At 71.3% G+C, this 56,999-nt stretch carries 55 protein-coding genes (1 of these 55 running past the window's edge); 42 read left to right on the forward strand and 13 right to left on the reverse strand.

The window, feature by feature from the left end; translation table 11 throughout:
* From OHT61_RS23350 to mutM, 4 genes are all read left to right on the forward strand, one after another.
* Positions 1-223: the end of a YceD family protein gene (locus OHT61_RS23350; RefSeq protein WP_103760344.1), read on the forward strand. Its footprint begins 443 nt before the window's first position; 223 of the gene's 666 nt are visible here — the last part of the coding sequence; the start codon falls outside the window, past its left edge; its stop codon occupies positions 221-223.
* Between the two features lie 2 nt (positions 224-225).
* Positions 226-399: a 50S ribosomal protein L32 gene (gene rpmF, locus OHT61_RS23355; protein WP_003965982.1), complete on the forward strand. Its 174-nt coding sequence runs from the start codon at positions 226-228 to the stop codon at positions 397-399.
* 19 nt (positions 400-418) lie between these two features.
* Positions 419-1,243, forward strand: coding sequence for a ribonuclease III (gene rnc / locus OHT61_RS23360; protein ID WP_329040893.1), 825 nt, complete (start codon positions 419-421; stop codon positions 1,241-1,243).
* A gap of 76 nt (positions 1,244-1,319) precedes the next feature.
* Positions 1,320-2,174, forward strand: a complete 855-nt coding sequence (mutM, locus tag OHT61_RS23365; protein ID WP_329040894.1) for a bifunctional DNA-formamidopyrimidine glycosylase/DNA-(apurinic or apyrimidinic site) lyase — start codon at positions 1,320-1,322, stop codon at positions 2,172-2,174.
* Positions 2,175-2,189: 15 nt separating this feature from the next.
* Here the strand turns inward: mutM and OHT61_RS23370 are convergent, their stop codons facing one another.
* The 3 genes from OHT61_RS23370 to OHT61_RS23380 form a co-directional block, all read right to left on the reverse strand.
* Entirely contained in the window at positions 2,190-2,591 is a 402-nt protein-coding gene (locus OHT61_RS23370) for a winged helix-turn-helix transcriptional regulator (protein WP_329040896.1), read from the reverse strand.
* A gap of 71 nt (positions 2,592-2,662) precedes the next feature.
* Complete coding sequence (locus OHT61_RS23375) at positions 2,663-3,121, reverse strand: VOC family protein (protein WP_329040898.1); 459 nt, start codon at positions 3,119-3,121, stop codon at positions 2,663-2,665.
* 466 nt (positions 3,122-3,587) lie between these two features.
* A complete protein-coding gene (locus OHT61_RS23380; protein WP_329040899.1) occupies positions 3,588-4,520 on the reverse strand; it encodes a CAP domain-containing protein in 933 nt (310 codons plus the stop codon).
* Between the two features lie 154 nt (positions 4,521-4,674).
* Here OHT61_RS23380 and OHT61_RS23385 point away from each other — a divergent pair, with 154 nt between their 5' ends.
* The 4 genes from OHT61_RS23385 to OHT61_RS23400 all read left to right on the forward strand — a co-directional run bounded on the left by OHT61_RS23385 (position 4,675) and on the right by OHT61_RS23400 (position 11,268).
* Positions 4,675-4,956: an acylphosphatase gene (locus OHT61_RS23385; protein WP_329040901.1), complete on the forward strand. Its 282-nt coding sequence runs from the start codon at positions 4,675-4,677 to the stop codon at positions 4,954-4,956.
* 435 nt (positions 4,957-5,391) lie between these two features.
* Positions 5,392-5,604 carry a hypothetical protein gene (locus OHT61_RS23390; protein ID WP_203182693.1) on the forward strand — a complete coding sequence of 71 codons (213 nt, stop codon included), beginning with the start codon at positions 5,392-5,394 and terminating at the stop codon, positions 5,602-5,604.
* 310 nt (positions 5,605-5,914) lie between these two features.
* Positions 5,915-9,628, forward strand: a complete 3,714-nt coding sequence (locus OHT61_RS23395) for an AAA family ATPase (RefSeq protein WP_329040902.1) — start codon at positions 5,915-5,917, stop codon at positions 9,626-9,628.
* A gap of 221 nt (positions 9,629-9,849) precedes the next feature.
* Positions 9,850-11,268, forward strand: coding sequence for a sugar porter family MFS transporter (locus OHT61_RS23400; protein ID WP_329040903.1), 1,419 nt, complete (start codon positions 9,850-9,852; stop codon positions 11,266-11,268).
* Positions 11,269-11,366: 98 nt separating this feature from the next.
* On the opposite strand, the gene OHT61_RS23405 is transcribed toward OHT61_RS23400, so the two are convergent.
* Entirely contained in the window at positions 11,367-12,758 is a 1,392-nt protein-coding gene (locus OHT61_RS23405) for a purine-cytosine permease family protein (RefSeq protein ID WP_329040904.1), read from the reverse strand.
* A 110-nt stretch (positions 12,759-12,868) separates the two neighbouring features.
* Between OHT61_RS23405 and ftsY the strand changes: the two genes are divergently transcribed.
* Positions 12,869-14,074, forward strand: coding sequence for a signal recognition particle-docking protein FtsY (gene ftsY, locus OHT61_RS23410; RefSeq protein WP_329040905.1), 1,206 nt, complete (start codon positions 12,869-12,871; stop codon positions 14,072-14,074).
* Between the two features lie 60 nt (positions 14,075-14,134).
* Here the strand turns inward: ftsY and OHT61_RS23415 are convergent, their stop codons facing one another.
* Positions 14,135-14,785 carry a bifunctional DNA primase/polymerase gene (locus tag OHT61_RS23415; RefSeq protein ID WP_329040906.1) on the reverse strand — a complete coding sequence of 217 codons (651 nt, stop codon included), beginning with the start codon at positions 14,783-14,785 and terminating at the stop codon, positions 14,135-14,137.
* 423 nt (positions 14,786-15,208) lie between these two features.
* Here OHT61_RS23415 and nsdA point away from each other — a divergent pair, with 423 nt between their 5' ends.
* The 5 genes from nsdA (at position 15,209) to ffh (ending at position 22,865) form a co-directional block, all read left to right on the forward strand.
* Positions 15,209-16,684, forward strand: a complete 1,476-nt coding sequence (nsdA, locus tag OHT61_RS23420; protein ID WP_329040907.1) for a transcriptional repressor NsdA — start codon at positions 15,209-15,211, stop codon at positions 16,682-16,684.
* A 338-nt stretch (positions 16,685-17,022) separates the two neighbouring features.
* Positions 17,023-18,375, forward strand: a complete 1,353-nt coding sequence (locus tag OHT61_RS23425; protein ID WP_329040908.1) for an ammonium transporter — start codon at positions 17,023-17,025, stop codon at positions 18,373-18,375.
* Positions 18,372-18,710, forward strand: coding sequence for a P-II family nitrogen regulator (locus OHT61_RS23430; RefSeq protein ID WP_014048583.1), 339 nt, complete (start codon positions 18,372-18,374; stop codon positions 18,708-18,710). The genes OHT61_RS23425 and OHT61_RS23430 overlap by 4 nt, the downstream gene beginning before the upstream one ends.
* Positions 18,711-18,742: 32 nt before the next feature.
* A complete protein-coding gene (locus OHT61_RS23435; protein WP_329040910.1) occupies positions 18,743-21,196 on the forward strand; it encodes a [protein-PII] uridylyltransferase in 2,454 nt (817 codons plus the stop codon).
* A 121-nt stretch (positions 21,197-21,317) separates the two neighbouring features.
* Positions 21,318-22,865, forward strand: coding sequence for a signal recognition particle protein (gene ffh / locus OHT61_RS23440; RefSeq protein ID WP_329040911.1), 1,548 nt, complete (start codon positions 21,318-21,320; stop codon positions 22,863-22,865).
* Between the two features lie 61 nt (positions 22,866-22,926).
* On the opposite strand, the gene OHT61_RS23445 is transcribed toward ffh, so the two are convergent.
* Positions 22,927-23,787: a class I SAM-dependent methyltransferase gene (locus OHT61_RS23445; protein WP_329040912.1), complete on the reverse strand. Its 861-nt coding sequence runs from the start codon at positions 23,785-23,787 to the stop codon at positions 22,927-22,929.
* Positions 23,788-24,306: 519 nt separating this feature from the next.
* Between OHT61_RS23445 and OHT61_RS23450 the strand changes: the two genes are divergently transcribed.
* The 17 genes from OHT61_RS23450 to OHT61_RS23530 all read left to right on the forward strand — a co-directional run bounded on the left by OHT61_RS23450 (position 24,307) and on the right by OHT61_RS23530 (position 37,767).
* Positions 24,307-24,900 (forward strand): hypothetical protein, encoded by a 594-nt coding sequence (locus OHT61_RS23450; RefSeq protein WP_329040913.1) that lies wholly within the window; start codon positions 24,307-24,309, stop codon positions 24,898-24,900.
* A 155-nt stretch (positions 24,901-25,055) separates the two neighbouring features.
* A complete protein-coding gene (rpsP, locus tag OHT61_RS23455) occupies positions 25,056-25,496 on the forward strand; it encodes a 30S ribosomal protein S16 (protein WP_277331709.1) in 441 nt (146 codons plus the stop codon).
* Positions 25,497-25,498: 2 nt separating this feature from the next.
* Positions 25,499-25,738: an RNA-binding protein gene (locus tag OHT61_RS23460; protein ID WP_014153811.1), complete on the forward strand. Its 240-nt coding sequence runs from the start codon at positions 25,499-25,501 to the stop codon at positions 25,736-25,738.
* Between the two features lie 105 nt (positions 25,739-25,843).
* Complete coding sequence (rimM, locus tag OHT61_RS23465; RefSeq protein WP_329040916.1) at positions 25,844-26,452, forward strand: ribosome maturation factor RimM; 609 nt, start codon at positions 25,844-25,846, stop codon at positions 26,450-26,452.
* The gene (gene trmD / locus OHT61_RS23470) at positions 26,452-27,273 is read left to right on the forward strand and encodes a tRNA (guanosine(37)-N1)-methyltransferase TrmD (RefSeq protein ID WP_329040918.1); all 822 of its coding nucleotides are present in this window, start codon (positions 26,452-26,454) and stop codon (positions 27,271-27,273) included. Before rimM ends, trmD begins: the two co-directional genes overlap by 1 nt.
* A gap of 124 nt (positions 27,274-27,397) precedes the next feature.
* Positions 27,398-27,748 (forward strand): 50S ribosomal protein L19, encoded by a 351-nt coding sequence (gene rplS, locus OHT61_RS23475; RefSeq protein ID WP_031100562.1) that lies wholly within the window; start codon positions 27,398-27,400, stop codon positions 27,746-27,748.
* A gap of 45 nt (positions 27,749-27,793) precedes the next feature.
* A complete protein-coding gene (gene lepB / locus OHT61_RS23480; RefSeq protein WP_329040920.1) occupies positions 27,794-28,567 on the forward strand; it encodes a signal peptidase I in 774 nt (257 codons plus the stop codon).
* Complete coding sequence (gene lepB, locus OHT61_RS23485) at positions 28,560-29,585, forward strand: signal peptidase I (RefSeq protein WP_329040921.1); 1,026 nt, start codon at positions 28,560-28,562, stop codon at positions 29,583-29,585. The genes lepB (OHT61_RS23480) and lepB (OHT61_RS23485) overlap by 8 nt, the downstream gene beginning before the upstream one ends.
* A complete protein-coding gene (gene lepB / locus OHT61_RS23490) occupies positions 29,536-30,417 on the forward strand; it encodes a signal peptidase I (protein WP_329043375.1) in 882 nt (293 codons plus the stop codon). The genes lepB (OHT61_RS23485) and lepB (OHT61_RS23490) overlap by 50 nt, the downstream gene beginning before the upstream one ends.
* A 50-nt stretch (positions 30,418-30,467) precedes the next feature.
* Entirely contained in the window at positions 30,468-31,244 is a 777-nt protein-coding gene (gene lepB, locus OHT61_RS23495) for a signal peptidase I (RefSeq protein ID WP_329040922.1), read from the forward strand.
* Positions 31,234-31,722 (forward strand): NUDIX hydrolase, encoded by a 489-nt coding sequence (locus OHT61_RS23500; protein WP_329040923.1) that lies wholly within the window; start codon positions 31,234-31,236, stop codon positions 31,720-31,722. Before lepB (OHT61_RS23495) ends, OHT61_RS23500 begins: the two co-directional genes overlap by 11 nt.
* 63 nt (positions 31,723-31,785) lie before the next feature.
* Positions 31,786-32,094 (forward strand): DUF2469 domain-containing protein, encoded by a 309-nt coding sequence (locus OHT61_RS23505; protein WP_003965949.1) that lies wholly within the window; start codon positions 31,786-31,788, stop codon positions 32,092-32,094.
* A gap of 131 nt (positions 32,095-32,225) precedes the next feature.
* Entirely contained in the window at positions 32,226-32,585 is a 360-nt protein-coding gene (locus OHT61_RS23510; protein ID WP_329040925.1) for a YraN family protein, read from the forward strand.
* On the forward strand, positions 32,585-34,207 hold the full coding sequence (locus tag OHT61_RS23515) for a YifB family Mg chelatase-like AAA ATPase (protein WP_329040927.1): 1,623 nt from the start codon (positions 32,585-32,587) through the stop codon (positions 34,205-34,207). Before OHT61_RS23510 ends, OHT61_RS23515 begins: the two co-directional genes overlap by 1 nt.
* Complete coding sequence (gene dprA / locus OHT61_RS23520; protein WP_329040929.1) at positions 34,204-35,391, forward strand: DNA-processing protein DprA; 1,188 nt, start codon at positions 34,204-34,206, stop codon at positions 35,389-35,391. The genes OHT61_RS23515 and dprA overlap by 4 nt, the downstream gene beginning before the upstream one ends.
* 885 nt (positions 35,392-36,276) lie before the next feature.
* On the forward strand, positions 36,277-37,113 hold the full coding sequence (whiG, locus tag OHT61_RS23525; RefSeq protein ID WP_329040930.1) for an RNA polymerase sigma factor WhiG: 837 nt from the start codon (positions 36,277-36,279) through the stop codon (positions 37,111-37,113).
* Positions 37,114-37,209: 96 nt separating this feature from the next.
* Positions 37,210-37,767 (forward strand): TetR/AcrR family transcriptional regulator, encoded by a 558-nt coding sequence (locus OHT61_RS23530; protein WP_329043376.1) that lies wholly within the window; start codon positions 37,210-37,212, stop codon positions 37,765-37,767.
* A gap of 88 nt (positions 37,768-37,855) precedes the next feature.
* On the opposite strand, the gene OHT61_RS23535 is transcribed toward OHT61_RS23530, so the two are convergent.
* Entirely contained in the window at positions 37,856-38,566 is a 711-nt protein-coding gene (locus OHT61_RS23535; protein WP_329040931.1) for a murein hydrolase activator EnvC family protein, read from the reverse strand.
* 277 nt (positions 38,567-38,843) lie between these two features.
* Here OHT61_RS23535 and rpsB point away from each other — a divergent pair, with 277 nt between their 5' ends.
* The 5 genes from rpsB (at position 38,844) to OHT61_RS23560 (ending at position 43,385) form a co-directional block, all read left to right on the forward strand.
* Positions 38,844-39,764: a 30S ribosomal protein S2 gene (gene rpsB / locus OHT61_RS23540; RefSeq protein ID WP_014153797.1), complete on the forward strand. Its 921-nt coding sequence runs from the start codon at positions 38,844-38,846 to the stop codon at positions 39,762-39,764.
* A 101-nt stretch (positions 39,765-39,865) separates the two neighbouring features.
* On the forward strand, positions 39,866-40,702 hold the full coding sequence (gene tsf / locus OHT61_RS23545) for a translation elongation factor Ts (RefSeq protein ID WP_327114025.1): 837 nt from the start codon (positions 39,866-39,868) through the stop codon (positions 40,700-40,702).
* A gap of 157 nt (positions 40,703-40,859) precedes the next feature.
* On the forward strand, positions 40,860-41,636 hold the full coding sequence (pyrH, locus tag OHT61_RS23550) for a UMP kinase (protein ID WP_327114023.1): 777 nt from the start codon (positions 40,860-40,862) through the stop codon (positions 41,634-41,636).
* Positions 41,637-41,751: 115 nt separating this feature from the next.
* Positions 41,752-42,309, forward strand: a complete 558-nt coding sequence (gene frr, locus OHT61_RS23555) for a ribosome recycling factor (RefSeq protein WP_031100531.1) — start codon at positions 41,752-41,754, stop codon at positions 42,307-42,309.
* Positions 42,309-43,385, forward strand: a complete 1,077-nt coding sequence (locus tag OHT61_RS23560; RefSeq protein ID WP_329040933.1) for a phosphatidate cytidylyltransferase — start codon at positions 42,309-42,311, stop codon at positions 43,383-43,385. Before frr ends, OHT61_RS23560 begins: the two co-directional genes overlap by 1 nt.
* A 226-nt stretch (positions 43,386-43,611) precedes the next feature.
* On the opposite strand, the gene OHT61_RS23565 is transcribed toward OHT61_RS23560, so the two are convergent.
* Positions 43,612-43,953 carry a DUF6233 domain-containing protein gene (locus OHT61_RS23565; protein ID WP_329040934.1) on the reverse strand — a complete coding sequence of 114 codons (342 nt, stop codon included), beginning with the start codon at positions 43,951-43,953 and terminating at the stop codon, positions 43,612-43,614.
* A gap of 150 nt (positions 43,954-44,103) precedes the next feature.
* Between OHT61_RS23565 and OHT61_RS23570 the strand changes: the two genes are divergently transcribed.
* The 5 genes from OHT61_RS23570 (at position 44,104) to OHT61_RS23590 (ending at position 49,973) form a co-directional block, all read left to right on the forward strand.
* The gene (locus OHT61_RS23570; protein WP_329040936.1) at positions 44,104-44,298 is read left to right on the forward strand and encodes a hypothetical protein; all 195 of its coding nucleotides are present in this window, start codon (positions 44,104-44,106) and stop codon (positions 44,296-44,298) included.
* Positions 44,299-44,771: 473 nt separating this feature from the next.
* Entirely contained in the window at positions 44,772-45,878 is a 1,107-nt protein-coding gene (rlmN, locus tag OHT61_RS23575) for a 23S rRNA (adenine(2503)-C(2))-methyltransferase RlmN (RefSeq protein ID WP_329040937.1), read from the forward strand.
* 311 nt (positions 45,879-46,189) lie between these two features.
* Positions 46,190-47,284 (forward strand): thiamine ABC transporter substrate-binding protein, encoded by a 1,095-nt coding sequence (locus tag OHT61_RS23580; protein ID WP_329040938.1) that lies wholly within the window; start codon positions 46,190-46,192, stop codon positions 47,282-47,284.
* Between the two features lie 44 nt (positions 47,285-47,328).
* Complete coding sequence (locus OHT61_RS23585) at positions 47,329-48,945, forward strand: ABC transporter permease (protein ID WP_329040940.1); 1,617 nt, start codon at positions 47,329-47,331, stop codon at positions 48,943-48,945.
* Positions 48,946-48,947: 2 nt separating this feature from the next.
* Positions 48,948-49,973 carry an ABC transporter ATP-binding protein gene (locus OHT61_RS23590; RefSeq protein WP_329043377.1) on the forward strand — a complete coding sequence of 342 codons (1,026 nt, stop codon included), beginning with the start codon at positions 48,948-48,950 and terminating at the stop codon, positions 49,971-49,973.
* Between the two features lie 123 nt (positions 49,974-50,096).
* Here OHT61_RS23590 and OHT61_RS23595 read toward each other — a convergent pair whose 3' ends face one another.
* From OHT61_RS23595 to OHT61_RS23615, 5 genes are all read right to left on the reverse strand, one after another.
* Positions 50,097-51,230 (reverse strand): LOG family protein, encoded by a 1,134-nt coding sequence (locus tag OHT61_RS23595; protein ID WP_329040941.1) that lies wholly within the window; start codon positions 51,228-51,230, stop codon positions 50,097-50,099.
* A gap of 34 nt (positions 51,231-51,264) precedes the next feature.
* On the reverse strand, positions 51,265-52,428 hold the full coding sequence (locus tag OHT61_RS23600; protein WP_329040943.1) for a hypothetical protein: 1,164 nt from the start codon (positions 52,426-52,428) through the stop codon (positions 51,265-51,267).
* Positions 52,410-53,147 carry an ABC transporter ATP-binding protein gene (locus tag OHT61_RS23605; RefSeq protein ID WP_329040944.1) on the reverse strand — a complete coding sequence of 246 codons (738 nt, stop codon included), beginning with the start codon at positions 53,145-53,147 and terminating at the stop codon, positions 52,410-52,412. Before OHT61_RS23605 ends, OHT61_RS23600 begins: the two co-directional genes overlap by 19 nt.
* Positions 53,148-53,372: 225 nt before the next feature.
* Positions 53,373-54,752: an aspartate aminotransferase family protein gene (locus OHT61_RS23610; protein WP_329040945.1), complete on the reverse strand. Its 1,380-nt coding sequence runs from the start codon at positions 54,750-54,752 to the stop codon at positions 53,373-53,375.
* On the reverse strand, positions 54,737-55,243 hold the full coding sequence (locus OHT61_RS23615; RefSeq protein WP_329040946.1) for an Lrp/AsnC family transcriptional regulator: 507 nt from the start codon (positions 55,241-55,243) through the stop codon (positions 54,737-54,739). The genes OHT61_RS23610 and OHT61_RS23615 overlap by 16 nt, the downstream gene beginning before the upstream one ends.
* A gap of 162 nt (positions 55,244-55,405) precedes the next feature.
* Here OHT61_RS23615 and OHT61_RS23620 point away from each other — a divergent pair, with 162 nt between their 5' ends.
* On the forward strand, positions 55,406-56,845 hold the full coding sequence (locus OHT61_RS23620; RefSeq protein ID WP_329040947.1) for a gamma-aminobutyraldehyde dehydrogenase: 1,440 nt from the start codon (positions 55,406-55,408) through the stop codon (positions 56,843-56,845).
* Positions 56,846-56,999: the final 154 nt, after the last annotated feature.

A 56,999-nucleotide genomic window follows, 5' to 3' on the forward strand; every position in this document is an offset into this window, starting at 1 on the left:
CGCGGTGGTGCTCGCACTGCCGCTGCAGCCGGTGTGCAAGGAGACCTGTGCCGGTCTGTGTTCCGAATGCGGAATCAGGCTGGACGAGAATCCGGACCATCACCACGACGTCGCCGACATCCGTTGGGCGGCACTGCAAGGACTCGCCGAGACCGTTCAGGACGGCGAGAAGGACAACATGGGCGGCGCCGAACCTGGCGTCGACGAGAAGCAGGAGAAGTAGCCGTGGCTGTTCCGAAGCGGAAGATGTCGCGCAGCAACACGCGCCACCGCCGGTCGCAGTGGAAGGCTGCGGTCCCCACCCTGGTTTCGTGCGAGCGTTGCCAGGAGCCGAAGCTCCAGCACATTGCGTGCCCGAGCTGCGGCACCTACAACAAGCGCCAGGTCCTCGAGGTCTGAGCGGCTGGTGAGAGGCCCGATGTCTGAGTTGTCCAGCGCCAAGAAGCAGGCAGACAACATCAACACAGCCTCGTCCCACACGCTTCTGGAAGGGCGGCTCGGGTATCACCTCGAGTCCGCCCTTCTGGTGCGTGCGCTGACCCACCGTTCGTACGCATACGAGAACGGCGGTCTGCCCACCAACGAGCGGCTGGAATTCCTCGGGGATTCCGTGCTCGGCCTGGTGGTCACGGACACGCTGTACCGCACCCACCCCGACCTGCCCGAAGGCCAGCTGGCCAAGTTGCGGGCCGCGGTGGTCAACTCGCGTGCACTTGCGGAAGTGGGCCGCGGCCTCGAACTCGGCTCCTTCATCCGGCTCGGCCGCGGTGAAGAGGGCACGGGGGGCCGGGACAAGGCGTCCATCCTCGCCGACACCCTTGAAGCGGTGATCGGCGCGGTCTATCTCGACCAGGGCCTCGGCGCGGCCTCGGAGCTGGTGCACCGGCTCTTCGACCCGCTGATCGACAGGTCCTCGAGCCTCGGAGCCGGCCTGGACTGGAAGACCAGTCTCCAGGAGCTCACCGCGAGCGAGAGCCTCGGAGTCCCCGAGTACCTCGTCACGGAGACCGGCCCCGATCACGAGAAGACCTTCACTGCTGCTGCTCGCGTCGGTGGTGTCTCGTACGGCACCGGCACCGGCCGTAGCAAGAAGGAAGCGGAGCAGCAGGCGGCGGAGTCCGCCTGGCGCGAGATCAGCGCCGCCGCGGAGGCGCGGGAGGCGGCGGCGAAGGCCGCTGCCGACGGAGGGGTCGCCGACACCCCTGCCGACCCGTCGCCGAACTCGGGCGCGGCTCCGGCCTGACCCGTAAGGGAGCCCCTCGGTGCCATGTGCACCGGGGGGCTTTCGCTGTCCCGTTCCCTTCGAAGGAGTGTCCGCCGTGCCCGAACTGCCCGAGGTCGAAGTCGTACGGCGCGGTCTGGAGCGCTGGGTCTCCGGCCGCACCGTGAAGGACGTCGAGGTCCTGCACCCGCGTGCGGTCCGCCGGCACCTCGCGGGCGGGGCGGACTTCGCCGCGCGGCTGCGGGGTCTGCGCCTCGGCACGGCGATGCGGCGCGGGAAGTACCTGTGGGTCCCTCTCGACGAGGCGGACTCGTCGATGCTCGGCCACCTCGGTATGAGCGGTCAGCTCCTCGTGCAGCCCACCGCGGCGGCGGACGAGAAGCACCTGCGGATCCGTATCGGCTTCGACGACGACCTCGGCACCGAGCTGCGCTTCGTGGACCAGCGGACCTTCGGCGGGCTGTCGGTCCATGGGAACACCCCCGACGGGCTGCCCGACGTCATCGCGCACATCGCCCGCGACCCCCTCGACCCGGCCTTCGACGACGAGGCGTTCCACGTGGCGCTGCGTCTGCGCCGCACCACGGTCAAGCGCGCCCTGCTCGACCAGTCCCTGATCAGCGGGGTCGGCAACATCTACGCCGACGAGGCGCTCTGGCGCACCCGTCTCCACTACGAGCGGCCGACGGCCACCCTGACCCGCCCGAGGACCGCGGAGCTGCTCACCCACGTCCGCGAGGTGATGCGGGAGGCCCTGGCCCAGGGCGGGACCAGCTTCGACAGCCTCTACGTCAACGTGAACGGCCAGTCCGGCTACTTCGACCGGTCGCTGGACGCGTACGGACGTGAGGACGAACCCTGCCACCGGTGCGGCACACCGATCCGCCGTCGTCCCTGGATGAACCGGTCCAGCTACTTCTGTCCCCGCTGCCAGCGCCCGCCGCGGATCTGAGAGCGCCGCGGGGCCTCAGGCACCCCGGGCCGCGTCGTAGCGCTCCCGGGACTCGATGACCTCGGGCATCCGGCCCTCGACGAGCTGGATGAGGTCCAGCAGCCGGCCCGCGACCTCGCGCCCCAGGGGCGTCAGTTCGTAGTCGACGCGCGGCGGATTGGTGAGCTGGGCCTCCCGGTGCACCAGACCGTCGCGCTCAAGTGCCTGCAGCGTCAGGGAGAGCATCTTCTCGCTGACCCCGTCGATCCGGCGGCGCAGCTCGTTGAAACGGGACCCGCTCTCGTACAGCGCGCCCAGGGTCAGACCGCCCCAGCGGCCCGTGACGTGCTCCAGCGTCCCGCGCGAGGGGCACTGCCGTGAGAAGACGTCGAACGGCGACGCTTCGCCGGGCGGGTGTTCCGTCTCTGCCAGAGCCATGCCCGAGAGCCTACGCCTGTGCAGCGCTCACTCCCGGGCAGCGGCGGGGGCGCCGCCGCCACGGCGCGGTCTCAGCGCCTGGGGAGCGCCCCTTCATGCCCCGGCAGTCTCTCCGTGATCTCCTGCAGTACCCAGCCGTTGCCGTCCGGGTCGCTGAAGGAGGCGTAGGAGCCGTAGCTGCCGCGCTGCGGTTGCGGGCCCGCCACCAGGTAGGCGTCCTCCGCGTGATGGAAGATGCCGCTCGTGTCATGGAAGATCTCGGACACCTCGATGCCGCGCGTGATGAGGTCCGCGCGAGCTTCCTCGATGTCGAGAACGGCCAGGAGGATGTTCTGTACCGGGGCGGCCGTGGCTTTGATTCCCTTGCCGAAGATGACCGAGGCATCCGAACCCGGCGGGGTGAACTGGATCACCCGGTAGTCACCGTCGTTGGCGTCCATGTCCTCGCGGAAGCCCAGCCTGGTGTAGAAGCTCTTCGCGCGCTCGATGTCGGCGACCGGGAGGACGAGCACCTCAAGTTTCAGGTCCATGGTCGAATCCCTTTCTGTCCTGCGGGGACGACTTCGTCCAGAACTACGTGAGGGTGCGGCGATCGGCGCCCGCAGCTATCCGATGTGACCACGGAGGCGAGGTCCGTGCGCGTTCGGGTAGGCCGGACGTGCCGATGAGGGCCGCACCGTCGGTGCGCCCCTACGGTCCTGGCGGTGGCGGGCACCACGAGCGCCCTCGGTGCCGTTCAGCCGGATGTCCCCGCAGCGGCGAGCGCCCGGCCGCGCCGGCGACAGCTGCGGGTCGGGGGCGCCGGATCCAGCGGTGATCGCTTCGGCCACCGAGTGTGCGAGCCGCCCCCGTAACCAAGAGGGCCCCCACGCAGCGCGACAGGCATCGGTGCTCCGGGACGCGGGGCATCAGGCTCTCAGCGGGGCCAGGGGTACCGATGCCCCCGGGTACCGAGGCCCCGGGGGGACGAGCGGAAATCCGTGATCCGCCGACTTCTCAGAAGCCGAAGTCCTGCGTCCACCAGGGCCCGCCGGCGCCGAGGTGCACGCCGACGCCCAGCGTCTTGTAGTCGCAGTTGAGAATGTTCGCGCGGTGGCCCTCGCTGTTCATCCAGGCGTCCATCACGGCCTGCGCGTCGGCCTGGCCGCGGGCGATGTTCTCGCCGCCGAGCCCCTCGACACCGGCGGCCGCGGCACGGTCCCACGGGGTCGCCCCGTCGGGGTCCGTGTGGCCGAAGAAGTCGCGCGCGGCCATGTCCTCGCTGAAGGCCTGGGCGAGCGCGGTCAGCGGTGCGCTCCTGGTGACCGGGCTGCAGCCGACCTTCGCACGTTCCTCGTTGACCAGGGCGAGCACCGCCGCCTGCGCGGACGTCGAGGCGGGGCTCGACGGCGCGGTGGCCGTGCGCGTCGGGGCGGACGACGGGGTCTTCGTGGCGGTGGGGGCCTTGGTGGCGGGGCGGGACGACGCCGTCTTCTCCGGTGCGGGAGCCTTCGTCCGCTCCGGCGTCTTCACAGCCCGCTTCGAGGGGCTCGCCGAGGGCTTGCCGCTCGGCTTCGTGCTCGGGGTGGCGGAGGGCGACGCCGACGGTGCGGCCGAGGAACCCGCGCTGCTGCCGGCTTCGGCCGGGGCCGAGGTCCCGGCGGTCGGCTTCGCCGAGGCGTCCCCCTGGGTCAGCAGATCCGGGCCGCCGCCCGAGCGGACCTGGTCGGCGGCCGGTCCGCCGCTGACGCTGTAGGTGTCGCCGCCGGGCACGAGGCCGGAGGCGACGGCGACGGCGCCGACGGCCACGGCGGCCGAGACGCCGAGGAGCCCGGCGCGTACGGGGCGTCGCACCCGCTTCTTACGGCGTGCACTCCGGGTCCCGCCCGCCGCTTCTGCCGCGTGCTGCTCAGCGGCCGGGGCTGCGCCTGCGCGTCGATGGCGTCCCATGCGCTGTGCCTTCCTCGTGCTCCGGGCGTCGTTGCGACGTCACCGTATTCTTGATCAAACTCACCCGTTCGGGTGAGCTATTGCGAGGGGACCTTACGCCATGGCGGATTGGGGCGCCGTGCTCCTTGTGCAATTGGCCCGTTAGCGTTCGGGCATGAACACAGATGCGCGCCTCGTCGTATGGGTACGCGGCCGAGTGCAGCAAGTAGGGTTTCGCTGGTTCACCAGGGCAAATGCTTTGGAGATCGGCGGACTCACCGGCTTCGCCCTCAATCTCGACGACGGCCGGGTGCAGGTGGTGGCGGAAGGGCCGCGTGAGAATTGCCACCGTCTGCTCGACTGGCTCGGCTCCGACGACACACCCGGCCGCGTGGACGGAGTCACTGAGATCTGGGACACGCCCCGCGGTGGTTATGAGGGATTCGCGATCCGCTGACGACGGCGCGGGCGAATGGCGCGGATCCGCTCCGTGTCCGGCGGGACGCCGGACGTGACCGGGAGGGCCCGGCGGACATCGCACCCGAAATGACCTGCGAAAGCGCGGGGCGGCGGCGCATGGTTGCCAAGAAGTAGATGTCGTGCAAGGCTGCGCCTCCGACGAAGATCTCCTTCCCTTCCGGGTGCCCGCAGGAGAGTCGCGCCGCATGATCGACAAGCCGCGCGCCCCCGGGACTCCCGGCCGTCGGCGTGTGATCGTGTTGACCGTCAAACTTTTTGGTGAGACGCTGAAAACCCCGCGCACCTCAGCTGCTCGGCAGAGCTGGAGACAGCAGAACAGCAGTGGAGATCCAGCACTGCCGAACACCGCGGGTGCGATTTCCACGACCCACACCGCATTCGGTCGGTCACTCAGTGTGGAGGACCATCCATCATGGCAAAGGCGCTTCTCGGTTACGTCGGCGGTTCCGACCCGCGACTCCTCGCCGAGATGCGACGGCTTCAGAAGCGTGTCCAGGACCTGGAATCCGAGCTCGTACGGATCCAGGACGAGAACGACGCGCTCAACGCCGCCGCCCACCACCAGGAGTCGCTGCTCGACAGCATCGACATCGACGTACCCCAGGCGGAGCCCGCGCTGACCTGACCGCCAAGGCCCTGCCGGGGCCGGTCGGGCCGAACGTGCCAGCTGCTCGGGACAACCACGAAATGCCTTCGTCACGGATCGCCGTCCTGCGCCACCGGGATCACCCCGGGGCAGGCCGATCCGCGATCCGTCACGCAGGGCTGTGCGTGAACGCCGCATGAGCGGTGTCGCGCGTGATGTACAAGGGACGCTTCGGCGTCCCTTCTTTCTTTCCCCCGGCCCGCCCCCGGTCCCTCGCTCTTCGCTTAACGTCTGATGTGCCCTGCACCTTCATCAGCGAAACCGAGAGTGAAAGGTAGAGTCCGGCGGCGTGCACCTCAAGGCCCTGACCCTGCGTGGTTTCAAATCATTCGCCTCCGCCACGACCCTTCGGTTCGAACCGGGGATCACCTGCGTCGTCGGCCCCAATGGGTCGGGTAAATCCAATGTGGTGGACGCGCTCTCGTGGGTCATGGGCGAGCAGGGCGCCAAATCATTGCGCGGCGGCAAGATGGAAGACGTGATCTTCGCCGGTACCACCGGCAGGCCACCGCTCGGCCGCGCCGAAGTGTCGCTGACCATCGACAATTCCGACGGCGCGCTTCCCATCGAGTACGCCGAAGTGACGATCACACGGATCATGTTCCGCAACGGCGGCAGCGAATACCAGATCAATGGCGACACCTGCCGGCTGCTCGATATCCAGGAACTCCTCTCCGACTCCGGTATCGGCCGGGAGATGCACGTCATCGTCGGCCAGGGCCGGCTCGACTCCGTCCTGCACGCCGACCCGACCGGACGCCGCGCCTTCATCGAAGAGGCCGCGGGTGTGCTCAAGCACCGCAGACGCAAGGAGAAGGCGGCCCGGAAGCTGGAGGCGATGGGGGCCAACCTCGCACGCGTCCAGGACCTCAACGACGAGCTGCGCCGCCAGCTCAAGCCGCTCGGACGGCAGGCGGCCGTCGCCCGCAGGGCCGCCGTCATCCAGGCCGACCTCCGCGACGCCAGGCTGCGGCTCCTCGCCGACGACCTGGTGGGACTGCGTGAGGCGCTGCGCGGCGAGATCGCCGACGAGGCGGCGCTCAAACAGCGCAAGGAGAGCGCCGAGGCCGAACTCAAGGCGGCGCTCGCCCGCGAGGCGGACCTGGAGGACGAGGTACGGCGGCTGGCGCCGCGGCTGCAGCGGGCCCAGCAGACCTGGTACGAACTCTCCCAGCTCGCCGAGCGGGTACGGGGCACGATCTCGCTCGCCGACGCCCGGGTGAAGAGCGCCACCGGCGCCCCCGACGAGGAACGGCGCGGCCGCGATCCCGAGGACATGGAGCGCGAGGCCGCGCGGATCCGTGAGCAGGAGGCGGAGCTCGAGGCGGCCCTCGAAGCGGCGGAGCACGCCTTGGAGGACACCACGGCGCACCGGTCGGAGCTGGAGCGGCAGCTCGCCGCCGAGGAGCGACGGCTGCGGGACGCAGCCCGCGCCATCGCCGACCGGCGCGAAGGGCTGGCGCGGCTGACCGGGCAGGTCAACGCCGCCCGTAGCCGGGCGGCTTCGGCGCAGGCCGAGATCGACCGGCTGGCCGCCTCGCGCGACGAGGCGCAGGAGCGGGCGGTCGCCGCGCAGGAGGAGTACGAGCAGCTCAAGGCCGAGGTCGACGGGATGGACGCGGGTGACGCCGAACTGACGGAGCGGCACGGGGAGGCCAAGCGGGAGCTCGCGACGGCCGAGGCGGCGCTGGGCGCCGCGCGCGAGGCGGTCTCCGCTGCCGAGCGCAGCCGCGCGGCCGTCTCCGCCCGGCACGATGCCCTGGCGCTGGGGCTCCGCCGCAAGGACGGCACCGGGGTGCTGCTGGGTGCGGGCGACCGGCTCCCGGGTCTGCTCGGCCCGCTGGCCGAGCTGGTCACCGTGTCTCCGGGGCACGAGGTCGCGGTGGCGGCGGCGCTGGGCGCGGCTGCCGACGCCGTCGCGGTGACGGACCCGGCCACGGCCGCGGAGGCGATCCGTCTGCTGCGCAAGCAGGACGCGGGCCGCGCGGCGCTGGTGGCGGGCGGTGGCGCCCCGGGACTGGTGCCCGCGCAGGGGGCGGAGCATCCTCAGGGGCCGCCGGCCACCGCCGCCACGGGCCAGGTGCCCGGGCAGTCCTCGGGGACGGAGCACGGCCCGGCGGTGTCCGCCGCACAGCCCGCTCCCTCCCCGGCCGGGGTCGCCGTCGCCACCGGGGACGGCCCCGCGCCCCAGGTGGCGGGTCTGCTGCACGGGCCGGCCGAACTGCTCGGCCACGTACGGCGCCTGGTGCGTGACATGGTCGTGGTCGGGACGCTGGAGGACGCCGAGGAACTGGTCGCGGCCCACCCGGGTCTGACCGCGGTCACCGCCGAGGGCGATGTCCTGGGCGCCCACTTCGCGCACGGCGGGTCTGCCGGGGCTCCCAGCCTGCTCGAAGTGCAGGCGTCCGTCGACGAGGCGGCCGCCGAACGGGCGGAGCTGGAGGTGCGGTGCGAGGAACTCGCCTCGGCCCAGCGCGCCGCGGCCGCCCGGCGGGGCGACGCGGCTGCCCTGGTGGAGGAGCTGGGGGAGCGGCGCAGGGCAGCGGACCGCGAGAAGTCGGGGGTCGCGCAGCAGCTGGGACGCCTCGCCGGGCAGGCGCGCGGCGCCGTGGGGGAGGCGGAGCGCACGACGGCCGCCGCGCTCCGGGCGCAGGAGGCGCTGGAGCGGGCCACCGAGGAGGCCGGGGAGCTGGCGGAACGCCTGCTGGTCGCCCAGGAGACGCCCGTCGAGGAGGAGCCGGACACCTCGGTACGGGACCGGCTCGCCGCAGACGGGGCCAACGCGCGCCAGACCGAGATGGAGGCACGCCTCCAGGCCCGCACCCACGAGGAGCGGGTCAAGGCGCTGGCCGGCCGGGCGGACTCCCTGGACCGGGGGGCACGCGCCGAGCGGGAGGCCCGCGCCCGGGCCGAGCGGCGCCGCGCCCGGCTGCGCCACGAGGCGGCCGTCGCCCAGGCCGTGGCGTCGGGAGCCCGGCAGCTGCTCGCCCACATCGACGTGTCGGTCGTACGGGCGGACGAGGAGCGGACCCGGGCCGAGGCGGCGAAGGCGGAGCGGGAGCGGGAGCTCGCCGCGGAGCGCGGCCGGGGGCGCGACCTCAAGAGCGAGCTCGACAAGCTCACCGACTCGGTGCACCGCGGTGAGGTGCTCGGGGCCGAGAAACGGCTGCGGATGGAGCAGGTCGAGGCGAAGGCCCTGGAGGACTTCGGCGTCGAGCCGGCCGCGCTGGCGGCCGAGTACGGGCCGGAACAGCCGGTACCGCCGTCGCCCGCCGCCGAGGGAGAGGAGCTGCCGGCCGATCCCGGGCATCCGCGCAACCTTCCGAAGGCGTTCGTCAGGGCGGAGCAGGAGAAGAGGCTGAAGGCGGCCGAACGGGCGTACCAGCAACTCGGGAAGGTGAATCCGCTCGCCCTGGAGGAGTTCTCGGCGCTGGAGGAACGGCACAAGTTCCTCTCGGAGCAGCTCGAAGACCTGAAGAAGACCCGCGCCGACCTGATGCAGGTCATCAGGGAGGTCGACGAGCGGGTCGAGCAGGTCTTCACCGAGGCGTTCCGCGACACCGCCCGTGAATTCGAGGGCGTCTTCTCGCGGCTCTTCCCCGGGGGCGAGGGGCGGCTCGTCCTCACCGATCCGGACAACATGCTGACGACGGGTCTCGACGTCGAGGCCCGGCCGCCGGGCAAGAAGGTCAAGCGGCTCTCGCTGCTGTCGGGAGGGGAGAGATCCCTTACGGCCGTTGCCCTGCTGGTGTCCATCTTCAAGGCGCGGCCGAGCCCGTTCTACGTCATGGACGAGGTCGAGGCGGCGCTGGACGACACCAACCTCCAGCGTCTGATCCGCATCATGGAGGAGCTGCAGGAGAGCTCCCAGCTCATCGTGATCACGCATCAGAAGCGCACGATGGAGGTCGCCGACGCGCTGTACGGGGTCTCGATGCAGGGCGACGGCGTGTCGAAGGTGATCAGCCAGCGGATTCGCCGGGAGGCACGCCGCCCGGCCTGACGGCTTTTTGCTCGATCTTCAATACTTCACTGTGTGACTGGGCAATTCTCGGGCAGGCGTGAGCCACGCCTTCGCCGGAGGCGCATCTTGACTTCAAGACTTGAACGCACGGCCTCGATGTCCACGCCTTTAACTTCAAGTGGTGGTCGGCGAGGTGTTGTGCGCCACTAAGAGGGCTCACCCCCCACACCTGACGTTGCGGCCAGGTACCAGGAGTTCATGTGACCAGCACACCGCGCGGACCGGAGTCCGGAGCCCGGGATGCCCACCCGGAGCATCTCGGCCATGTCATCTTCATCACGGCGGCCGCGGCGATGGGCGGCTTCCTCTTCGGCTACGACAGTTCCGTCATCAACGGTGCGGTCGAAGCCATCCGTGACCGTTACGACATCGGGTCGGGCACGCTCGCGCAGGTCATCGCCATCGCCCTGATCGGCTGTGCGATCGGCGCGGCCACCGCGGGACGCATCGCCGACCGCATCGGCCGTATCCGCTGCATGCAGATCTCCTCGGTGCTGTTCACCATCAGCGCCATCGGGTCGGCGCTGCCGTTCGCCCTCTGGGACCTCGCCATGTGGCGGATCATCGGCGGCTTCGCGATCGGCATGGCCTCGGTCATCGGCCCGGCCTACATCGCAGAGGTCTCGCCGCCCGCCTACCGCGGCCGCCTCGGCTCCTTCCAGCAGGCAGCCATCGTCATCGGCATCGCCATCTCGCAGCTGGTCAACTACGGCATCCTGCAGATGGCCGACGGCGACCAGCGGGGCGATCTCGCCGGCTTCGAGGCCTGGCAGTGGATGCTCGGTGTGATGGTCCTCCCCGCGATCCTCTACGGGCTGCTGTCCTTCGCCATCCCCGAATCTCCGCGCTTCCTGATCTCCGTCGGCAAGAGGGACCGGGCGCGGAAGATCCTCGAAGAGGTCGAGGGCAAGAACGTCGACCTCGACGCACGGGTGAACGAGATCGAGACGGCCATGCGCCGCGAACACAAGTCCAAGTTCAGCGACCTGCTCGGAAGCCGCTTCGGCTTCCTCCCGATCGTGTGGGTCGGTATCGGCCTCTCGGTCTTCCAGCAGCTCGTCGGCATCAACGTCGCCTTCTACTACTCGGCGACCCTGTGGCAGTCCGTCGGCATCGACCCGACCGACTCCTTCTTCTATTCGTTCACGACGTCGATCGTCAACATCATCGGCACCGTGATCGCCATGGTCCTGGTGGACCGGGTCGGCCGCAGGCCGCTCGCTCTCGTCGGCTCCATGGGAATGGCCGTCGCCCTGGCGTTCGAGGCGTGGGCCTTCTCCGCGGATCTGGTCGACGGCAAACTGCCCACCACCGAGGGCACCGTCGCCCTCGTCGCGGCCCACGTCTTCGTACTCTTCTTCGCGCTCTCCTGGGGTGTCGTGGTCTGGGTCTTCCTCGGGGAGATGTTCCCGAACCGGATCCGGGCCGCTGCCCTCGGCGTCGCCGCGTCCGCGCAGTGGATCGCCAACTGGGCGATCACCGCGAGCTTCCCGAGCCTGGCCGACTGGAACCTCTCGGCCACCTACATCATCTACACCTGCTTCGCCGTTCTCTCGATCCCCTTCGTGCTCCTGTTCGTGAAGGAGACCAAGGGCAAGACGCTGGAGGAGATGGGCTGATCCCCCGCGCCCCGCTCCTCGAATCCGCCGCCCCGGGTCCGGCCCCCGTGCCGCCCGGGGCGGCGTCGCGCGCGGGCGCGGTGCGGCGCGGGGTGGTGTCAGAAGACGGCGGGCCGGACCCCGGTGGTGTCGACGGGGCGCGGCAGGGCCGCGTAGACCCCCGCCGAGACCAGCACCGTCGCCGCCCAGCCCAGACCGCTCCGCCCCACCCAGGTGGAGGCGAGCGGGCCGCTGAACCACTCGACGTCGGTGAACAGCAGCCCCGTCACGAGGGCGAGGGCCCAGGCCCCCACAGCCGGCCGGCTGAACCCCCCGGCGTACCAGTAACCACTGCCGGGCGCGGTGTCCATGAGCGCCGCCGGGTCGTACGTGCGCCCGCGGAGCGCGTCCACGCCGAAGACCCCGATCCAGGCGGAGAACGTCACACCGAGCAGGGCCAGGAACGAGAGGAACGTGTCGAGGAAGTTCCTCGCCACGAGCATCAGCAGCCCGCCGAGCAGCAGGCTGATCCCGGCGTTCACGCCCACGGCCCAGGCCCGGGGAACCGCGAACCCGAGCGTCTGCGCGGTGAAGCCGGCGGAGTACATGGACATCGCGTTGATCAGCACCATGCCGAGCACGGCGACCAGGAGATAGGGCACGGAGACCCACTTCGGCAGCAGCTCGCCGATGAAGGAGACCGGATTCCTCGTGGCCGCCAGGCCGGGGGAGCTCACGGCCATCACCGCGCCCATCGCCACCATCGGCAGCACGGTGACGAGCGCGCCGCCCACGGTCGCGCAGACCATCCCGGGGCCCGACGCGGACCGCGGCAGGTAGCGCGCGAAGTCGGGGGCGGACGGGACCCAGCTGATCCCCCCGGCCGCCAGGGTCCCGATCCCCGCGATCAGCAGGGCCGCCGGGCCCGGCGGCCGGTCGAGGACGGACCGCCAGGGGGCCGAGACGGCGAGGTGGCCCAGGACGAGCAGGCTCGCGCCGCCGAACAGCCAGGCGGAGGCCCGGGAGCAGAGCCGAAGGGCCCGGAAACCGAGGCCGGAGACCAGGAAGCCCGCGCCCACGAAGGCCGTCAGGGTCAGCAGGATCAGCGTGTGGCTCCTGCGCAGACCGAACAGCAGGTCGAGCACGGCCAGCAGCGCGTAGGAGCCCGTGACCGCGTTGACGGTCTCCCACCCCCAGCGGGCCACCCACAGGACGGAGCCCGGGAGGAGGTTGCCGCGCTGCCCGAACACCGCCCGGGACAGCGCCATGCCGGGTGCGCCGCCGCGCTTGCCCGTGATCGACACGAGGCCGACGAGCCCGAAGGACAGCAGGGGTGCGGTGAATCCCACCACAAGCACCTGCCACAGGTTCAGCCCGTTGAAGACGGTGAGCCCGGCGCCGACGATCAGCAGCAGCACCGTCAGGTTCGCCGTCACCCACGTGGGGAACAGGGCGCGGACCCGCCCGGTGCGCTCGGAGTCGGGGACGGGATCCAGGCCGCGGTTCTCCACGGGCAGCAGCGTACCTTTACCCCCAAAAGTGGCATACCGCCCCGGCGGTCTCCGCTGCCGCCGTCCGGAACCGTGCCCGGGCCACAGCCGTGGCCGATACTGGACACGTTATGGACATCGTCATCCTTGCTGTAGTCATCGCCCTGGTCGCGGTCGGCCTGATCAGCGGGCTCGTGGTCAGCAGCCGCAAGAAGAAGCAGCTGCCGCCCTCGGCACCGTCGAGCACGCCGACCATCACTCCTCCCGCCGAGCCCCATGTCGGCGAGGAAGCCGAGACGTCGCGCGACGAAGCGCGGCGCACCATCGAGGAGGTCGGTCTCCCCGGCACCGGGACTCCCGTCGAGGACACCCCGGTGGTCCTCGAGCCGGAGATCCCCGCGCTCGAAGTACCCGAGCCCACCGCGGGCCGCCTGGTCCGTCTGCGCACCCGGCTCGCCCGTTCGCAGAACTCCCTGGGCAAGGGGCTGCTCACGCTCCTGTCCCGCGACAACCTCGACGAGGACACCTGGGAGGAGATCGAGGACACCCTCCTCACCGCCGACGTCGGCGTGGCGCCCACCCACGAACTCGTGGAGCGCCTCCGTGAGCGCGTCCGCGTCCTCGGCACCCGTACGCCCGACGAGCTGCGCGCACTGCTGCGTGAGGAGCTCATCACCCTGCTCGGTCCCGGTCTCGACCGTGAGGTCAAGACGGAGGGCGGCGAGGAGACCCCCGGCGTCGTCATGGTCGTCGGCGTCAACGGCACCGGCAAGACGACCACGACGGGCAAGCTCGCCCGCGTGCTCGTCGCGGACGGCCGCAGCGTCGTCCTCGGCGCCGCGGACACCTTCCGCGCCGCCGCGGCCGACCAGCTCCAGACCTGGGGCGAGCGCGTCGGCGCCCGTACGGTGCGCGGTCCCGAGGGCGGCGACCCCGCGTCGATCGCCTTCGACGCGGTGAAGGAAGGTATCGCCGAGGGCGCCGACGTGGTGCTCATCGACACCGCGGGCAGGCTCCACACCAAGACCGGCCTGATGGACGAGCTCGGCAAGGTCAAGCGCGTCGTGGAGAAGCACGGTCCGCTCGACGAGATCCTGCTCGTCCTGGACGCCACCACCGGACAGAACGGCCTGGTGCAGGCGCGCGTGTTCGCCGAGGTCGTCGACATCTCCGGCATCGTCCTCACCAAGCTGGACGGCACCGCGAAGGGCGGCATCGTCATCGCCGTGCAGCGCGAGCTGGGGGTCCCGGTGAAGCTCATCGGTCTCGGAGAGGGCCCGGACGACCTGGCCCCGTTCGAGCCGGGCGCCTTCGTGGACGCGCTGATCGGCGACTGACCGAGGCGCGACGCGTGTGCGAAGGGCGGTGGACCCGAGGGGTTCACCGCCCTTCGGCGTTCACCACCGGTGGCATATGTAGGCGAGGGTGCCGAGCAGCAGCCTGGCCTGCGGGGGAGCGACGGCCGTCCCGGGCGCCGGCGGCCGCAGCCAGCGGACGGGGCCGAGGCCGCCGAGGTCCGAGGGCGGCGCCGTGATGTACGTGCCCGGCCCGAGCGCCCTCATGTCCAGGTCCGCGTCGTCCCAGCCCATCCGGTAGAGCAGCCCGGGCAGCCCGGCGGCGGCTCCCGGGGCGACGAAGAACTGCGCGCGTCCCGTCGGGGTGACCGTCACCGGTCCCAGGGGGAGTCCCATGCGCTCCATCCGGACCAGCGCGCGCCGGCCGGCGGCCTCGGGGGCGTCGAGCACGTCGAAGGTCCGGCCGACGGGGAGCAGCACCGACGCGCCCGGCACCTCGGACCAGGCGTCCGCGGCCATGCCGAGGGTGGCGCCGGGCGGAACCTCCGGGGCGAAGCCCAGCGGGTGGGCGCCGGGGGCCGCGCACCCGGGGTCGCCGCACGAGCAGACCCCTCCGGCCGCCCGCGCGCCGGGCGTCACGGCCCAGCCCCACAGACCCGTGTACTCGGCCACCGCCGTCGCCCCGCCCGCACGGCCGCGCCGCCGCGCGCCGCCCTGGCGCATCTCCCGGATGCCGCCGATCGTGAAGCCCATGCCCCCTCCAACGGGTCCGACTCACCGGTGGTTACGACCCGGAGTCCCCGAAGGCGTCCACGGCCGCCCGGACCGACGGCGCGCGGGGTGGCGTGCGAGGGGTGCGCGATGCGGCTCCCGCGCCCCAGAACGCTTCACTCCGCCTGCTGCTGATCGCGGTCTGTCAAGTCAATCGCGGACTGCCCGGCACGGGTTCATCCGAAGGGGTGGCGAATGGTGGCGTTTCAGCAATCACCCTCGCGGCGACGGTGATCGTAGGATTACCGTCGGTACTCGAACCTGCAATTGCATGTGCGCCTGGGTATGCCCCAGGCAATCCGATGATCTGTTCGACGGTGCGCAACGCGCGTACAGACGGCACCGAGGCACGGCATTCTGATAGAGGTTCGCGCGACGAGGTTTCAGCGGGATGGGGGCGTTCCAGTGAGTGGCAGCGGCGCAGGCGAGGCGAATGCCGGGAAGCGCTCCAACGGGCAGTTGGGGTCGTGGTTCGTGCGCAGCGGCTGGTCGAAGGGGGAACTCGCACGGCAGGTGAACCGCCGGGCACGCCAGATGGGCGCCCACCACATCAGCACCGACACCTCCCGGGTGCGCCGCTGGCTCGACGGCGAGCAGCCCCGCGAACCGATCCCGCGCATCCTCTCGGAGCTGTTCTCCGAACGCTTCGGCACCGTGGTCGCCGTCGAGGACCTCGGACTGCGCGCCGCCCACCAGGCACCCTCGGTGGCGGGCGTGGACCTGCCCTGGGCCGGACCGCAGACCGTGGCCCTGCTCAGCGAGTTCTCCCGCAGCGACCTCATGCTCGCCCGGCGGGGATTCCTCGGCAGCTCCCTCGCCCTGGCCGCCGGACCCACCCTCATCGAACCCATGCAGCGCTGGCTGGTCCCCGTGGCCCCGGCCGCGCAGGGCGAACCCGAGCGCCAGGCCGCCGCGAGCCGCCCCTCCCGCCTCTCCGGGCCGGAGCTCGACCTGCTGGAGTCCACCACCGCGATGTTCCGCCAGTGGGACGCCCAGTGCGGCGGCGGACTGCGCCGCAAGGCCGTCGTCGGCCAGCTGCACGAGGTCACCGACCTGCTGCAGGAGCCCCAGCCCGAGGCCACCTCGAAGCGGCTGTTCCGCTGCGCCGCCGAACTGGCCGAACTGGCGGGCTGGATGAGCTACGACGTGGGCCTCCAGCCCACCGCGCAGAAGTACTTCGTCCTGGCCCTCCACGCCTCCAAGGAGGCGGGGGACAAGCCGCTCGGCTCGTACATCCTCTCCAGCATGAGCCGGCAGATGATCCACCTCGGCAGACCCGACGACGCCCTGGAACTCATCCACCTCGCCCAGTACGGAAGCCGGGAGTGCGCCACGGCCAGGACCCAGGCCATGCTGTATGCGATGGAGGCCCGCGCCTACGCCAACATGGGCCAGCCGAGCCGGTGCAAGCGGGCCGTCCGGATGGCCGAGGACACCTTCGCCGACGCCCTGCTCGACGACGAGCCCGAGCCCGACTGGATCCGCTTCTTCTCCGACGCGGAGCTGCACGGCGAGAACGCCCACTCCTACCGTGACCTCGCCTACGTGGCGGGCCGCAGCCCCACCTACGCCTCACTCGCGGAGCCCGTCATGGCCCGTGCGGTCGATCTCTTCGGCGACGACCCCGAGCACCAGAGGTCCTACGCCCTCAACCTCATCGGCATGGCCACGGTGCATCTCCTCAAGCGCGAGCCGGAGGAGTCGACCGTGCTGGCCACCCATGCCCTGAAGATCGCCAAGAAGGTCAGATCGGAGCGCGTCAACACCAGGCTCCGCAAGACCGTCGACACCGCCGCCAGGGACTTCGGTGACATCCCCGAGGTCGCCCGGCTCACCGACCTGCTCACCGAGCAGCTCCCGGAGACCGCAGAAGCGGTCTGACCGGCACCCGTACCACCGGCCACGACAGCCGCCCCGTACCACCCGGCTCGGCTCCCCCATTGCCAGGTCAGCGGGTCGCTGCCGTGGCCGGTTCACGTCCCGGCGCGTCGCGCCCGCACCGTATGCGGCGCTGCGGGGATGGTAGGCACCGCACCGGGTCCGGCACCGGTGGTTCATCGGCACGTAACACGTCGGCTCCCTTCGTCACTGCGGCGAAACATCGTGCGGCATTCGTGGAAACCGCGTTGCGCGAATGTCATGGCGCATAACCGGCCCGCACCTTTTCACCGTGGTCCCGCACCCCCGCACGAGGCCGCACCGACGACGAGGAGACGCCGATGCCCCCAGGCATCACGACGCTTGCCGCAGACGCCCCCGAGCTGTCTGCCGCCAACACAGGGTTCATGCTCATCTGCACCGCTCTGGTGATGCTCATGACCCCGGGCCTGGCCTTCTTCTACGGAGGCATGGTCCGCGTCAAGAGCACCCTGAACATGCTGATGATGAGTTTCATCAGCCTCGGGATCGTCACGATCCTGTGGGTCCTCTACGGATTCAGTCTCGCGTTCGGCACCGACGCCGGCTCCGTCATCGGATGGAGCTCGGACTACGTCGGCCTCAGCGGCATCGGGGTCACCGAGCTGTGGGACGGCTACACCATCCCGGTGTACGTCTTCGCGGTCTTCCAGCTGATGTTCGCCGTCCTGACCCCCGCCCTCATCAGCGGCGCCCTCGCGGACCGCGTCAAGTTCACGTCCTGGGCCCTGTTCATCACCCTGTGGGTCACGGTGGTCTACTTCCCGGTCGCCCACTGGGTCTGGGGCGCCGGCGGCTGGCTCTTCGAGCTGGGCGTCATCGACTTCGCCGGTGGTACGGCCGTCCACATCAACGCGGGTGCCGCCGCCCTCGGCGTCATCCTCGTCATCGGCAAGCGGGTCGGCTTCAAGAAGGACCCGATGCGGCCGCACAGCCTGCCGCTCGTCATGCTCGGCGCGGCCCTCCTGTGGTTCGGCTGGTTCGGCTTCAACGCCGGCTCGTGGCTCGGCAACGACGACGGCGTCGGTGCCGTCATGTTCGTCAACACCCAGGTCGCCACCGGTGCGGCGGTGCTCGGCTGGCTCGCCTACGAGAAGGTCCGCCACGGCTCCTTCACCACCCTCGGCGCCGCCTCCGGCGCCGTCGCCGGCCTCGTCGCCATCACCCCCGCGGGCGGCGCGGTCAGCCCGCTCGGCGCCATCGCGATCGGTGTCATCGCCGGTGTCGTGTGCGCCATGGCGGTCGGCCTGAAGTACAGGTTCGGCTACGACGACTCCCTCGACGTCGTCGGCGTCCACCTCGTCGGCGGTGTCCTCGGCTCCCTGCTCATCGGCTTCTTCGCCACCGGCGGAGTGCAGTCCGACGCCAAGGGCCTCTTCTACGGCGGCGGACTCGACCAGCTCGGCAAGCAGGCCGTCGGCGTCTTCGCGGTCCTCGCGTACTCTCTGGTCGTCTCCGCCGTCCTGGCCCTCATCCTCGACAGGACCGTCGGGATGCGCGTCAGCGAGGACGACGAGATCTCCGGCATCGACCAGGTCGAGCACGCCGAGACCGCCTACGACTTCAGCGGGGCCGGCGGCGGCTCCGCCCCGCGCACCGCGGCATCGGCGCCCGGCAACGGTGCAACCCCGACGAACAAGAAGGTGGACGCATGAAGCTCATCACCGCAGTCGTGAAGCCGCACCGGCTGGACGAGATCAAGGAGGCCCTCCAGGCCTTCGGCGTCCAGGGCCTCACGGTCACGGAGGCCAGCGGCTACGGGCGTCAGCGCGGCCACACCGAGGTCTACCGGGGCGCCGAGTACACCGTCGACCTCGTCCCCAAGATCCGCATCGAGGTGCTGGTCGAGGACGAGGACGCCGAACAGCTCATCGACGTCGTCGTCAAGGCCGCAAGGACGGGCAAGATCGGTGACGGAAAGGTCTGGAGCGTCCCGGTCGAGACCGCCATCCGCGTACGGACGGGCGAACGCGGCCCGGACGCACTCTGACCGACGGTTCCCGTGAACGGAAAGGCAGCCGGGTGACGAGCACCGAAGTGACCACCGAATCCGAGGACTCGGGACCCAGCGGCTACGCGGCGGCCCGGCTGCGCCTCCTCCAGGAGCAGGCGCGGTCCGGGCCGCCGCGCCGTGCGGCCCTCGCCCGGCTCACCGACGACTGGCTGACCGGGCTCTTCACCACGGCCGCCCGGCGGGCAGGCATCCGGGGCGCGGCCCTCGTCGCCGTCGGCGGATACGGCCGCGGCGAACTCTCCCCCCGCAGCGACCTCGACCTCCTGCTCCTGCACGACGGCACCGCCGACGCCTCGGCGGTCGCCGCCCTCGCCGACGGGATCTGGTACCCCGTCTGGGACCTCGGCCTCGCCCTCGACCACTCCGTACGCACCCCCGGCGAGGCGCGCGGCACCGCGACGGACGACCTCAAGGTCCAGCTCGGGCTGCTCGACGCGCGCCCCGTCGCCGGTGACATCGGCCTCGTCGCGGGACTGCGGACCGCGATCCTCGCCGACTGGCGGAACCAGGCCCCCAAGCGCCTGCCGGCCCTCGACGAACTCTGCCGCGAGCGCGCCGAACGCATGGGCGAGCTGCAGTTCCTCCTCGAACCCGATCTCAAGGAGGCCCGCGGAGGCCTCCGCGACGCGACCGCCCTGCGCGCCGTCGCGGCGTCCTGGGTCGCCGACGCCCCCCGCGAGGGGCTCGCCGAGGCCCGGCGCACCCTGCTCGACGCCCGCGACGCGCTCCACCTCACGACCGGACGGGCCACCGACCGCCTCGCCCTGCAGGAACAGGACCAGGTCGCCGGGGCCCTCGGCCTCCTCGACGCCGACGCCCTGCTGCGCCAGGTGTACGAGGCCGCGCGGACCGTCTCGTACGCCACCGACGTCACCTGGCGCGAGGTCAACCGCGTCCTGCGCTCCCGCTCGGCGCGCCCCCGGCTGCGGAGCCTCCTCGGCGGTGGCGCCAAGGCCGCCCCCGAGCGCACGCCGCTCGCCGACGGGGTCGTGGAGGCGGACGGCGAGGTCGTCCTCGCCCGCACCGCCCGCCCGGAGCGCGACCCCGTGCTCACCCTCCGCGCGGCGGCGGCCGCCGCCGAGGCCGGACTGCCGCTCTCCCGCCACCTCGTGCGCCACCTGGGCACCGCCGCCCAGCCGCTGCCCGTGCCGTGGCCGTCCCGGGCCCGCGAGGAACTCGTCACCCTGCTCGGCGCCGGCGAGGCGACCGTCGGGGTCTGGGAGGCCCTCGAATCGGAGGGCATCATCACCCGGCTGCTGCCCGACTGGGAGCGGGTCCACTGCCGGCCGCAGCGCAACCCCGTCCACACCTGGACCGTCGACCGCCACCTCGTCGAGACGGCCGTCCGGGCGTCCCACCTCACCCGCCGGGTCGGCCGCCCCGACCTGCTCCTCGTCGCGGCCCTGCTGCACGACATCGGCAAGGGCTGGCCGGGGGACCACTCCGTGGCGGGCGAGGTCATCGCCCGCGACATGGCCGCCCGCATCGGCTTCGACAAGCAGGACACCGGCGTCGTGGCCGCACTCGTACGCCATCACCTGCTGCTCATCGACACGGCCACCCGCCGCGACCTGGACGACCCGGCGACCGTGCGCTCCGTCGCCACCGCCGTCGGCAGTGCCTCCACCCTGGAACTCCTGCACGCGCTGACCGAGGCCGACGCACTGGCCACCGGCCCCGCCGCCTGGAGCACCTGGCGCGCCTCGCTCGTCGCCGACCTCGTCGGGCGCGTCGCCGCGCTTCTCGCCGGGGAGGAGCCGCCCGTGCCGGAACCGCTCGCTCCCAGCGCCGAGCAGGAGCGCCTGGCCGTCGAGGCCCTGCGCACCGGCGAACCCGTGCTGTCCCTGCACACCCGGCCGGAAGCGCCCTCCCAGGACGGTGAACCCGAGCCCGTCGGGGTCGAACTGCTCATCGCCCTGCCCGACCGCCCCGGAGTGCTGCCCGCGGCCGCCGGGGTGCTCGCGCTGCACCGACTCACCGTCCGCGCCGCCGACCTGCGGGCCGTCGAGCTCCCCACCGAACTGGGGGACACGGCCGACCTGCTGGTGCTCAGCTGGCGCGTCGCCGCCGAGTACGGGTCGCTCCCGCAGGCCGCCAGGCTCCGCGCCGACCTCGTACGGGCCCTGGACGGCTCCCTCGACATCCGGGCCAGGCTCGCCGAACGCGAGGCCGCCTATCCCCGGCGGCGCGGCGTGAAGGCCCCGCCGCCCCGGGTCACCGTCGCCGCGGCCGGATCGCGGCTGGCCACGGTCATCGAGGTCCGTGCCCAGGACGCCCCGGGGCTGCTGCACCGGATCGGCCGGGCGCTGGAGCGGAGCGCGGTGCGGGTGCGCAGCGCCCACGTCTCCACCCTCGGGGCGAACGCGGTGGACGCCTTCTACGTCACGGACACCGAAGGCGCGCCGCTGCGCCCGGAGCGGGCCGCCGAAGTGGCCGGCGAGGTCGAGAAGGAGCTGGGCTGACCGCCCGCTCCGGGCCCGTACGTCACGAGAAGCGGGCGAGGGCTTCGCCTTCTCCGGGGTCCGGATACCCTTGAGGGCGACCGACCTGCCCCGCCCCCGACCCTGAGGACCGACGAGCGCCGTGTTCGATACTCTCTCCGACCGCCTTAGCGCGACTTTCAAGAACCTCAGGGGCAAGGGCCGCTTGTCCGAGGCTGACATCGACGCCACGGCTCGCGAGATCCGTATCGCCCTGCTCGAGGCCGATGTCGCCCTCCCCGTGGTGCGCGCGTTCATCGCCAACATCAAGGAGCGGGCGCGCGGCGCCGAGGTCTCCCAGTCGCTGAACCCCGCCCAGCAGGTCGTCAAGATCGTCAACGAGGAGCTCGTCGGCATCCTCGGCGGCGAGACCCGTCGGCTGAGGTTCGCGAAGAACCCGCCCACCGTGATCATGCTCGCGGGTCTGCAGGGTGCGGGCAAGACCACCCTCGCCGGAAAGCTGGGTCTCTGGCTCAAGTCCCAGGGCCACTCCCCGCTGCTCGTCGCGTGCGACCTCCAGCGCCCCAACGCGGTCAACCAGCTGAGCGTCGTCGCCGACCGCGCGGGTGTCGCGGTGTACGCGCCGGAGCCGGGCAACGGCGTGGGCGACCCGGTCAAGGTCGCCAAGGACTCCATCGAGTTCGCCAAGGCCAAGGTCCACGACATCGTCATCGTCGACACCGCCGGCCGCCTCGGCATCGACGAGGAACTGATGCGGCAGGCCGCCGACATCCGTGACGCCGTCAGCCCCGACGAGATCCTCTTCGTCGTCGACGCGATGATCGGCCAGGACGCGGTCAACACGGCCGAGGCGTTCCGGGACGGCGTCGGCTTCGACGGCGTGGTGCTCTCCAAGCTCGACGGCGACGCCCGCGGTGGCGCCGCCCTGTCGATCGCCCACGTCACGGGCAAGCAGATCATGTTCGCGTCGAACGGTGAGAAGCTCGAGGACTTCGACGCCTTCCACCCCGACCGCATGGCGTCCCGCATCCTCGACATGGGTGACCTGCTCACCCTGATCGAGCAGGCGGAGAAGACCTTCAGCCAGGAAGAGGCCGCCAAAATGGCCTCCAAGCTGGCGTCGAGCAAGGGCAAGGACTTCACGCTCGACGACTTCCTGGCGCAGATGGAGCAGGTCAGGAAGATGGGCTCCATCTCCAAGCTGCTCGGCATGCTGCCCGGAATGGGGCAGATCAAGGACCAGATCAACAACATCGACGAGCGCGACGTGGACCGCACGGCCGCGATCATCAAGTCGATGACCCCGAAGGAGCGCGCCGAGCCCACGCTCATCAACGGCTCGCGCCGGGCGCGTATCGCCAAGGGTTCCGGTGTCGAGGTCTCCGCGGTGAAGAACCTCGTGGAGCGCTTCTTCGAGGCCCGCAAGATGATGTCGAAGATGGCCCAGGGCGGCGGCATGCCCGGGATGCCCGGCATGCCGGGCATGGGTGGCGGTCCCGGCCGTCAGAAGAAGCAGGTCAAGCAGGCCAAGGGCAAGCGCAAGAGCGGCAACCCGATGAAGCGCAAGGCCGAGGAGCAGGCCGAGGCGGCCCGCCGGGAGCAGGCGGCGCAGGGCGGGGCGTTCAACCTGCCCGCCCAGGAGCAGAAGAACTTCGAACTCCCCGACGAGTTCAAGAAGTTCATGGGCTGACCGGCCCGTCGCACACGGAGGAGGGGCGCCCCGCCCGGCGGGGCGCCCCTTCGCGTTCCCGTCAGGTCACGCACACCAGGTAGCGGAAGACGTTCGGCATCCACACGGTGCCGTCGGCCCGCAGGTGCGGGTGCAGGGCCTCCGCGACCTCCTTCTCGACCTGGGCACGGTCCGTCGCGCGTACGGCGGCGTCGAACAGGCCGGTCGACAGCAGGCCGCGCACGGCGCTGTCCACGTCCGCGTAGCCGAACGGGCAGGACACCCGCCCCGAGCCGTCCGGCTTCAGTCCCGCCCGGGCCGCCACGTCCTCCAGATCGTCCCGCGACGCCGGCCGCCAGCCGGCCTGCGGACGCGGCGCGCGCGCGGACTCGGTGAGCCGGGCCGCGACCCTCAGGACCGGAGCCGTCGCGCACCGCTCCGGCGGGCCCCAGCCGGCCAGCACCACCGTGGTCCCGCGCGCGGCCAGCGGCACCGCCGACGCCAGCGCGGGCGCCAGCCCCTCGGAGTCACCGTCCGCGCAGCCGATCGGCTGGAAGGCGGTCAGCAGGTTGTACGGCGCCGGGAGGTCCTCGGCGGCCGCCGCCACGCTGTCCACGAGCCTGGCCCTCGGGGCACCGCCGCCGGATTCCTGCCCCGTGCCGGCCAGGAGGCGTTCCCGGGCCAGGGCGAGCCGCTCGCGGTCGCCGTCGACGCCGGTGACGCGCGCCCCGCGTGACGCCGCGATCAGCAGCGCGAGCCCGGAGCCGCAGTCGAGGGAGAGCATCCGCGTGCCGGAACCCACCTCCAGGCGCGCGTACACCGCCTCGTAGAGGGGCGCGAGCATGCGCTCCTGGATCTCGGCCCAGTCACGGGCGCGGGTACCGGCGTCCACCGGATCGGACGGGTCCGCGTACCTGTGGTGCCGGACGAGCGTTGGTGTCATGGAATGCGCCCCAATCCGCCGTGAGGTCGGTCGTGCCCGAGTGAGGTCCCCCATGTCTGTGTGCTGTGTATGTGTGCCCACAGCCCCCGTATGTCAGGGAACTCCGCATCGGCGGTCCCGTCCAGGGGTCGGACGGGGTGGGATCACATTGCCCGCGTGCTCCGGTCGTGCGCCCCCGGCGTCACGCGGTGCGCGCGGACGCCGGGGTGCGATGCGCCGGCCGGTCGCTTCCACACAGTCTTACCCGACACACCGGGCGCAGCACGTCGAGCGCTCCGCGCCCGCGCCGCCGGCGGTGTGCCGCCCCCTCCGTGCCGGGTAATGTCCCCTGAGGGTGCCGCGTCCGCGCCGGTGCGTACGCGGTACTACGTCCCGCCTTGGTGCGAGCTGTGCGACTTCTCCGCTGATCTGCGCACCCGCCCTCGTCGCGGCGCATCAAGGGCAACTGACTGGTACGTGCAAATTATTTGGGATGCCCCGGAATAGGAACACCGGAGCACTCAGGCTCGTTGTCACGACGTGAGCACGACACCACCTGTACTTGCCGCAGAGCTGGCACAGGCGTGGGCCGACATTCAGCGGTACCACCCCGAGCTGCCCGATCTTGCCGCGCCAGAGTCCCTGATCGGAGAGTCGTCGTCCGCCTGTGGCGCCGAGCTCTCCTTCGAACGGCTGCTCCACGAGGCAGTCCACGGCATCGCCGCCGCGCGGGGTGTCCGGGACACCTCACGAGCGGGCCGCTACCACAACCGACGCTTCCTCGCGATCGCCGAGGAGCTGGGCCTCGACCACGCCGAGGAGCCCCACCCCAGCAGCGGATTCTCGTTGGTGACGCTGAATCCCGAGGCCAAACGCAGATACCGCCCCACGACGGAGCGGCTGCAGCGTGCGCTCAAGGCGCACACCGTGGCCACCGCCGCGGACACCAAGCGTTCCTTCCGCGGTCCCGCGGCCCGGCACGGCTCGTCCGGGGGAGGGGTGCGGGTCAAGGCGGTCTGCGACTGCGGTCGCAACGTCCGCGTCGTCCCGTCCGTCCTCGCCCAGGCGCCGATCATGTGCGGCGGATGCGGCAAGCCCTTCCGCATCCCGGAAGCGGCGGTCGCGGTGGGGTGACCCCATGCGGTGTGGCACAATGGTCAGCTGTACTCGACAGTCGCACAGGACCCCTCTCTCCTCCGGCTGACGCGTCCATCGGGCACCCGAGTACCGCAACCCCACGTGGCATCTTTTGTGCCCAACCACGTCACAGACCAGGAGAGACCACTTCCGTGGCAGTCAAGATCAAGCTGAAGCGTCTGGGCAAGATCCGTTCGCCTCACTACCGCATCGTCGTCGCCGACTCCCGTACCCGCCGTGACGGCCGGGCCATCGAGGAGATCGGCCTGTACCACCCGGTGCAGAACCCTTCCCGCATCGAGGTCAACGCGGAGCGCGCGCAGTACTGGCTGTCCGTCGGCGCCCAGCCGACCGAGCCCGTCCTCGCGATCCTGAAGCTCACCGGTGACTGGCAGGCCCACAAGGGTCTCCCGGCCCCCGCGCCGCTCCTGCAGCCGGAGCCCAAGGCTGACAAGCGCGCCCTGTTCGAGGCTCTGACCACGGACGGCGACGAGGCCAAGGGTGAGGCCATCACCCAGAAGGCCAAGAAGTCGGACAAGAAGGCGGACGAGGCGGCCGACGCTGCCGCGTCCACCGAGTCGACCGAGGCCTGAGCATGCTCGAGGAGGCTCTTGAGCACCTCGTGAAGGGCATCGTCGACAACCCCGACGATGTGCAGGTCGCCTCGCGCGATCTGCGCCGTGGACGCGTGCTGGAGGTCCGGGTTCACCCCGACGACCTCGGCAAGGTGATCGGCCGCAACGGCCGCACCGCGCGCGCCCTGCGTACCGTCGTGGGTGCCATCGGTGGACGTGGAATCCGGGTCGACCTCGTCGACGTGGACCAGGTTCGCTGAAGAGTTGAACACCGGCAGGGGCCGGGGAGGGCTTTCGAGCCGTCCCCGGCCTTTGTCGTCCGTAAATCACCGCCTCCTCAGCAAGAGAACACCGGGAGAAACAGCGTGCAGTTGGTAGTTGCGCGGATCGGCCGCGCCCATGGCATCAAGGGCGAGGTCACCGTCGAGGTGCGCACCGACGAGCCCGAGCTCCGGCTCGGGCCCGGCGCCGTGCTGGCCACCGAGCCCGCCCACGTGGGGCCGCTGGCCATCGAGACCGGCCGGGTGCACAGCGGGAGGCTGCTGCTGCGGTTCGAGGGCGTGCGCGACCGCACGGCCGCCGAGGCGCTGCGCAACACCCTGCTGATCGCCGAGGTGGACCCCGCGGAACTCCCCGAGGACCCCGAGGAGTTCTACGACCACCAGCTGATGGACCTCGACGTCGTCCTGGCCGACGGCACCGAGATCGGCCGGATCACGGAGATCACGCACCTGCCCTCGCAGGACCTCTTCATCGTGGAACGCCCCGACGGCAGCGAGGTGATGATCCCCTTCGTCGAGGAGATCGTCACCGAGATCGACCTGGAGGAGCAGCGCGCCGTCATCACGCCGCCGCCCGGTCTGATCGACGAGAGCGAGGCGGTCGTCGCGTCCGCGCGTGACGAGGACGGCGCCGACGACGAGGCCGCGGACGACGACGACGCCGCGGACGACGGGAAGAAGGACGGCGCCTGATGCGGCTCGACGTCGTCACGATCTTCCCCGAGTACCTCGAACCCCTGAACGTCTCCCTGGTCGGCAAGGCGCGCGCCCGGGGCAGCCTCGACGTGCACGTCCACGACCTGCGTGAGTGGACCCACGACCGGCACAACACCGTGGACGACACCCCGTACGGCGGCGGCCCCGGCATGGTCATGAAGACCGGCCCCTGGGGTGAGGCCCTGGACGACGCGCTGGCCGACGGATACGAGGCCGGGGCGCACTCCCCGGTGCTCGTGGTGCCCACACCCAGCGGGCGGCCGTTCACCCAGGAGCTCGCCGTGGAACTGTCGGAGCGGCCGTGGCTGATCTTCGCCCCGGCCCGTTACGAGGGCATCGACCGCCGGGTGACGGACGAGTACGCGACCCGGATGCCCGTCGTCGAGGTCTCCATCGGGGACTACGTACTCGCCGGCGGGGAAGCGGCCGTCCTGGTGATCACGGAGGCGGTGGCCCGGCTGCTCCCCGGAGTGCTCGGCAACGCCGAGTCGCACCGGGACGACTCCTTCGCGCCCGGCGCCATGGCCGACCTCCTCGAAGGCCCGGTCTACACGAAGCCCCCCGAGTGGCGTGGCCGCGGCATCCCGGACGTGCTGCTGAGCGGACACCACGGGCGCATCGCCCGCTGGCGGCGGGACGAGGCGTTCCGCCGCACCGCGCTCAACCGGCCGGACCTCATCGAGCGTTGCGAGGCGACCGGCTTCGACAAGAAGGACCGCGAGATCCTCTCCATCCTCGGCTGGTCCCCGGAGCCCGGCGGCCGATTTTGGCGCAGGCCGCAGGCCGTGGAAGAATAGGCGAGCTGTACGTCCGGCGTGCGCCCCTGCCACAGGGGGACAGACGCCCGCCCGACGCGATCAGCATTCCGACTTCACTCTCTCCCGTCGATGACCTGTGGCATCGGCGAAGAAAGCAGACAACATGACTTCCCTGCTCGATGGCGTCAACGCCGCCTCGCTCCGCACCGACCTCCCGGCGTTCCGTCCGGGTGACACCGTCAACGTCCACGTGCGCGTGATCGAGGGCAACCGCTCCCGTATCCAGCAGTTCAAGGGCGTCGTCATCCGCCGCCAGGGCTCGGGCGTCAGCGAGACCTTCACGGTCCGCAAGGTCTCCTTCAGCGTCGGCGTCGAGCGCACCTTCCCGGTGCACAGCCCGATCTTCGAGAAGATCGAGCTCGTCACCCGCGGTGACGTCCGTCGCGCCAAGCTGTACTTCCTCCGTGAGCTCCGCGGCAAGGCCGCGAAGATCAAGGAGAAGCGCGACCGCTGATTCAGCTCCGGCGTCCACAGCGCGGCCGGATAGAATCCGGCCCCGATGGACACGGAAGCACAGCACACGGAGCGCGATCGTTCCTCAGGCCCCGCAGACGGGCCGGAGGAGGGATCGCGCTCCGCGCATGTCCGGGGCCGGCCGCCCGGGCCGGTGTCCTGGGGGCGCACGGCCTTCCTGGGGATGGTCTGCACCGCCGCCCTGCTGCTGTTCAGCGCGTTCGTGCTCCAGCCCTTCCTCATCCCCAGCGGCTCGATGGAGCCGACATTGAGAATCGGGGACCGGGTACTCGTCAACAAACTGGCGTACCGTTTCGGCTCCGAACCCCGGCGCGGCGACGTGGTGGTCTTCGACGGGACCGGTTCCTTCGTGCGCGAGGAGGACACCGGCGGTGACCCCGTGGGTGAACTGCTGCGCGGGGCGGCCGCGTCCCTGGGACTGGCCGAGCCCGCCGGGACGGACTTCGTGAAGCGGGTGGTGGGCGTGGGGGGCGACCGGGTGGTCTGCTGCGACGGACGGGGGAGGCTCGAGGTGAACGGCACCGCGGTGAGCGAGAGCTACATCCACCCCGGGGACAGACCGTCCGAGGTCGCCTTCGACATCGTGGTGCCCGGCGGCACCCTGTGGGTGATGGGCGACCACCGCAGCCGCTCCCGCGACTCACGCGACCACCTCGGGGAGCCGGGCGGCGGGATGGTGCCCGTCGACCGAGTGATCGGGCGGGTCGACTGGCTCGGCTGGCCGCTCGGCAGAATCGGATCGCTGGAGGGCACCGCCGCCTTCGCGGGCATACGGCCGACGGACCCGGACCATGGGTAACCGGGGGCGCGGTCGCGCCGGGACGGACGAGAACCCGCCCCTGCCCACCGGATCGCGGCCGACGACGCCACGCTCCCTGCCCACCCGGGCCGAGCGGCGCAGACTCGCCCGCAAGGTGAAACGCCGCAGACGCAGGTCCGCGATCAAGGAGATCCCGCTCCTCGTCGTGGTGGCCCTGCTGATCGCACTGGTGCTGAAGACCTTCCTCGTCCAGGCCTTCGTGATCCCCTCCGGATCGATGGAGCAGACGATCCGGATCGGTGACCGGGTGCTGGTCGACAAGCTGACCCCGTGGTTCGGCTCCGAACCCGAGCGCGGCGACGTCGTCGTCTTCAAGGACCCCGGCGGCTGGCTGCAGCAGGAGGCCCCGGCCACCGAGGAACCGCCCGCGGGCGTCAAGCAGGTGAAGGAACTGCTGACGTTCATCGGGCTGCTCCCCTCCGAGGACGAGCAGGATCTGATCAAGCGCGTGGTGGCCGTCGGGGGCGACACGGTGAAGTGCTGCGGCACCGACGGCCGGATCACGGTCAACGGCGTGGCACTCGACGAGCCCTACCTGAACCCCGGTGACGTGCCCTCCACTCTCAAATTCGAGGTAAAGGTTCCTCAGGGCCGGATCTTCGTGATGGGCGACCACCGGTCCAACTCCGCGGACTCGCGCTTCCACCTCGACAAGCCCGGAAACGGCACGGTCTCACAGGACGAGGTCGTGGGCAGGGCCGTCGTCATCGCCTGGCCCTTCGGTCACTGGCGCAGGCTGGAGGAGCCCCGGACGTACGCGTCGGTCCCCGACGGGCGCGCCGGGACGGCCGCGGGGCCGAGCCCGTCGAATAGTGTGTCCTCCCAGGATCGCAACGGAATGGTCCTGCTCCCGACCCCTGCGGAACTCCCGCTCGTTATGGGAGTGGTGGGCCTGCGCCGGATCGGGCGCGGGCGGTGGCACGGAGTGAGGAGTGGATGTGGGGGATTTGGCGGTCGGCGCACGATCCGGACACGACGAACCCGAGGACCGGCCTGATGACGAAGGGGTTCCGGTGGGTGCGGACAGTGACGACGATGCCGCGGGCGGTAGCAGCCGGGCGGTGAAGAAGCCGCGTTCCTTCTGGAAGGAACTGCCGCTCCTCATCGGTATCGCGCTGATTCTCGCCCTGCTGATCAAGACCTTCCTGGTGCAGGCGTTCTCGATCCCCTCGGACTCGATGCAGAACACCCTCCAGCGGGGTGACCGGGTGCTGGTCGACAAGCTGACCCCGTGGTTCGGCGCGGAGCCGGAGCGCGGCGAGGTCGTCGTCTTCCACGACCCGGGCGGCTGGCTGGAGGACACCGCGACGCCTGAGCCCAACGCGGTGCAGAAGTTCCTGAGCTTCATCGGTCTGATGCCGTCGGCCGAGGAGAAGGACCTGATCAAGCGGGTCATCGCGGTCGGCGGTGACACGGTGGAGTGCAAGAAGAACGGGCCGGTCACGGTCAACGGCAAGGCGCTCGACGACAAGTCGTTCATCTTCAAGGGCAACAGCGCGTGCGACGACGAGCCGTTCGGGCCGGTCCACGTGCCCGAGGGCCGGATCTGGGTGATGGGCGACCACCGGCAGAACTCGTGGGACTCCCGCTACCACCAGGAGCTTCCCGGCGGCGGCACGGTTCCCAACAGCGAGGTCGTCGGCCGGGCCATCGTGATCGCCTGGCCGATCGACCGCTGGGCGACCCTGCCCGTGCCGAAGACGTTCGACCAGCCCGGGCTGAACGCGGCGGCCTCCGCCGCCGTGCCGGGAGCACTCGGTGTAGCCGGCGCGCTGCCCCTCGTGTTCTGGCGTCGCCGCAGGCTGACCCGCGGGCGTACCGCCGGGTAGGGTGCCGACTCGGATCAGCGATTGTCGATCTCCGATGGGGGAGCGCTGGGATGAGTGGAACAGGACGTACGGATGACGGCCGCGGCCGGCTCGGCACTGTGGTGTCGAACCTGGCCGTGGCCGTCGGCTGTGTGCTCTTCCTCGGCGGATTCGCCTGGGGAGCGGTGGTGTACGCGCCGTACACGGTGCCGACCGACTCGATGACCCCGACGGTGAACGCCGGTGACCGGGTGCTCGCCGAGCGGGTGGACGGCACGGACGTACGGCGCGGTGACGTGGTCGTCTTCACGGACTCGGCCTGGGGCGACGTGCCGATGGTCAAGCGCGTCGTCGGCGTGGGCGGGGACACGATCGCGTGCTGCGGCGACGACGGCCGCCTCACCGTCAACGGCAAGCCGATCGACGAACCGTATCTGCGGGCGGCCGGCGCCTCGTCCTTCGCCGGCGCGGACGGCAAGGCCCCCGCCTCCGCCCAGAAGTTCACGGCCGACGTCCCGGAGGGGCAGCTCTTCCTCCTCGGGGACGAGCGCAGCACCTCCATGGACTCCCGTGTCCACCTGGAGGACCCCGGGCACGGCTCCGTACCGCGCAGTGCCGTCCAGGCGCGGGTGGACGCGGTGGCGTGGCCCCTGGGCGGCATGATCGGCCGGCCGTCGGCCTTCGCGGCCCTGCCGGGAGGGGTGTCGTCCAGCGGGCCCCTGCCCCTGCAGGCCGGCGCCCTGGTGGTGGGCGTGGTCCTCATCCTGGGCGGAGCGGCCTACGGCCCTCTCGCGGCCCGGTCCGCCCGCGGCCCGAAGAGGCAGAAGGCGTCCGCCAGTGCCCGCTGAGGCGCGCAGGGTCGCCAGGGTGATCCTCCTGGACCCGGACGACCGGATCCTCCTGCTGCACGGTTTCGAGCCCGACGACCCGGCCGACACCTGGTGGTTCACCCCGGGCGGCGGGCTGGAGGGCGACGAGACCCGCGAGCAGGCGGCTCTCCGGGAGCTCGCGGAGGAGTCCGGGATCACGGACGTCGTGCTCGGTCCGCTGTTGTGGACGCGGGTCTGCTCCTTCCCGTTCGACGGGCGTCGCTGGGACCAGGACGAGTGGTACTTCCTGGCCCGTACGTCGCAGACCTCGACGGACCGGAAGGGGCACACGGAGCTGGAGCTGCGCAGCGTGGCCGGTCTGAGGTGGTGGACTTCCGCCGAACTTCTGGCCACGCGTGAGACGGTGTACCCGACCAGGCTCGCCGGGCTGCTGCGCACGCTGCTCGACGAGGGTCCCCCGAGTGTTCCGCTGGTCCTCGCACCCGAAATCGTCTAATCGGCCAGGGGTGCGCGGGGCTGACGCACAATAGGGGGACGCACGGCTGAAGGGGAACATGCCATGAGCGCCGAGGACCTCGAGAAGTACGAGACCGAGATGGAGCTGAAGCTCTACCGGGAGTACCGCGACGTCGTCGGTCTGTTCAAATATGTGATCGAGACCGAACGGCGCTTCTACCTCACCAACGACTACGAGATGCAGGTGCACTCGGTCCAGGGCGAGGTATTCTTCGAGGTTTCCATGGCGGACGCGTGGGTCTGGGACATGTACAGGCCCGCTCGGTTCGTCAAGCAGGTCCGCGTCCTGACATTCAAGGACGTGAACATCGAGGAGCTGAACAAGAGCGACCTCGAACTTCCCGGCGGCTGATGCCGACGACGCTCCCCGGTATCCCGGCTCACTCGTACGAGTGGCCGGGATTTCCACATCGAGGGAGTTGTCCACCAAGATCCAATGGATTGCGTCCGAGGCGCCATCGTCGGCACCGGAGGTGGTGCCGAATGAACGCACGGGGGGCACTCGGGCGGTACGGCGAGGACCTGGCGGCGCGGCTGCTGGCGGACGCCGGAATGGCTGTGGTGGAGCGCAACTGGCGGTGCCGGGCCGGAGAGCTCGACATCGTCGCCCTGGACGGCGACGCGGTGGTCGTCTGTGAGGTGAAGACCCGCAGGGCGGGCTCCTTCGAGCATCCGATGGAGGCCGTCACACCGGCCAAGGCCGACCGGCTCCGCAGACTCGCGGAGATCTGGCTCGATCGGCACGGCGGGCCGCCACCCGGCGGGGCCCGGATCGACCTGGTCGGCGTCCTCGTGCCGAGGCGGGGCGCTCCGGTCGTCCAGCACGTGCGGGGCGTGGCCTGATGGGGTTCGCGCGGGCGTGCTCGGTGGCGCTGGTCGGCGTCGAGGGTGTGGTGGTGGAGGTCCAGGCCGACCTGGAACCGGGTGTGGCGGCCTTCACGCTGGTCGGACTACCGGACAAGAGTCTGGTGGAGAGCAGGGACCGGGTCAGGGCCGCGATCGTCAACAGCGGGGCGGAGTGGCCGCAGAAGAAGCTCACGGTGGGGCTCTCGCCCGCCTCCGTGCCCAAAAGCGGTTCGGGCTTCGATCTCGCCGTCGCGTGCGCGGTCCTCGGAGCGGCGGAGCGGATCGACCCGGCGGCCATCGCCGACGTGGTGATGATCGGAGAGCTCGGCCTCGACGGGCGGGTGCGGCCCGTGCGCGGCGTGCTGCCCGCGGTACTCGCGGCGGCGGAGGCCGGGTACCGCCAGGTCGTGGTCCCGGAGCAGACGGCAGGAGAGGCCGCCCTGGTGCCGGGCATCTCGGTCCTCGGCGTGCGGAGCCTGCGCCAGCTCATCGCCGTCCTGGGTGACGAACCGGTGCCCGACGAGGCCGTGGGGGACCTCGGCCGTCCCGACGCGATGCTCGCAGGGCTGATGGTCCCGGGCGCGGGTCTCGGCTCGGGGCTCGTACCGCTCCCGGCCGACGGCGCGGGGCACCGGCCGGACCTGGCCGACGTCGCGGGCCAGGCGCGGGCGCGCACGGCCCTGGAGGTGGCGGCGGCGGGCGGCCACCACCTGCTGCTCTCCGGGCCGCCCGGCGCGGGGAAGACCATGCTGGCCGAGCGGCTCACGGCGATCCTGCCGCCGCTGACCCGGCGGGAGTCCCTGGAGGTGACGGCGGTCCACTCGGTCGCGGGCATCCTCCCGCCGGGGGAGCCGCTGATCGGGAGGGCGCCGTACTGCGCTCCCCACCACTCGGCGACGATGCAGTCGCTCGTCGGAGGGGGCAACGGCCTGCCCAGGCCCGGAGCGGTCTCCCTGGCACACCGGGGCGTGCTGTTCCTGGACGAGGCTCCGGAGTTCTCGGGCAGGGCGCTGGACGCGCTGCGCCAGCCGCTCGAGTCCGGGCACGTCGTGGTCGCGCGGGCGGCCGGGGTCGTGCGGCTGCCCGCGCGCTTCCTGATGGTCCTCGCGGCGAACCCCTGCCCGTGCGGCAGGCACACCCTGGCCGGGTCGGGCTGTGAGTGCCCGCCCTCCGCGGTCCGCCGCTACCAGGCGCGGCTGTCCGGTCCGCTGCTCGACCGGGTCGATCTGCGGGTCGAGGTCGAACCGGTGAGCAGAGCCGATCTGATGGGCGGCGGGGGCCGGGGCGAGTCCTCGGCCGAGGTGGCCGCCCGGGTGCTCCAGGCCAGGGTCAGGGCCGCCGAACGGCTCGCCGGCACGCCGTGGACGACCAACAGCGAGGTGCCCGGCCACGAGCTGCGCACCCGGCTGGTCGCGGCCCCCGGCGCGCTGGCGGCCGCCGAGCGTGACATGGAGCGCGGCGCCCTCACCGCCCGCGGGCTGGACAGGGTCCTGCGGGTGGCCTGGACGGTGGCCGACCTCAGAGCCGCGGACCGGCCGGACGCCACGGACGTCGCCGTCGCCCTGGAACTCCGGACGGGCGTTCAGCGCGGCGTTCCGATGCGGGCGGGTGCCTCGTGAGCGGGCCCGCGGTCCAGAGCCGAGACCCGCGGTCGGACGCTCACCGGGAGCGCCTGGCCCGCGCCGCGCTCACCCGCGTGTTCGAGCCCGGGGACGAGCGCGGTGGGCGCTGGCTCCGGGAGATGGGTCCCGTCGAGCTGATGCGGCGCCTGACCGGCGGTGACGGGCCGGGACGACTGCTCGAAGGGGCGAGCACCACGCGGCTCGCCGGCTGCCGTCTGAGGGCATCGGATGTCGACCCCCGGCGGGATCTGGCGGACGTGACGGCGATCGGCGGCCGGTTCGTCTGCCCCGGAGACCGTGAGTGGCCGACCCAGCTCGACGACCTGGGCGACGCGCGGCCCATCGGGCTGTGGGTCAGGGGCGCCCCCGACCTGCGCCTGTGGGCCCTGCGCTCGGTCGCGGTCGTCGGAGCCCGGGCCTGCACCCCGTACGGCGCCCACATGGCGGCGTCCCTCGGAGCGGGGCTCGCGGAGCGCGGCTGGGTGGTGGTGTCCGGTGCGGCCTTCGGGGTGGACGCCGCGGCCCACCGGGGTGCGCTCGCCGCCGGAGGGGCGACGGTGGCGGTGCTGGCCTGCGGAGTGGACGTCGCCTACCCCAGGGGGCACACCGAGCTCATCGGACGCATCGCGGAACAAGGTCTGATCATCGGGGAGTTGGCGCCCTCGTCGCATCCGACCCGCAGCAGGTTCGTGATGCGGAACCGCGTCATCGCGGCGCTGACACGCGGGACGGTGGTGGTGGAGGCCGAATACCGCAGCGGCTCCCTGGTCACGGCCCGCAACGCGCAGCGTCTCGGCCGCCATGCGATGGGTGTCCCCGGCCCCGCCACCAGCGGATTGTCGTCCGGAGTCCATGAACTCCTCCGAGGCGAGGGCACCCTGGTCACCGACGCCGCGGAGGTGGCCGAACTCGTGGGCAGCATCGGCGACCTGGCTCCGGTCCGACGCGGCCCGGTCCTGCCGAGGGACCGGCTGGACGCGGTCACGGCACGCGTCCTCGACGCGCTTCCCCGGAGCGGGGCCATGACGGTGCCCGATGTGGCACGCGGGGCCGGGGTGGGAGCCGACGAGGCGAGCGGGCGGCTGTACGAGCTGCATTCCATGGGGTTCGCCGAACGAGAAGGCGCGGGATGGAGGTTGGCGGCGCAGCCTCCGGCGGCGGCGGACGACGGGCTCCCGTAGCCGCTGCCCCGCCGCGTCGTCGTCCCGCCGCCTTGTCCGCGGGCCGGTCGTCCGGCGTGCGTGCGCGGGGCGGACGCCTTGGGGCGTACCGGCGAGCCCCACGGCGCGCTGCCGGGTTCTCGGCGGCGGCGGGTGGGGCGGGTACGGCATCGAGGTGCCCCCTGGGATGGCGCCCGCGCCCGCGGTCCTCGCCGCTGCCTCGGGGGCGGACCGGCGCACAACGGTGCGTCGCGCACCGGGTCCGGGCGGCTCCCACCGGTGGTGCGCGTGGACATCGCGCCACGGTGTCCCGCCCGATCCGGTGCCACGCGCGGACATCGCGTTCCCGTCCCCGGCGGCCGGTTCACCCGTGACGGTGAGATCGGGGCGTGGGCGCGCATGACCCGCGCGGCCGGGTGGCTGTGGCGGCCCGGCGGGGTGCGCCCCGTGGTGAGCCCCCGCCCGGCGGGCCGTTCCGCGTGCGGGCCGGGCCTCGGCAGCACGGCCGACGCCCACATCAACGGCAACGGAGCACGGCCCTCGGCCTGTTGTGCGAAACGCACTGACTGGGGTTCGTCGAACGCGAGGGCGACCGACGGTGGTTGACACCGGTACCCACACGCAATGGGGACGTGCGGCGAGGCGGTACTTGACCCGGAGCATTCGGGTGAAAAGGTGTTGCCGATGACCTCAGCAGCACCCGGTCAGGCCTTCGGGGGCCGGTGCGCGCGGCGGCGTCCCCCGCCCCCGGCGGCGTCCGGGGGGTGGGGGAAATGAAACGCAATCGCACCGCACGGTTCCCTTGTCCTGAGCGCACCGCAACACCTCAGTCACGCTACGCTCACAAGGAATCCGCCCCAGAGACACGTCCCAGCACGCCCACAGCAGAACGGCTCAAGGCACCACATGCCCCAGCACACCTCCGGGTCTGACCGCGCGGCAGTCCCACCGGCTGCGCGTGGCACGGTGCGCCCCGCCGCTCCTTCCTCGCTCGACGAGTTGTGGCGTTCGTACAAGACCACCGGTGACGAGCGGCTGCGCGAGCAGCTGATCCTGCACTACTCGCCCCTGGTGAAATACGTGGCCGGGCGGGTCAGCGTCGGGCTGCCGTCCAACGTGGAGCAGGCGGACTTCGTCTCCTCGGGCGTCTTCGGGCTGATCGACGCCATCGAGAAGTTCGACATCGAGCGCGCGATCAAGTTCGAGACGTACGCGATCACCAGGATCCGCGGCGCGATGATCGACGAACTGCGCGCGCTGGACTGGATTCCCCGGTCCGTCCGGCAGAAGGCGCGCAACGTGGAGCGCGCCTACGCCACCCTGGAGGCGCAGTTGCGGCGCACCCCCTCGGAGGCCGAGGTCGCGGCGGAGATGGGCGTCGCCCTGGAGGAACTGCACGCGGTTTTCAGTCAGTTGTCGCTCGCCAACGTGGTCGCCCTGGAGGAACTGCTCCACGTCGGCGGAGAGGGCGGCGGCCGGCTGAGCCTCATGGACACACTTGAGGACACCGCCGCCGACAACCCGGTCGAGGTCGCCGAGGACCGTGAGCTCAGACGGCTGCTCGCCCGCGCGATCAACACGCTCCCCGACCGGGAGAAGACCGTGGTGACCCTCTACTACTACGAGGGCCTGACCCTTGCCGAGATCGGCAACGTCCTCGGGGTCACCGAAAGCAGGGTCAGCCAGATCCACACCAAGTCCGTGCTGCAGCTCCGCGCGAAGCTGGCCGACGCCGGGCGCTGACGGAGGCGGACCCCGGCCACCCGGCCGCGTACGCCCGCTCCCTTCCGCCGGGTGCCGCCGTAGAGTGGACGGGTGCCCAGGATTCGAGCGGCCTCCGTGGCCGAGCACCGGACCATGCAGCGCGGCGCCCTCCTGGACGCCGCTCGCTCCCTGCTGTCCGAGGGCGGTACGGAGGCGTTGACCTTCCCCGCCCTCGCCGAGCGCACCGGCCTCGCCAGGTCCTCCGTCTACGAGTACTTCCGCTCCCGCGCGGCCGTCGTCGAGGAGCTCTGCGCCGTCGATTTCCCCGTCTGGGCCGCCGAGGTCGAGAACGCCATGGAACGCGCCGGTACGCCCGAGGCGAAGATCGAGGCCTATGTGCGCCGGCAGCTCGACCTGGTCGGGGACCGCAGGCACCGCGCGGTCGTGGCCATCTCCGCGAGCGAACTGGACGCGGGTGCCAGGGAGAAGATCCGCGCGGCGCACGGCGGCCTGATCGCCATGATCGTCGAGGCGCTCGCCGACCTCGGCCACACCGAGCCGAGACTGGCGGCCATGCTGCTCCAGGGCTCCGTGGACGCGGCCGTCCGCCGGATCGAGCTGGGTGCGGCGGAGGAACCGGGCGTCGTCGCGGACACCGCCGTGTCCATGGTCCTGCGCGGCGTCCGGGGCTGACCTCCGTACGGGCGGCCCTCACGTCCGGGGCCGGCCGACGTGCAGGACGGCCCTCACCACCGGGGCCGGCCGACGTACCGGGCGGCGCCTACGTCCGGGGCCGGCCCGGTGTCCGGACGGGTTCAGGGCCGGGCGCGGCATCGGGCAGCGGTACGCCCAGCACCGGCAGCAGCCGGGACGGCCCCCGCCGCAGCAGCGAGGGCGGCAGCAGCGTCAACGGATCCAGGTAGACGTCGCCGCGTCTGAGGCCCCAGTGGAGACATCCTCCGGTGCAGTGCGAGGGTGCCGGCCCGACGACGCCGACCAGCTGCCCGGCGGACACCTCGTCGCCCGCGGAGACCTCGGCCCGCACCGGCTCGTAGGTGAAGCGGAGCGGCGGCTCCCCGCTGCCGGCCACCGCGACCGAGACCACTCCGCGCCCCGCCACCGGACCCGCGAAGACGACCCGGCCCGGAGCGGCGGCCCGCACCGGGGTGCCCGGCGGGGCCCCGAGGTCGACACCGCGGTGTCCCGGCGCGTACGGGCCGGCGGGCCGCTCCCACCCCCGCACGACCACGGGCCGCCCGGCCAGCGGCCAGGCCCGGTCCCTGCCCGCTCCCGGCGACCCCTCCGAGGCGGACACCGGCGTCACCGCAGCTGCCGACGCCGGTCTCCAGCCGGCGGAGACTCCCGGCAGGACGGCGAGCAGTCCTGCCGCCGACAGGACGAGCAGGACCGCGAGGAACGCGGTCCGAGGGCGGGTCCCCGAAGGGCGGTCGGACGGGGGCCGGACTACGTTCATCACAGGTGTGCGGCGCATGACCGAACCATCTCCCGGCGGCCCGTTCCGCGGGGATCATGGACCTCGCCTGTGGACGGCCGAGCCCTTGTGGACATCGCCGTCACCCGGCACTCGACGGGTCCCGTACACTTCTTCTGGCGATCCGGGTCACCGGGTCGACTTCGCACGCCCCTCCACCTCCCTCTCTGCGGACGGTGGCCGCGCCTCTCGGTCCTTCGTGGCACGGCGCGTCGGGGCGTCAGGCGCGACAGCAATCCTGCGGTCGCGACAACCGAGTACCTCAAGGAGTACGGCCATGGCCGTCGTCACGATGCGGGAGCTGCTGGAAAGCGGCGTCCACTTCGGTCACCAGACCCGTCGCTGGAACCCGAAGATGAAGCGCTTCATCTTCACCGAGCGCAACGGCATCTACATCATCGACCTGCTCCAGTCGCTGTCGTACATCGACCGCGCCTACGAGTTCGTCAAGGAGACCGTCGCCCACGGCGGCTCCATCATGTTCGTGGGTACGAAGAAGCAGGCCCAGGAGGCCATCGCCGAGCAGGCGACGCGCGTCGGCATGCCGTACGTCAACCAGCGTTGGCTCGGTGGCATGCTCACCAACTTCTCCACCGTCTACAAGCGCCTTCAGCGTCTGAAGGAGCTCGAGCTCATCGACTTCGAGGACGTGGCCGCCTCCGGCCTCACCAAGAAGGAGCTCCTGGTCCTCTCCCGTGAGAAGGCCAAGCTGGAGAAGACCCTCGGTGGTATCCGCGAGATGCAGAAGGTGCCCAGCGCCGTCTGGATCGTCGACACCAAGAAGGAGCACATCGCCGTCGGTGAGGCGCGCAAGCTCCACATCCCGGTCGTCGCGATCCTCGACACCAACTGCGACCCCGACGAGGTCGACTACAAGATTCCGGGCAACGACGACGCGATCCGCTCCGTCACCCTGCTCACCCGCGTGATCGCCGACGCCGTGGCCGAGGGCCTCATCGCCCGTTCCGGTGCCGCGACCGGTGACTCGAAGCCGGGCGAGAAGGCCGCCGGCGAGCCCCTCGCCGAGTGGGAGCGCGACCTGCTCGCGGGCGACAAGAAGGCCGACGCCGAGGGCACGGACGAGGTCCAGTCCTCCGCCGAGACCGAGAAGGCCGCCGACGCCGAGCCGGCCGCCGCCGCTGCCGAGCAGGACGAGGCCGCCGCCGAGGCTCCGGCCGCGGACGCCGAGCAGGCCTGACACCCGTCAGTCACGGCTGAATGACGGCGGGGGCAGGTGCACTGGCACCGCCCCCGCCGTTCACCCGTAGATCTTTCAGACTTCGAGAGAGAAACAGACTCATGGCGAACTACACCGCCGCTGACGTCAAGAAGCTCCGCGAGCTCACCGGCGCCGGCATGATGGACTGCAAGAAGGCGCTCGACGAGGCCGACGGCAACGTCGACGGCGCCGTCGAGGCGCTCCGCATCAAGGGCCAGAAGGGCGTCGCCAAGCGCGAGGGCCGTTCTGCCGAGAACGGTGCCGTCGTCTCCCTCGTCTCCGAGGACAAGACGTCCGGCGTCCTGCTCGAGCTGAAGTGCGAGACGGACTTCGTCGCCAAGGGTGACAAGTTCCAGGCCGTCGCCAACACGCTCGCCGCCCACGTCGCCGCGACCTCCCCGGCCGACATCGAGGCGCTCCTCGCCTCGGAGATCGAGTCCGGCAAGACCGTCCAGGCGTACGTGGACGAGGCGAACGCGAACCTCGGCGAGAAGATCGTTTTGGACCGCTTCGCGCAGTTCGACGGTGCGTTCATCTCCGTGTACATGCACCGCACGATGCCCGACCTGCCGCCGCAGATCGGTGTCATGGTCGAGCTGGACAAGGCCGACGCCGATCTGGCCAAGGGCCTCGCCCAGCACATCGCCGCCTTCGCGCCGAAGTACCTCTCCCGCGAGGACGTCCCCGCCGAGATCGTCGAGGCCGAGCGCCGCGTCGCCGAGGAGACCACGCGCGCCGAGGGCAAGCCCGAGGCCGCGCTCCCGAAGATCGTCGAGGGTCGCGTCAACGGCTTCTTCAAGGAGGCCACCCTCCTCGGCCAGCCCTACGCGCTGGACAACAAGAAGTCCGTCCAGAAGGTCCTGGACGAGGCCGGTGTGACCCTGAAGCGCTTCACGCGCATCAAGGTCGGCATCTGAGTCCGTCCGCGAACAACGGTGGACCCGATAGGGTCTGGTGCAGTCGTCGGCCGCACTCAGCCGTACGACCGCAGATCTGACGAGGAGGCCATTGCCGCTGAGGGACGAGAGACCCACCGGCAATGGCCTTCTTCGTATGTGCACGAGGAGAATCTCCATGAACAAGGGCGCGGACGCCACACAGGGTGACCACAAGCGCGACGACGGCACGATTTCCGGGCGCTTCATGCTGAAGCTCTCCGGCGAGGCCTTCGCGGGTGGCGGAGGCCTCGGCGTCGACCCCGACGTCGTGCACACCATCGCCCGCGAGATCGCCGCGGTCGTGCGTGACGGTGCGGAGATCGCGGTCGTCATCGGCGGCGGCAACTTCTTCCGTGGCGCAGAGCTCCAGCAGCGTGGCATGGACCGGGCACGGTCCGACTACATGGGCATGCTCGGCACCGTCATGAACTGCCTGGCGCTGCAGGACTTCCTGGAGAAGGAGGGCATCGACTCGCGCGTCCAGACCGCCATCACCATGGGCCAGGTCGCGGAGCCGTACATCCCGCTCCGTGCCGTGCGGCACCTGGAGAAGGGGCGCGTCGTGATCTTCGGCGCCGGCATGGGCATGCCGTACTTCTCCACCGACACGACCGCGGCCCAGCGCGCCCTGGAGATCGACGCCGAGGCGCTGCTGATGGGGAAGAACGGCGTGGACGGGGTCTACGACTCCGACCCGAAGGCCAACCCCGACGCGGTGAAGTTCGACGCCCTGGAGTACGGCGAGGTCATCGCCCGCGACCTCAAGGTCGCCGACGCCACCGCGATCACGCTGTGCCGTGACAACCAGCTTCCGATCCTCGTCTTCGAGTTGACCGCGGAGGGCAATATCGCCCGCGCGGTCAAGGGTGAGAAGATCGGCACGCTGGTGAGCGACCGGAGCACCCGGGCCTGACGGCCCCGAAGATGGACAACGGCCTGCCGGTCGGACACCGTGCAGGTGAGGACGCGACGCAGGATCCGCAGGGCCCGACGATGCCGGGTCCGCTCAAGACACGCAGGAGCACGTGGTGATCGAAGAAATCCTCCTCGAGGCCGAGGAGAAGATGGAGAAGGCCGTCGTGGTCGCGAAAGAGGACTTCGCGGCGATCCGTACCGGCCGCGCGCACCCGGCGATGTTCAACAAGATCGTCGCCGACTACTACGGCGCTCTGACCCCGATCAACCAGCTCGCCTCGTTCTCGGTGCCCGAGCCGCGGATGGCCGTGGTGACCCCGTTCGACAAGACGGCGCTGCGCAACATCGAGCAGGCGATCCGTGACTCCGACCTCGGCGTCAACCCGAGCAACGACGGCAACATCATCCGCGTGACGTTCCCCGAGCTCACGCAGGACCGCCGCAAGGAGTACATCAAGGTCGCCAAGACCAAGGCCGAGGACTCCAAGATCTCGATCCGCTCCATCCGCCGCAAGGCCAAGGAGTCGCTGGACAAGCTCGTCAAGGACAAGGAGTCCGGCGAGGACGAGGTCCGCCGCGCCGAGAAGGAGCTCGACGACACCACCGCGAAGTACGTCGCGCAGGTGGACGAGCTGCTCAAGCACAAGGAAGCCGAGCTGCTCGAAGTCTGATGAACGACTCCTCCTGGGGCGCCCAGCAGGGAGCCGGCTACTGGGGCACGCCCGAGATGGGGGCGGCCCCGGCGGGTCCCGCGAACGATGTGCACGCCGCCCAGCAGACTCGGCCCATGCCCATCGTGCCGGACGTTCCCGACGAAGGTAGAGACGCTGACGACCGGAACAGGGACGCCGCGCGCGTCAGCGGCCCCCTGTTCCGCGACGAGAGCCCGCAGGAGCCCATGTCCACCACGCTGCCCCCACAGCCGCAGAAGAAGCGTGCGGGGCGTGACCTGCGTGCCGCCATAGGGGTCGGCGTCGGCCTCGGTGCCCTCGTCGTCGGCTCGCTGTTCATCGTGAAGGCCGTCTTCGTCGGCGTGATCGCACTGGCGGTGGTGGTCGGGCTGTGGGAGCTCACCTCCCGCCTCAAGGAACGCAAGGGGATCAACGCGCCGCTCGTTCCGCTGGCCGTCGGCGGGGCCGCGATGGTCGTGGCCGGCTACGTCAGGGGGTCCGAAGGCGCCTGGGTCGCCATGGCGCTCACGGCGCTCGCGGTGCTCGTGTGGAGGATGACGGAGCCGCCCGAGGGCTACCTCAAGGACGTCACGGCCGGTGTGTTCGCCGTCTTCTACGTGCCGTTCCTCGCCACGTTCGTCGCGATGATGCTGACCGCGGACGACGGTCCGTGGCGCGTGCTCACCTTCCTCCTGCTCACCGTGGTCAGCGACACCGGTGCGTACGCCGTCGGCTGGCGCTTCGGTACGCACAAGCTCGCGCCGCGCATCAGCCCCGGCAAGACGCGTGAGGGCCTGTTCGGCGCGGTGGCCTTCGCGATGGTCGCCGGCGCGCTGTGCCTGCAGTTCCTGATCGACGACGGGACCTGGTGGCAGGGGCTCCTGATGGGCCTCGCCGTCGCCGCCAGCGCGACGCTGGGGGATCTCGGCGAGTCCATGATCAAGCGGGACCTGGGGATCAAGGACATGGGCACGCTGCTGCCCGGCCACGGCGGCATCATGGACCGGCTCGACTCGCTGCTGCCGAGCGCTCCGGTCGTGTGGCTGCTGCTGGTGCTGTTCGTCGGATCCGGCTGACACGGCGCAGCAACCGTTCCACGCCAGGGCTGACGGGGCCCGCCGTCCATGGACGGCGGGCCCCGTTTTCCGTGCGTCGGTCAACGGCGCCTGGGAAACCTCCATCCGTTCCCGCGGGCCGTACGAGTACGAACACCTCGCACGGGGCCCGGACCGCGGCCGGGGAGGCGAGCGTCTGCCGGTGCCGTCCGTGCCGCGTGGGCCGGCGCCCCGTCCGGAGGCGGGTTCACAGCACCCCGAGCTCCCTGTCCGGTCGGCAGTACGGGCAGGCCGTGACCCCGTCCTGGGTGAGTGCGCGCAGAGCCTGCTCCCGGGTCATCGCCTCGGTCCGCTTTCCGCCCATGCCGCAGTCGCCGGTGTGTACGGAGTCCGCCTGGTTCCCGCCACCCGCGCGCAGCACGGACAGCTTCCAGCCGGCCACCGGCGGTGGCTTTGCGCGGGCCGCCCGGACGGCCGAGGCCTCCCGCTCCTCCAGCTCGGCGATGGTCCGATCGGTCCGGCCGAGCTGATAGGCCTGCCACTCGCGCACGATGCGGAGGCGATCCAGACGGGAAAGGTTATCGGACACATATTCGATTCTAGGTGCTGGTGTTCTGCCACGCGCACTCCCTCCCCGCTGTCCGGTGCCGCCGGACTTCGACCCTGTTCCGACCAACTGGAACCAATTGACGTGCGGGAGGGGCTGGCACCGACTGATCACCGTGCGTAGGGTTCCGCCATGGGTGACGAGATCACGACCACGATCGGCCGGAAGCTGTACTCGTTCGACGGTCGTGTACTGGAGATCTTCGGTGGTGACGTCTGCCGCTTCCACATACGCCACATGTACCTGCGCGTGACCGGCCCCGACCGGAAGGGCAAGCGGACGGTGGAGATATCGCATGGCCGGCCGGAACTCCCCGGCGGGCGCTAGATATGGCACTACACGGCCGGGGAATGGGAGCAGGCCCACGGACTGGCCTCGCTGCTGGAAGTGGTACAGGCAGCCATCGACTCCCCCTCGGGACACGAGACCGCGTGACCCGGACCGCCTGCCGGAACCCCGGCGACTGCGGCCGGGACGACTTCGACGGTCCAGAGGCGGACCGGTGTGATGCCTCTGGGGGGGGGTGATCAGGGCGTACGCGGTCCGGCCCCGGTTGCGTCGCCCCTGAGCCTACGGCGCGCCTGGTGGCCCCTTCGCTCGGACCACCGGGCGGCAGCCGCATGTGAACCGGTCCAGGCGCAGAGGGCGGCGCAGGACGCTTCCCGCCGTGCGATCGGTCACTGTCCCCGCACCGCGCCGTGCCACCGGCGCCCGTCAGAGGCCCGTCGGCGGCCCCCGCGTGGCCCCTGGTCCGCCGGCGGACCCGGGTACCTCGGCGTGTCTGCGACACTGGAGGAACCATGCCTAAGCCCGGAGAACTCACGTTTGTCGCGCCCCGCGGAGCCAAGCTGCCGCCGCGGCACCTCGCCGACCTCACACCCGACGAGCGCAAGGAAGCAGTCGCCGCGACCGGCGAGAAGGGCTTCCGTGCCAAGCAGCTGTCGCAGCACTACTTCACGCGGTACACGCACGACCCGGCCGAGTGGACCAACATCCCGGCCGGGTCGCGGGACAAGCTCGCCGAGGCGATGTTCCCCGACCTCATGTCGGTGATCCGTCACATCAGCACCGACGACGACACCACCCGCAAGACGCTCTGGAAGCTGCACGACGGGACGCTCGTCGAGTCCGTCCTCATGCGCTATCCGGACCGGGTGACCATGTGCATCTCGTCGCAGGCCGGGTGCGGCATGAACTGCCCGTTCTGCGCGACCGGGCAGGCCGGCCTCGACCGGAACCTGTCGACCGCCGAGATCGTGCACCAGATCGTGGACGGCATGCGCGCGCTGCGCGACGGCGAGGTCCCGGGCGGGCCGGCACGGCTGTCCAACATCGTGTTCATGGGCATGGGCGAGCCGCTGGCCAACTACAAGCGTGTGGTCGGGGCGATCCGGCGGCTGACGGACCCGGAGCCCGACGGCCTCGGGCTCTCGCAGCGCGGGATCACGGTGTCCACGGTCGGCCTCGTCCCCGCCATGCTGCGCTTCGCCGACGAGGGCTTCAAGTGCCGTCTCGCGGTCTCCCTGCACGCCCCGGACGACGAGCTGCGCGACACCCTCGTCCCCGTGAACACCCGCTGGAAGGTGCGCGAAGTCCTGGACGCCGCGTGGGAGTACGCCGAGAAGTCCGGCCGCCGCATCTCCATCGAGTACGCGCTGATCCGCGACATCAACGACCAGGCGTGGCGGGGCGACCGGCTGGGCCGACTGCTCAAGGGCAAGCGGGTCCACGTCAACCTCATCCCGCTGAACCCGACGCCGGGTTCCAAGTGGACCGCCTCGCGGCCCGAGGACGAGAAGGCGTTCGTGGAGGCCATCGCGGCCCACGGCGTGCCGGTCACCGTCCGGGACACCCGCGGCCAGGAGATCGACGGGGCCTGCGGTCAGCTGGCGGCCTCCGAGCGCTGAGGGGACCTCGGCCGGGCCCGGCGATGCCGGCCCGGCCCGCGGCTCCCCGTGCCGCCGCGGCTCCCGGTGATCCCGCCGGTGCCGGGCGGTGCCGCCGGTGTAGCCTGGTCCGAAAATCAACTTCATATTCCGACAGGGGAGCGCCACAGCGCTGAGAGTGCGGCACCGAGGACAGGTCGGCCGCAGACCCTCTGAACCTCGCCCGGGTCATTCCGGGTAGGAAGTTCGGACCTTACTCAAGCTGTTGCGCCCTGCCCGCTCGCCGAGCGGGTGGGGCCGCGTCTCTTCCTGGTCATCTCCAGGAGGATCACATGAACACCACCACGAAGTACGCGGCCACGGCACTCGCCGCCGCGCTCGGCGTGTCCGTGCTCGCGGGCTGCGGAGGTGCCGACGACGGTGCCTCGGGCGGGGGAGCCGGGGGTTCCGAGACCGTCACGCTGGTCAGCCACGACTCGTTCAACGCCTCGGACGCCGTCCTGAAGGCGTTCACGAAGGAGACCGGCTACACGGTCAAGGTGCTCAAGAGCGGTGACGCCGGAGCGGCGCTCAACCAGGAGATCCTGACCAAGGGGTCCCCGCGCGGCGACGTGTTCTTCGGTGCCGACAACACGCTGCTCTCCCGCGCCCTCGACAACGGCCTGTTCACGCCGTACAAGGCCAAGGGCCTCGAACGGGTCGCGGCCGACACGCAGCTCGACGCCGGCAAGCACCGGGTCACGCCCGTCGACACGGGCGACATCTGCGTCAACTACGACAAGAAGTACTTCGCCGACAGGAAGCTCGACCCGCCGCAGTCCTTCGACGACCTGCTGAAGCCCGCGTACAGGAACCTCCTCGTCACCGAGAACGCCGCGACCTCCTCGCCCGGCCTCGGATTCCTCCTCGGTACCGTCGCCGCCCACGGCGAGACCGGTTACCAGGACTACTGGAAGAAGCTGAAGAGCAACGGCGTCAAGGTCGTCGACGGCTGGGAGCAGGCGTACAACGAGGAGTTCTCCGGCTCCGCGGGCGGGAAGAAGGCCAAGGCGGACCGGCCGCTCGTCGTCTCCTACGCCTCCAGCCCGCCCGTCGAGGTGCTGTACGCCGATCCGCAGCCCACCGAGGCCCCCACCGGCGTGGCCACCGGCACGTGCTTCCGCCAGATCGAGTTCGCCGGCCTGCTGGACGGCGCGAAGAACGAGGCGGGCGGCAAGGCGCTGCTGGACTTCCTGATCAGCAAGCGGTTCCAGGAGGACATGCCGTTGAACATGTTCGTGAACCCGGTGGCGAAGGACGCGAAGCTGCCGGAACTCTTCACGAAGTTCGGCGCCACCGTGGACAAGCCCGCGACCGTGGCCCCGGAGAAGATCGCCGAGAACCGTGAGCAGTGGGTCCAGTCATGGTCCTCGCTCGTCGTGAAGTAACCGCGCCTCCCGCGTGGCGGGGGAACGCGGCGCGGTTCGGGCTGATGGCTCTGCCCGTCGCGTTCTTCGCGCTGTTCTTCGCCTACCCGGTCGCCGCGATCGTCGGCCGGGGGCTGAGGGCGGACGGGGTCTGGCGGTTCGGCCGCATCGGCGAGGTGCTGAGCCGGCCCGACATCCTGGACGTCCTGTGGTTCACCACCTGGCAGGCCCTCGCCTCGACGGCGCTGACCCTTCTGATCGCGCTGCCCGGCGCGTACGTCTTCGCCCGCTTCGACTTCCCGGGCAAGCAACTGCTGCGCGCGGTGGTGACGGTGCCGTTCGTGCTGCCGACCGTCGTGGTCGGCACGGCGTTCCTGGCGCTGCTGGGACGCGGAGGGCTCCTCGACGAACTCTGGGGGGTACGGCTCGACACCACGGTGTGGGCGATCCTGCTGGCCCACGTGTTCTTCAACTACGCCGTCGTCGTGCGGACGGTGGGCGGACTCTGGTCCCAGCTCGACCCCCGGCAGGAGGAGGCCGCCCGGGTGCTCGGCGCCGGACGTCTCGCCGCCTGGCGACGGGTGACCCTGCCCGCGCTCGCGCCCGCGGTGGCCGCCGCCGCGCTCATGGTCTTTCTCTTCACCTTCACCTCCTTCGGTGTCGTCCAGATCCTCGGCGGTCCGGCGTACTCCACCCTGGAGGTGGAGATCTACCGGCAGACCGCGCAGCTGCTCGACCTGCCGACGGCCGCCGTGCTCACCCTGGTGCAGTTCGCCGCGGTCGGCGGAATCCTCGCCGTCCACGCCTGGACCGTACGGCGCCGGGAGACGGCCCTGAAACTGGTCGACCCTGCGCAGACCTCCCGGCCTCCCCGTGGCGCCGGGCAGCGGACCCTGCTGGGCGGAGTGCTGCTCAGCGTCCTCCTGCTCGTCCTGCTCCCGCTCGGCGTGCTCGTGGAACGCTCCCTGGACACCTCGGGCGGCTACGGGTTCGCCTTCTACCGCGCGCTGCAATCGGCCGACGCCAACGGCTCGACCTTCCTCGTGCCGCCGCTCGACGCCATCGGCAACTCCCTGCGCTACGCACTGGCCGCGACCGTCATCGCCCTGGTGATCGGCGGCCTCGCCGCCGCCGCGCTGACCAGGCGACGCGCGGGCCGGCTGGTACGGGGCTTCGACGCGCTGCTGATGCTGCCGCTCGGGGTCTCCGCGGTCACCGTCGGCTTCGGCTTCCTCATCACCCTCGACCGGCCGCCGCTGGATCTGCGTACGTCCTGGATCCTGGTCCCGCTCGCCCAGGCGCTGGTGGGCGTCCCCTTCGTCGTACGGACGATGCTGCCCGTCCTGCGCGCGGTGGACGACCGGCTGCGCGAGGCCGCGGCCGTACTCGGTGCCTCGCCGCTGCGGGCGTGGCGGGAGGTCGACCTGCCGCTGGTCCGGCGGGCGGTGCTCGTGGCCTCGGGCTTCGCGTTCGCCGTGTCGCTCGGGGAGTTCGGCGCCACCGTGTTCATCGCCCGGCCCGACAACCCCACCCTGCCGGTTGCCGTGGCCAGGCTGCTGGGACGTTCGGGCGAGCTCAACTACGGCCAGGCGATGGCGCTCAGCACGATCCTCATGCTCGTCTGCGCGGTGTCCCTGCTCGTGCTCGAACGAATCCGCACCGACCGATCCGGGGAGTTCTGATGATGCTGCACGTGGACGCGGCCACGGTCCGGTTCGGTGGGCGGACCGCGCTCGACGCCGTGGACCTGGAGGTCGCCGACCACGAGATCGTCTGCGTGCTGGGGCCGAGCGGCAGCGGGAAGTCGACGCTGCTGCGGGCCGTGGCCGGGCTCCAGCCCCTGGACGCGGGGCGGGTGCTCCTGGACGGCGCCGACCAGGCTCCGCTGCCGGTGCACCGGCGCGGGCTCGGCCTGATGTTCCAGGACCACCAGCTGTTCCCGCACCGGGACGTCGGCGCGAACGTCGAGTTCGGGCTGCGGATGCACGGCGTACCCCGCGCCGAGCGCGAACGCCGGGCCGGGGAACTTCTGGACCTGGTCGGTCTGCCGGGCGCCGGCCGCCGGGCCGTCGCCTCGCTGTCCGGCGGCGAGCAGCAGCGGGTGGCCCTCGCCAGGGCACTGGCGCCCCGCCCCGGACTGCTGATGCTCGACGAGCCGCTGGGCCAGCTGGACCGCAGCCTGCGCGAACGCCTCGTCGTCGAACTGCGCACCCTCTTCGGCCGGCTGGGCACCACGGTGCTCGCCGTCACCCACGACCAGGGCGAGGCGTTCGCCCTCGCCGACCGGGTCGTGGTCATGCGCGACGGAAGGATCGCCCAGGAGGGCACCCCGCTGGAGGTCTGGCAGCGTCCCGCGTCCCCCTTCGTGGCCCGTTTCCTGGGCTTCGACAACCTGGTGGACGCGACGGTCACGGGCACGGTCGCCGATACCGTCTGGGGGAAGGTCCCGGTACCCGACGGATCCCCTCAGGGCACATGCGAACTGCTGGTCCGGCCCGGCGGTGTCCGGCTGGGCGCCCCGCGCGACGGCCTGCGCTGCACGGCGGGCGTACGGACCTTCCGGGGCCACCACGTCAGCGTCGTCCTGCACCCCGACGAGGGGCCCGGCCTGGAGGCCGAGTGCGCCCTCGCGGACACCCCTGAGGAGGGGGCCGTGGTGGGGGTGACCTTCGACCCGGCGGAGACGGTGGTCCTGCCCCGGACCGGATAGCGTGCCGCGCGCGGGGGACCGGCCCCGCGCGCGCCGTCCAGGCACCGCGTGACCGGGTCTCCGAGGCCCGGACCGTCCCCGGGCACCTCGCCGGCCGGCGCGGTGGCGGCGCGGAACCCGGGATCAGCTCCCGGCGGCAGCGTCCGTCAGCCGGGCCAGTGCCCCGGCGGCCTCGTCGACGGAGTCGACGAGCGCGATACGCGACTCCATCGCCCGGCCGGCCGCCAGGGCGCGCAGGAGCGGCCACGCGGGCAGCTTCTCCGTCCAGTGCGCGCGGTTCACCAGCACCATCGGGGTGGGCGCCGACCGTGACTCGTAGTAGTTCGGCGTCGCGTTGTCGAAGATCTCCTGCACCGTCCCCGCGGCGCCGGGCAGGAAGATCACACCGGCGGTCGAGCGGGCCAGCAGGCCGTCCTCGCGCACGGCGTTCGCGAAGTACTTGGCGATGTGGTCCGCGAAGGCGTTCGGCGGCTCGTGGCCGTAGAACCAGGTGGGCAGCGCGACCGAGGAACCGCCGTCGGGCCAGCGCTCGCGCACCGTGAACGCCGCCGAGGCCCAGTCGGTGACCGAAGGACTGAACGACGGGGCCGCGGCGAGGACTTCGCATGCCTTGAGTAGCATCGCGTCGGAGTGCGGGGCGGCGTAGGCGCCGAGGTTGGCCGCCTCCATGGCGCCCGGCCCACCGCCCGTCGCCACGGTCAGACCGCTGCGGGCCAGCTCACGGCCGAGCACGGCGGCGCCCTGGTACTCGGCGGAGCCGCGCGCCATCGCGTGGCCGCCCATGACGCCCACCACCCGTGCGCCCGCGAGGTGTTCGTCCAGCGCGTCGGACACCGCGTCGTCGTGGAGGGCCCGCAGCATCGACGCGAAGACGTCGCCGTTCGACCTGGTCAGCTGGAACCAGCTGTACGCCCGCGCGTCCGGCGTCGAGGCGTAACCGCCTTCGGCCAGGCCCTCGTAGAGCGCTTCCGGGGTGTAGAGCAACCCGCGGTAGGGGTCGAACGGCAGACCCGGGACCGGAGGGAAGACGAAGGCACCGTCCGCCCGTATCTTCGCCTCCGCGCGCGGCGCCACGCGGCAGCCGAGGAACACCGCGCCGCGGGTGTCGGTCCTCAGCAGGGCGTCGCCCCGGTCCGACAGGTCGAGGGACTGGATGCGGTGTCCGGCCAGGGATCCGGCCGCGACCGCCCGGTCGAATGCGGTGAGCGTCTCGATCTCGACGCCGGGTGCGTACGTACTCTCGTCCGAATTCTCCACGTGGCCATGCTACGTACCGCCACGGCGGAGGAGGTCACTCCGTCAGAGGCAGGGCCGCCAGCTCCGCGACCGCCCAGGTCAGCGGGACGAAGATGGCGAGCAGTACCAGCGCGCGCAGGGCGGCGGCGCTGCGGAGCGCGGAGGCGGGCGCGCCGAGGCGCAACAGGGTCCCGGCGGTACGCGCGCGCGCCTGCCTGGCTTCCAGAGCCGAGGTCAGGAGCGTCGCCGTGGTGCAGCCGATGACGAGGACCGCGCCGAGCGCGGTGAGCGGACCGAAGGGCCGGGGACCGCCGGTGTACAGCACGGATGCGGCGACCACCCCGGACACCACCGCGCAGAGGATGCCCAGCGGGCGGCCGACCCGCGTCGCCTCGTCCATCAGGACACGGCCCGCCAGCAGGCGCACGGCCCCGGGGCGCACGGCCTGGAGCAGCCGCCCGCACAGATGGGTGAGACCCGGACCCGCCATGGCCAGGCCGACCGCCGTGAGGACCCAGCCCACGAGCACGGCCGCCGGGGTTGAGTCCAGCCGGCCGGGCAGCGGGAGGGGGCCGGCCGCCGAGCCGCGGCTCGCGTAGGCCTCCACCGCGAGACCGGCCGCGGTCAGCGCCACGCCCCAGGGCAGGCCCGTCGGCGCCGGCGCGGGGGCGAGTTCCGCCTCGGCCTCCTGGGCCTCGGAGGGCGCCACCGGCCGGGAGCGTACGGCGAATCCGCTCGCCGCCGAAGCGGCCAGGGGGACCACGGCCAGCAGCACAACGACCGCGGCGAGCGGCAGGGAGGTGCCCGCGCCCAGGAACTCGGCGGCACCTCCGTCGAACGGCAGCCCGCTGAGGTCCCCGCGCAGGTGCAGGAAGAAGAGGAGGGCCACCATCGAGCCCAGCGTGGTGGACACGGCGGTGGACACGGCGGCGAGCGCCGCCAGCCGCACCGGACCCAGACCCGCGGCGAAGAGCCCGGGGCGCGGGCGGGTGCTCGGATCGGTACGGGCCACGGCGACGGCGAACTGCACGGTCGCGGCCAGCGGTACCGCGCACCACAGCAGCCGCAGGACGGAACTCGACGCGTCCGCCGGGTGCCCGGACGCGTATCCGAGGGTGCACAGCAGCAGGAATCCGACCCCGGCCGACGCGGCGGCGAGGACCAGCCGCCGCATCAGGACCAGGGGGTGCGATCCACGGGTCAGACGGAGAGCGAGCACGCCGAGCGGCCTTCCGGGTCGGACGCGGCGGGCAGGGCGGTGGTGTTGACGCGGCGGCCGTCCAGCAGACCGACGACGCGGTCGGCGAGCGCGGCGATCTCGGCGTCGTGCGTGGCGAGGACGACGGTGATGCCGTGCGACCGGGCCGCCGTGGTGAGGGTGCGCAGCAGCTGTGCGCGTTCGGCGTGGTGCAGCGACGCCGTCGGCTCGTCGGCGAAGATCACGGAGGGCGACGCCGTCAGGGCGCGCGCCACCGAGATGCGCTGGCGCTGCGCCTGAAGCAGCGCGTGAGGACGCTTCTTGGCGAGCGGGCCGATGTCCAGCCGTTCCAGCCACTCGGCGGCTGCCTTCTTCGCGGCGCGGTGCGACACGCCCTGCAGCAGCAGCGGGAGGGCGGCGTTCTCCCAGGTGGTCAGCTCCGGTACGAGCTGGGGCTCGGCGCCGATCCAGCCGAACCGCTCGCGGCGCAGCCGCTCGCGCATCCGGGGGCCCATGGTGTGCACGGGGACGCTGTTGAACCACACCTCGCCCTGCTCGGGCACCAACTGACCCGACAGGCAGTGCAGCAGGGTGGTCTTCCCGCTCCCGCGCGGGCCGGTGACGGCGAGGATCTCGCCGTCCCGGACACCGATGGACACACCGGACAGCCCCGGGGATCCGTTGTGGGAGTGGTGCAGGGAACGTCCCCAGATCACGTCGTTGTCGGGCGGGGCCACCATGGCGTACACCTCGGTTCGGATCGGATTTCCCATTGCCCCGTACGGGGGAACGAATACAACGAGAACGAAGCCGTTCGGTCACTCGGCACGCTAGGCAGCCCGATCGGAGTGTCGGGACAGCACACGGCCCGGATGCGCCCCTTCTCACTCGAAAGGGTGCATCCGGGCCGCGTAGAGCGTATGAGATGACTTCCGGAGGGGTGTTCCCCGTGTCCCGGACGTCGGTCAGAGCTTCGTCCAGGCCTCCGTCAGGACGTTGCGGAGGATGCCCTCGATCTCGTCGAACGTCGACTGGTCGGAGATCAGCGGCGGCGCGAGCTGCACGACCGGGTCGCCCCGGTCGTCGGCCCGGCAGTACAGGCCGTTGTCGTACAGCGCCTTGGAGAGGAAGCCGTACAGGACGCGCTCGGTCTCCTCGTCGGTGAACGTCTCCTTGGTGGCCTTGTCCTTCACCAGCTCGATGCCGTAGAAGAAGCCGTTGCCCCGGACGTCGCCGACGATGGGCAGGTCGTGCAGCTTCTGCAGCGTCGTCAGGAACGCGTTCTCGTTGTCCAGGACGTGCTGGTTGAGGCCCTCGCGCTCGAAGATGTCGAGGTTGGCGAGGCCGACCGCGGCGGAGACCGGGTGGCCGCCGAACGTGTAGCCGTGCAGGAAGGTGTTGCCGCCCCGGTAGAACGGCTCGGCCAGGCGGTCGGAGATGATGCAGGCGCCGATGGGGGAGTAGCCCGACGTCATGCCCTTGGCACAGGTGATCATGTCCGGGACGTAGTCGAACTTGTCGCAGGCGAACATCGTGCCGAGCCGGCCGAAGGCGCAGATGACCTCGTCGGACACGAGCAGCACGTCGTACTGGTCGCAGATCTCCCGCACCCGCTGGAAGTAGCCGGGCGGCGGCGGGAAGCAGCCGCCCGCGTTCTGCACCGGCTCCAGGAAGACCGCGGCGACCGTGTCCGGGCCCTCGAAGAGGATCTGCTGCTCGATCTGGTCGGCGGCCCAGCGGCCGAAGGCCTCCGGGTCGTCGCCGAACAGGGGCGCGCGGTAGATGTTGGTGTTCGCCACCTTGTGCGCGCCGGGCACCAGCGGCTCGAAGGGGGCCTTGAGGGCGGGGAGCCCGGTGATCGACAGGGCGCCCTGCGGAGTGCCGTGGTAGGCGACCGCGCGCGAGATGACCTTGTACTTCGTCGGCTTGCCCTGAAGCTTGAAGTACTGCTTGGCGAGCTTCCAGGCGGTCTCGACCGCCTCGCCGCCGCCGGTGGTGAAGAAGACCTTGTTGAGGTCGCCCGGTGCGTGATGGGCGAGCCGCTCGGCGAGCTCGACGGCCTTGGGGTGGGCGTAGGACCACACCGGGAAGAAGGCCAGCTCCTGGCCCTGCTTGTACGCCGTCTCGGCGAGCTCGTGGCGGCCGTGTCCGGCGTTGACCACGAAGAGGCCCGAGAGACCGTCGAGGTAGCGCTTGCCCTTGTCGTCGTAGATGTAGGTGCCTTCGCCACGCACGATGGTGGGAACGGGCGCGTTCTCGTAGTCCGACATGCGGGTGAAGTGCATCCACAGGTGGTCGTACGCGGTACGGCTGAGGTCCTTGCTCACGGCTATCGGGTTCCCCACATATAGGTCTGCTTCTTGAGCTTGAGGTAGACGAAGCTCTCGGTGGAGCGCACCCCGGGTATGGCCCGGATGCGTTTGTTGATCGTCTCCAGCAGGTGGTCGTCGTCCTCGCAGACGATCTCCACCATCAGGTCGAAGGAGCCCGCGGTCATCACCACGTACTCGCACTCGGCCATGGCCGACAGGGCTTCGGCCACCGGGTCGAGGTCGCCCTCGACGTTGATGCCGACCATCGCCTGGCGCCGGAGCCCCACGGTGAGCGGGTCCGTGACGGCGACGATCTGCATCACGCCCTGGTCGAGCAGCTTCTGGACGCGCTGTCGTACGGCGGCCTCGGAGAGGCCCACGGCCTTGCCGATCGCGGCGTAGGGACGGCGTCCGTCCTCCTGGAGCTGCTCGATGATTGCGAGGGAGACGGCGTCGACCGCTGGTGACGATCCGCTCCCGTTCCTGGAGTCTGCGCTACGGCTGGCCACGTCTCCACTGTGCACCGCTACTCGTCTGTCTGGCAAGCGTGAATCGATGAAATTCGTTGTCTGAGTGCTCGAATCTCACTGAATCCGAAGTTCACGATGGTTGGGTGTGTCGAAAGCGTAGCCACACGGTTTAGGGTGGAAGTCTCACCCATCGGACAGCCGACAGGAGGGGTGGTTGTGACCACCGAGGTGCGCCGTCTGCGCAACTACATCAACGGAGAGTTCCGGGACGCCGCGGACGGGCGGACCATCGACGTGGTCAGCCCGGTGACGGAAGAGGTCTACGCGACCTCCCCCCTCTCGGGACAGGCCGACGTCGATGCCGCCATGGACGCCGCCGCTGCCGCGTTCCCGGCGTGGCGTGACGTCACGCCCGCCGAACGCCAGAAGGCCCTGCTGAAGATCGCGGACGCCTTCGAGGAGCGCGCGGAGGACCTCATCGCGGCCGAGTCGGAGAACACCGGCAAGCCGCTCGAGCTCACCCGCACCGAAGAGATCCCGCCGATGGTGGACCAGATCCGCTTCTTCGCCGGCGCCGCGCGACTGCTCGAAGGCCGCTCGGCCGGCGAGTACATGGAGGGACTCACCTCCATCGTCCGCCGCGAGCCCGTGGGCGTGTGCGCCCAGGTCGCGCCGTGGAACTACCCCATGATGATGGCCGTCTGGAAGTTCGCCCCGGCGCTCGCCGCGGGCAACACCGTCGTGATCAAGCCGTCCGACACCACTCCGGCGTCGACCGTGCTGATCGCCGAGATCATCGGACAGATCCTGCCCAAGGGCGTCTTCAACGTCATCTGCGGCGACCGCGAGACCGGCCGCGCGATGGTCGAGCACCCGACGCCGGCGATGGCCTCCATCACCGGCTCGGTGCGGGCCGGCATGCAGGTCGCGGAGTCCGCGGCCAAGGACGTCAAGCGCGTGCACCTGGAGCTGGGCGGCAAGGCTCCGGTCGTCGTCTTCGAGGACGCCGACATCGCCAAGGCGGTCGAGGGCATCTCCGTCGCGGGCTACTTCAACGCCGGCCAGGACTGCACGGCCGCGACCCGCGTCCTGGTCCACGAGTCCGTCCACGACGAGTTCGTCACCGCCCTCGCCAAGGCGGCGGCCGACACGAAGACCGGCATGCCGGACGACGAGGACGTGCTCTACGGCCCGCTCAACAACGCCAACCAGTTCGCCCAGGTCAGCGGCTTCATCGAGCGGCTCCCCGCGCACGCCAAGGTCGAGGCGGGCGGTCACCGGGTCGGCGAGAAGGGCTACTTCTACGCCCCGACCGTCGTGTCCGGGCTCAAGCAGGACGACGAGATCATCCAGCACGAGGTCTTCGGCCCCGTCATCACCGTCCAGTCCTTCACCGACGAGACACAGGCGCTCGAGTACGCCAACGGCGTCGAGTACGCCCTGGCCTCCTCGGTGTGGACCAAGGACCACTCCCGCGCGATGCGGATGTCCAAGAACCTGGACTTCGGGTGCGTGTGGATCAACACCCACATCCCGCTGGTGGCCGAGATGCCGCACGGCGGATTCAAGAAGTCCGGCTACGGCAAGGACCTCTCGGCATACGGCTTCGAGGACTACACCCGCATCAAGCACGTCATGACCTCGCTCGAAGGCTGAGCGACGACGCTCCTGAGCAGCGACACCACCGGGACGGCGACACCCCCGGGGGCGGCGCCTCACCGACGGCCCCGGGCTCCCGCCCGGGGCCGTTCGCGTGTCCTGCGGGGGACCGGCGGGACACGCGCGCGTCACGGGCGGTGCGGACCGCCGG

Origin of the sequence: Streptomyces sp. NBC_00178 (genome assembly GCF_036206005.1) — a bacterium.
Classification (GTDB): Bacteria; Actinomycetota; Actinomycetes; order Streptomycetales; family Streptomycetaceae; genus Streptomyces.

What these genes read in the sequence shown, in the direction of transcription:
- OHT61_RS23510 (WP_329040925.1), top strand. Translation starts at nt 32,226, where the DNA reads ATGAACGCACGGGGGGCACTCGGGCGGTACGGCGAGGACCTGGCGGCG.
- pyrH (WP_327114023.1), top strand. Translation starts at nt 40,860, where the DNA reads ATGAACAAGGGCGCGGACGCCACACAGGGTGACCACAAGCGCGACGAC.
- OHT61_RS23515 (WP_329040927.1), top strand. Translation starts at nt 32,585, where the DNA reads ATGGGGTTCGCGCGGGCGTGCTCGGTGGCGCTGGTCGGCGTCGAGGGT.
- OHT61_RS23390 (WP_203182693.1), top strand. Translation starts at nt 5,392, where the DNA reads ATGGCAAAGGCGCTTCTCGGTTACGTCGGCGGTTCCGACCCGCGACTC.
- OHT61_RS23425 (WP_329040908.1), top strand. Translation starts at nt 17,023, where the DNA reads ATGCCCCCAGGCATCACGACGCTTGCCGCAGACGCCCCCGAGCTGTCT.
- OHT61_RS23370 (WP_329040896.1), bottom strand. Translation starts at nt 2,591, where the DNA reads ATGGCTCTGGCAGAGACGGAACACCCGCCCGGCGAAGCGTCGCCGTTC.
- rpsB (WP_014153797.1), top strand. Translation starts at nt 38,844, where the DNA reads ATGGCCGTCGTCACGATGCGGGAGCTGCTGGAAAGCGGCGTCCACTTC.
- OHT61_RS23535 (WP_329040931.1), bottom strand. Translation starts at nt 38,566, where the DNA reads ATGCGCCGCACACCTGTGATGAACGTAGTCCGGCCCCCGTCCGACCGC.
- OHT61_RS23560 (WP_329040933.1), top strand. Translation starts at nt 42,309, where the DNA reads ATGAACGACTCCTCCTGGGGCGCCCAGCAGGGAGCCGGCTACTGGGGC.
- rlmN (WP_329040937.1), top strand. Translation starts at nt 44,772, where the DNA reads ATGCCTAAGCCCGGAGAACTCACGTTTGTCGCGCCCCGCGGAGCCAAG.
- OHT61_RS23570 (WP_329040936.1), top strand. Translation starts at nt 44,104, where the DNA reads ATGGGTGACGAGATCACGACCACGATCGGCCGGAAGCTGTACTCGTTC.
- ftsY (WP_329040905.1), top strand. Translation starts at nt 12,869, where the DNA reads ATGGACATCGTCATCCTTGCTGTAGTCATCGCCCTGGTCGCGGTCGGC.
- OHT61_RS23505 (WP_003965949.1), top strand. Translation starts at nt 31,786, where the DNA reads ATGAGCGCCGAGGACCTCGAGAAGTACGAGACCGAGATGGAGCTGAAG.
- OHT61_RS23385 (WP_329040901.1), top strand. Translation starts at nt 4,675, where the DNA reads ATGAACACAGATGCGCGCCTCGTCGTATGGGTACGCGGCCGAGTGCAG.
- tsf (WP_327114025.1), top strand. Translation starts at nt 39,866, where the DNA reads ATGGCGAACTACACCGCCGCTGACGTCAAGAAGCTCCGCGAGCTCACC.
- rnc (WP_329040893.1), top strand. Translation starts at nt 419, where the DNA reads ATGTCTGAGTTGTCCAGCGCCAAGAAGCAGGCAGACAACATCAACACA.
- OHT61_RS23415 (WP_329040906.1), bottom strand. Translation starts at nt 14,785, where the DNA reads ATGGGCTTCACGATCGGCGGCATCCGGGAGATGCGCCAGGGCGGCGCG.
- OHT61_RS23605 (WP_329040944.1), bottom strand. Translation starts at nt 53,147, where the DNA reads ATGGTGGCCCCGCCCGACAACGACGTGATCTGGGGACGTTCCCTGCAC.
- OHT61_RS23585 (WP_329040940.1), top strand. Translation starts at nt 47,329, where the DNA reads ATGGCTCTGCCCGTCGCGTTCTTCGCGCTGTTCTTCGCCTACCCGGTC.
- trmD (WP_329040918.1), top strand. Translation starts at nt 26,452, where the DNA reads ATGCGGCTCGACGTCGTCACGATCTTCCCCGAGTACCTCGAACCCCTG.
- whiG (WP_329040930.1), top strand. Translation starts at nt 36,277, where the DNA reads ATGCCCCAGCACACCTCCGGGTCTGACCGCGCGGCAGTCCCACCGGCT.
- OHT61_RS23580 (WP_329040938.1), top strand. Translation starts at nt 46,190, where the DNA reads ATGAACACCACCACGAAGTACGCGGCCACGGCACTCGCCGCCGCGCTC.
- OHT61_RS23590 (WP_329043377.1), top strand. Translation starts at nt 48,948, where the DNA reads ATGCTGCACGTGGACGCGGCCACGGTCCGGTTCGGTGGGCGGACCGCG.
- OHT61_RS23430 (WP_014048583.1), top strand. Translation starts at nt 18,372, where the DNA reads ATGAAGCTCATCACCGCAGTCGTGAAGCCGCACCGGCTGGACGAGATC.
- OHT61_RS23460 (WP_014153811.1), top strand. Translation starts at nt 25,499, where the DNA reads ATGCTCGAGGAGGCTCTTGAGCACCTCGTGAAGGGCATCGTCGACAAC.
- OHT61_RS23380 (WP_329040899.1), bottom strand. Translation starts at nt 4,520, where the DNA reads ATGGGACGCCATCGACGCGCAGGCGCAGCCCCGGCCGCTGAGCAGCAC.
- lepB (WP_329040921.1), top strand. Translation starts at nt 28,560, where the DNA reads ATGGGTAACCGGGGGCGCGGTCGCGCCGGGACGGACGAGAACCCGCCC.
- lepB (WP_329040922.1), top strand. Translation starts at nt 30,468, where the DNA reads ATGAGTGGAACAGGACGTACGGATGACGGCCGCGGCCGGCTCGGCACT.
- OHT61_RS23445 (WP_329040912.1), bottom strand. Translation starts at nt 23,787, where the DNA reads ATGACACCAACGCTCGTCCGGCACCACAGGTACGCGGACCCGTCCGAT.
- lepB (WP_329040920.1), top strand. Translation starts at nt 27,794, where the DNA reads ATGGACACGGAAGCACAGCACACGGAGCGCGATCGTTCCTCAGGCCCC.
- rplS (WP_031100562.1), top strand. Translation starts at nt 27,398, where the DNA reads ATGACTTCCCTGCTCGATGGCGTCAACGCCGCCTCGCTCCGCACCGAC.
- OHT61_RS23375 (WP_329040898.1), bottom strand. Translation starts at nt 3,121, where the DNA reads ATGGACCTGAAACTTGAGGTGCTCGTCCTCCCGGTCGCCGACATCGAG.